Origin of the sequence: Streptomyces flaveolus (assembly GCF_014648815.1) — a bacterium.
In the GTDB taxonomy this organism is placed as follows: domain Bacteria; phylum Actinomycetota; class Actinomycetes; order Streptomycetales; family Streptomycetaceae; genus Streptomyces; species Streptomyces flaveolus.
The window spans coordinates 223746-281085 of record NZ_BMRV01000002.1; the positions used below are offsets into that span (position 1 = coordinate 223746).

Consider the following 57340-nt stretch of genomic DNA (forward strand, 5'->3'; position numbering starts at 1 on the left):
TCGCGTCCCTGTCCCTGACGACCTCCCGGCCGGGGGACGCGATGCGGCACCTGGCCGCCCGGCGATCGATGCGCGTGCGGGTACGGGGCGCGGGCCGGGTGGGCGCCGTACTGGCCTGCCTGCTGTCGGCGGCCGGTGTAGGCGAGGTCGACGTGCGGGACACCGGACGCGTCGAACCGTGGGACGTCACCCCGGGAGGGCTGCCGGCCGAGGCCGTCGGCGAGCGCCGGGACGAGGCGGCCCGCCGGGCCGTGCGCCGCACCGCCCCGGACCGGCCGCCGCGCCGGGTCCCCACGTCACCGCCCGAGGCCGGCGGCCCGGGTTTCTCCCTGGTGGTCCTCGCCCCGCGCGACGACGTCGCGTCGCACGCGCCCGATCCGGCCCACGCCGACTCCCTCATGGCGTCGGGCACGCCCCACCTGTACGCCGGTGTCGTGGAGGGGACCGGCGTGGTCGGCCCCCTGGTCCTGCCCGGCGAGACGGGCTGTGCAGGCTGTCTGCACGCGGACCGCACCGACCGTGACCCCGCCTGGCCGCGGCTGGTCGCGCAGTGGCGCTCCGGCCGGCAGCGCCAGGTACCGCCCTGCGACCTGACGCTGGCCACGGCCGTCGCCGGGCTGGCGGCGGCCCACGCCCTCGCCTTCCTCGACGGCCGGACACCGTCCAGCGCCGACGCGCGCTGGGAGGTCTCGCTGCCCGCTCTGCGCTGGCGTACGCGCCCGGTCCGGCCCCACTCCGCGTGCCCGTGCGGGGCCGCCCAGAAAGGTAAGCAGGAACACACCCCCGGGAACGGGGGTCGGCGCGCGACAATGGCTGGGCAATGGCCGTCAGTCGAAGCCCGCCGTGAGGCAGCAGCGGCGCGGCCGGCTGGGACTTGGAGGGCGCATGTCTGATCTTCCCCGGAAGGCGGTCACCCGGACCGCCAAGCTCGCCGCGCTCCCGCTCGGCTTCGCCGGGCGGGCGACCTGGGGACTGGGCAAGCGGATCGTGGGCGAGTCCGCGGAGATCGTCGGCCAGCAGCTCCAGCAGCGCACGGCGGAGCAGTTGTTCAAGGTGCTCGGCGAGCTCAAGGGCGGCGCGATGAAGTTCGGGCAGGCCCTGTCCGTCTTCGAGTCGGCGCTGCCGGAAGAGGTCGCCGGTCCCTACCGGGCCGCGCTGACCAAGCTGCAGGAGGCCGCTCCCCCGATGCCGACGCGCACGGTGCACTCCGTGCTCGCGCAGCGGCTCGGCGAGGACTGGCCCGACCTGTTCCTGGAATTCGAGGACAAGCCCGCCGCGGCGGCCTCGATCGGCCAGGTGCACCGGGCGGTGTGGCACGACGGCCGCGAGGTGGCCGTCAAGGTCCAGTACCCGGGCGCCGGCGAAGCGCTGCTGTCCGATCTGAACCAGCTCAGCCGCTTCGCCCGCCTCCTCGGCCCGCTCGTGCCCGGCATGGACATCAAGCCGCTGATCACGGAGTTGAAGGACCGGGTCTCCGAGGAGCTGGACTACGACCTCGAGGCACAGGCGCAGCGCGCCCACGCCGAGGAGTTCGCGGGCGACCCGGACATCGTGGTGCCGGACGTGGTCCACGAGTGCGAGCAGGTCCTGATCACCGAGTGGATCGACGGCATCCCGATGTCGGAGATCATCGCGAACGGCACACCGGAGCAGCGGGACCGGGCCGGCCAGCTCCTGGCGCACTTCCTGTTCTCCGGGCCGGCCCGCACCGGCCTCCTGCACGCCGACCCGCACCCGGGCAACTTCCGGCTGCTGCCCGGCGGTCCGGAGGGCGACGACGACTGGCGGCTGGGCGTTCTGGACTTCGGCACGGTCGACCGCCTCCCGGGCGGACTGCCGGAACCCATCGGCGCGGCGCTGCGCATGACGCTGGACGGCGAGGCCGAGGCCGTCTACGAGATGCTCTGCTCGGAGGGCTTCGTCAAGGAGTCGATAGAGCTGGACCCCGACGCCGTCCTCGACTACCTCCTGCCGATCATCGAGCCGGCCCGGGTCGACGAGTTCACCTTCACCCGCGGCTGGATGCGCAGCCAGGCGGCCCGGATCGCCGATCCCCGCTCCCCCGCCTACCAGCTGGCCAAGCAGCTCAACCTGCCTCCGGCCTATCTGCTGATCCACCGGGTGACTCTCAGCACCATCGGGGTGCTGTGCCAGCTGGGCGCGACGGTGCGGCTGCGCGAGGAGCTGGAGGAGTGGCTCGTGGGCTTCGTCCCCGAGGACGACGGCGAGGACCCGGCCGAGTTCGAGGAGTACGGGGACGACGTGGCGGAGGAGGCCGTGGAGGCGTGAGCCGCCGGGGCTGAACGCGCCGTGGGGGCCGGTCCGTTCGGACGGACCGGCCCCCACGGGGAAGTCTTCGCCTCCTGCACGGAGGCCACCGCTTCGGGTGTGGTCGGTTACTGCATGACCGCCATGGCGAGCGCGCGCCGGGCGCGCAGCGAGGCGCGCTCGGCCCGGCGCTGCATCCGGCGGGCGGTCACCAGGCGCATGGCCCGGCGTTCCCGCTCGGCCTCATGCAGGCGCTCGTGCATATGCGCACGTGCCAGGGCTTCTGGGATGAGTTGCATCTCGCGGGTCCTGTTCTGACGCGAGTCCTTCGCGTCGCTGGTGGTGAAGTCTTCAGGCGCGGTGCCAGTGATCTCGTCGGTGGACGGCTTCATCGGGGCCTGCTTCTTGGGGTCGTGCGTGAGGGGGCGGTCGATCGTTCCGGTGATGTTCATGCTGTGACCGGGTTCTTGCGCGGGCGGCCACGGGGCCGCTTCCGGGCGACGACGACACCCTGGACGAACAGCTCGCCACCCCAGACGCCCCAGGGCTCACGGCGCTCCTTGGCGCCGGCGAGGCAGGCCTCGACCAGCGGGCAGGTGCGGCAGAGGGACTTGGCGTACTCGACGTCCGCCGGGGACTCCGCGAAGAAGACCTCCGGGTCGTAGGAACGGCAGGGGACGGGTACGCCGAGGTTCTCGATGGCGTCGTCGAGCGCGGTGAGCGCGGTGAGCGGGGTCAAGGTGGGGTCCTCCGTGAGGCCGGGCTTGGGGATCGTGTCGGAAGGCGGTACGGACGGGGCGTGCGCTTCGAGTTGCACGGTTGGTCTTCCTCGTCTGGTCGTTCCGGCCGGTCGGCCGGGTGCGGCTTGGTACCGGGTTCTTTTCTTGTCCCGAGGCTCCTTCGTGCTGTCGTCCCCGTTCGGGGAAAACAGAAGGGCCGCGGATCCCGGATGGGGTTCCGCGGCCCTGAAGGCGCCGGCCTGATCGAGATCAGGCTGGATCACTCCAGGGTTCTGGCCCACGGAAGGCCCACATCAGGTGGTGCTGCGTCGTCTGCTTCCGGAATCCGGCACCGGTCGCCGTAAAGGCATAGGCATGAGCCTGTGCCGCTACTGCTGCTTCCAGTGCCTTGGTCGGTCGCTCATTGCGCTCACGGACGGGAAGGCCCGAGGGAGCGACGGAGGCGGACGCCGGACGCGCGGCACGGATGCCGGACAGACCGGTGCCCGGGTTGGAGACGCCGAGCATGCGCAGGGAGACGGCAGAGCGATCGGTCAGTTTGGCGGTGGAACCGGCGGTGGTGCTGATGTTGATGCTGATCACTGGGCTCGCCTCCTCTCGGCGTCTCGGGGGACCGGTGCGAACCGGTCCGCGGATATGCAAGTACAGCACGGATCCAGGGCCTCCGGGAAGGCCGCTGTTCCCCGTGACCAAGAACCTATGGGGATTCCCGGGGCATGCGCAAACTATTTTTTCGACGAGTTCGGATCAGTCTCCGTCGTCAAGCCCGGCAACGTCCCGGCCTGCGCAGATGGCCAGAACATCGGCTCCGTAGCGGTTGAACTTGCGTGCGCCGACCCCCGGGATCCTCGCCAGCTCGTGCTCGTCCTCCGGCACGGACTCCGCGATCGCCATCAGCGTCTTGTCGGTGAAGACGCAGAACGCCGGCTGCCCGCTGCGCCCCGCCTGGACCGCCCGCCACTCGCGCAACCGCTCGTAGACACCCTCGTCCATGTCGGACGGACAGTCCTCGCAGCGCATCAGCTTCATCTCACCGGCCTCGGTGAGCGTGCGGCCGCAGACCCGGCAGCGGGCCGGCGTCCGCCGGGTCCGCCGCGGCGCGGCGGCCGTGGGTCCGCGCCCGGAGCCGCGCTCCACACCGCCCGGACCGCCGGCGGAGGTGCGGGCGCCGGTCGGCGCCGAACCGGGCCGCAGTCCCTTGAGGAAACGGCTGGGGCGGCGGCTCGGGCGGCCGCCGGGCGAGCGGGCGAGCGCCCAGGAGACGTACAGGCGCTCGCGGGCGCGGGTGACACCGACGTAGAGGAGGCGGCGTTCCTCCTCGATCTGCTCGTCGGTCTTTGCGTAGGTGATCGGCATCATGCCCTCGGCGACGCCCACCAGGAAGACGACGTCCCACTCCAGGCCCTTGGCCGAGTGCAGCGAGGCGAGGGTGACGCCCTGCACGGTCGGAGGGTGCTGGGCGCCTGCCCGCTCGTCCAGTTCCGCGACGAGGTCGCTCAGGGTGGCACCCGGCTGGGCGGCGGCGAAGTCCTGGGCGAGGGAGACCAGGGCGGCCAGCGACTCCCAGCGCTCCCGGACGGCTCCGGACCCCGCCGGGGGCTGCGGTGTCCAGCCCTCCCCCGACAGCACCGCGCGCACCTGGGAGGGCAGGTCGACGGCGTCGTCGAGGAGGTGGTCGTTGCCGCCGAAGCGTGCTGCGGCCCGCAGGGCGCTGCCGGCCTTGCGCACCTCGGGACGGTCGAAGAAGCGTTCCGCACCCCGCAGCTGGTAGGGGACGCCGGCGTCGGCGAGGGCCTGTTCGTAGGTCTCGGACTGGGAGTTCGTACGGAACAGGACCGCGATCTCGGCGGCGGGGACGCCCGAGTCGACGAGTTCGCGGATGCGGCGGGCGGCTCCCTCGGCCTCGGCCGGCTCGTCGGTGTACTCGGTGTACACCGGCTCGGGGCCCGTGGGGCGCTGGGAGACCAGCTCCAGTCGGTGGTCGGCGGCCCGGCCGCGGGCCTGGGCGAGCAGGCCGTTGGCGAGGCGGACGACCTGGGGGGTGGAGCGGTAGTCGCGGACCAGCTTGACGACGGTCGCGCCGGGGTGCCGGCTGCGGAAGTCGAGCAGGTGGTCGGGGGTTGCTCCCGTGAACGAGTAGATGGTCTGGCTGGCGTCGCCGACCACGCACACGTCGTCGCGGTCGCCGAGCCACAGCTCCAGCAGGCGCTGCTGGAGGGGGCTGACGTCCTGGTACTCGTCGACCACGAAGTGCTGGTACTGGGCGCGGACCTGCTCGGCGACGTCGTGCCGGTCCTGGAGGACGGCCACCGTGAGCAGCAGTACGTCCTCGAAGTCGATGACGCCGCGCCCCCGCTTGAGGTCCTCGTAGGCGGAGTACAGCTGGGCGATCTCCGCGGCGTCGCGTGGCGCCTCCCGGCCCGCCTTGGCCGCGGCGGGGGCGTAGTCGGCGGGGACGGTCTGGGTGACCTTGGCCCATTCGATCTCGGCGGTGACGTCGCGCAGCTCCCCCCGGTCGAGACGCAGGTGGCAGGCGGCGGCCGCGTCGGCGACGAGCTGGATCTTGCGGTCGACGAGCCGGGGCAGGGAGCCGCCGATCGCTTTCGGCCAGAAGTACTGGAGCTGGCGCAGCGCCGCCGAGTGGAAGGTACGGGCCTGGACACCGGCCGCGCCGAGCTGGCGCAGCCGGCCGCGCATCTCTCCCGCGGCGCGGTTGGTGAACGTGACGGCGAGCACGCTGGACGGCTGGAGGATCCCGGCGCGCACCCCGTAGGCGATGCGGTGGGTGATCGCCCGGGTCTTGCCGGTACCGGCGCCGGCCAGCACGCACACCGGGCCGCGCAGGGCGGTGGCCACCTCGCGCTGCTCGGGGTCGAGCCCTTCGAGCACCGCGTCGGCCGAGTCCGGTACCTGCGGGAAAAGGGTGGAGTGCGTTGCTGCTGTCACATGGCCATGCTGCCAGGTCGCAGGAGACGGGTGCGCCGGTTGTCCACAGGTACGGACCGATGGTCGTACTGATGCGACAAGCGTCACGCGCCGGGAATGGCGGCGCCGCCACGGACGTTCACCCCCTGCGACCTCATCCCCGAGCCGCCGAAGGAGCGCGAGAGACATGCCGGGCACTGTGACGATGTACAGCACCACGTGGTGCGGCTACTGCCGTCGGCTGAAGAGCCAGATGGACCGCGAGGGCATCGCGTACACCGAGATCAACATCGAGCAGGACCCGGATTCCGCCGCGTTCGTGGAGAAGGCGAATGGCGGAAACCAGACGGTTCCCACCGTGCTCTTCCCCGACGGCTCGACGCTGACGAACCCGTCGCTGGCGCAGGTGAAGCAGAAGATCGGCGCCTGAGCGGCTCGGTACGCGACAGAGGGGCGGCTCCCCGTGCGGGGGGCCGCCCCTCCGTCATGTCACGCGTCAGACGAAGCCGCGGGTCGGCAGCGGCTTGCCGTACCAGAGCTCGATCAGGCGGGCCGCGATCGAGATGCCGTAGGGCGGCAGCACCTCGCCGGACTCGAAGGCGGCGCCCAGCTCGTCGCGGGAGAACCAGCGGGCCTCGTGGATCTCGTCGCCGTCGACGTCGATGTCCGTCGAGGTCGCGCGGGCCATGAAGCCCAGCATGAGGCTGGACGGGAAGGGCCAGGGCTGGCTGGCGACGTACTCGACGGGGCCGACGGCGATGCCGACCTCCTCGTAGACCTCGCGGCGCACCGACTGCTCGATGGACTCCCCGGGCTCCACGAAGCCGGCGAGCGTCGAGAAGCGGCCCTCGGGCCAGTGGACCTGGCGGCCGAGCAGGATGCGGTCGTCCGCGTCGGTGACGGCCATGATCACGGCGGGGTCGGTGCGCGGGTAGTGCTCGGCGCCGCAGGCGGGGCAGCGGCGGATGTGACCGGCCGCGGCGATGACGGTGCGCTCGCCGCAGCGGGAGCAGAACCGGTGCAGACGCTGCCAGTTCTCCAGGGCGACCGCGTGGACCATCAGGCCCGCGTCGCGGGGCGACAGGAGCAGGCCGGCCTCGCGCAGCCCCGCCGGGCGCGCGGACTGGTCCATGCGGCCGGGCAGGGAGTCCTTCTGCAGCGCGAAGTAGCTGACGCCGTCCTCGTCGGTGCCGAGGAAGTACCGGTGCGCCTCGGTGAGCGGGGCCTCGAAGGAGGGGGTCATGACGAGTTCGGTGCGCCCGTCGGGTGTCTCGTCGATGAGGACCTGACCGCCGGAGACCACGAAGCAGCGCGTCGAGGGGTGGCTCCACGCCGCCGCGAGCCAGGCCTCGTCGAGCCGGTGGTGGGCGGCTCGGTCGACGCCGTTCGGGGCGGTGAGCGAGATGGGACGGTCGGCGGTGTGATCGGTCCAGGTGGTCACGGGTGCTTCCAACTCCCCCGGTGAGCGGTTGTGGTTCGGCAGGCGGTTCAGCGGGTCGTACGGCGGGTGGCGACCGGGTCCGGGAGGGATCGGCGGCGCGGGACGGCCCTTTCAGTGTGCCGCGCGCGCTGCCGGTCCGGATCCGCGTCGAGCGGGGGCTCAGGGTGCGTGGCGCCAGTGCTCCGCCAGGTCGCCCCACAGGTGGGCGGAGGTTTCGACGCCCTTGAGGAGCAGGTCGAGCTCGACCTTCTCGTCGGGGGCGTGCCAGCCGTCGGACGGGACGGAGATGCCGAGGAAGAGCACCGGTGCGCCGAGGACCTCCTGGAGGTCGGCGGCCGGTCCGGAGCCGCCTTCGCGGGTGAAGCGGACCGGCTTCTCGAAGGCGCGGCCCATGGCACGGACCACGGACTGCAGCGCCGGGTGGTCCAGCGGTGTCAGGCACGGGCGCGTGGCCGATCCGAAGGTGATCTCGCAGCGGATGCCGGCCGGCACCTGCTCGGCGGCCCAGGAGCGGACGGCCTTCTCGACGTGGCCGGGGTCCTGTCCCGCGACCAGGCGGAAGGAGAGCTTCACCATGGCGGAGGACGGGATGATCGTCTTGCTGCCCGGGCCCTGGTAGCCGCCGCCGATGCCGTTCACCTCGGCGGTGGGGCGGGCCCAGATCCGCTCCAGGGTGGTGTGGCCGGCCTCGCCGTGGGCGGCGTACGACTTGGCCGTGCGCAGCCACCGGTGCTCGTCGAAGGGCAGTTCGGCGAAGAGGTCGCGTTCGCGCTCGGTGAGTTCGATCACGCCGTCGTAGAAGCCGGGAATCGCCACGCGCGCGTGGTCGTCGTGCAGGGCGGCCACCAGGCGGGCGGCGGCCGTGGCGGGGTTGGGGACCGCGCCGCCGAAGGAGCCGGAGTGGATGTCCTGGTCGGGTCCGTGCAGCCGGATCTCGCACTCGGCGAGGCCGCGCATGCCGGTGCAGACCGTGGGGGTGTCCTCGGACCACATGCCGGTGTCGGAGACGATCACCGCGTCGGCGGCGAGCCGCCCGGCGTGCTCCTCGACCAGCGCGCGGAAGTGCGGGGAGCCGGACTCCTCCTCGCCCTCGATCAGCAGCTTCAGGTTCACCGCCGGTGCGGTGCGGCCGGTGGCGGCGAGGTGGGCGCGGACGCCGAGTGTGTGGAAGAACACCTGGCCCTTGTCGTCGGCGGCTCCGCGCGCGTACAGGCGGTTGTCGCGGACGACGGGCTCGAAGGGGTCGCTGTGCCAGCCGTCCTCACGGACCGCCGGCTGCACGTCGTGGTGGCCGTAGACGAGGACCGTCGGTGCCGCGGCGTCGCCGGAGGGCCACTCGGCGAAGACGGCCGGGGCGCCCGCGGTGGGCCAGACCTCGGCGGTCGGGAAGCCGGTCTCCTTCAGCTTGGCGGCGAGCCAGTCGGCGCTGCGGCGTACGTCGGTCGCGTGGGCGGGCTGGGCCGACACGGACGGGATGCGCAGCCACTCGGCGAGGTCGTCGAGGAAGGCGACCCGGTGGTGCTCGATGTACGTACGGACGGCGCTGACGGCATTGTCAACGGTGTGGCTCATGCTCACGAGCCTATCGGCCCGCGCGCACACCCCGATCGTGCGGTTCGTCACCGACCGGCTCGCCGAGCAGCAGGCGCTCCAGTGCGGCACGGTCCGGCAGGCCGTCGGGCCGCACGGCTTCGCCGCTGCGTACGTACAGGAAGGTGGCCGTCACCGATTCCAGCGGCACCCGCTGCTGCTCGGCCCAGGCGAGGCGGTACACGGCGAGCTGGAGGGGGTCGGCGGTGCCGTCGCGGCTCGTCTTCCAGTCGACGATCTCGTACGTCGCCGCCGGGCCCTCGCCCTGCCGGTAGACGGCGTCGATCCGGCCGCGCACGACGCGTCCGGCGAGCGTGAGCTGGAAGGGCGCCTCGACGCGGTACGGGGTGCGGTGCGCGTACTCGGTGCGTTCGAAGGCGTCCTTGAGGAACTCCAGGTCGCGTTCGTCGGCGATCTCGGCCTCGCTGCCGGGCAGCTCCTCCGGTTCCAGCATGGGCAGGGTCAGTGCTTCGAAGCGGGACTCGACCCAGGCGTGGAAACGGGTGCCGCGGCGGGCGGCGGGCTGGGGCGGGCGGGGCATGGGGCGGGCCAGCTCCTGGGCGAAGCCGTCGGGGTCGGCGGCCAGGCGCAGCAGCTGGGAGGCGGTCAGCGACGCCGGGAGGTGCACCTCGGTGACGCTCTCGCGGGCGCGCAGCAGCTCGCCGGTGAGGGCGTCCAGGTCGCGGTCCCAGGAGGCGACGGTACGGGCCTCCTCGGGTGTGAGCCGGGAGGCGCCGGTCGCCCGGGGGGCGGGGTCCGGCAGGGGCTCCTGGGGCCGGGGGACGCCGGTGCGGCCGGGCTGAGGCGGCGGTGGCGCCTGGTGGGGGACGGTCGGGCGCGCGGTGGGGCGGTCGGGCGTCCAGGAGTCCCAGTCGGCGGAGTCCTCCGGCCGACCGGGGTCCTCGTCGTCGGGGAAGGGCTCTTCCAAGGCCCCCTCGAAGGCCTCTTCCGGGTCGGGGAAGGGCCCGTCGTCCTCGGGGGGCGGGGGCCAGTCCGGGTCGTCGTAGACGTCCGGGTCGTGCGTGGCGGCGGGCGGGCCGTCGTCCTGGGCGGCGAGGGCGTCCAGGTGGGCGAGGACCGTCTCGGCGGCGGACCGGCGCAGGGCGAGGGCCGTGTCGTCCAGGGGCAGGGGCCAGGCCCGGTCGGCGGTGTCCGCGAGGAGGGCCGGGTTCTCCTCGTCCTCGGCGGGCTCGTCCGCCCATGCCTCGATCTCGCCGTACCCGGCGGCGCAGTGGTCGTACAGGTCCTGGAGGAAGTCGGAGGGTCCGCGCGGCTTCTTCTGGCTCGGGCCCCACCAGTGGCCGGAGCCCAGGAGCAGGGAGCGGGGGCGGGTGAAGGTGACGTAGCCGAGTCGGAGTTCCTCGGTGTGCTGGTGTTCCTTCATGGCCTCGTGGAAGGCCTTCAGGCCGCGTGAGTCCCAGGACGGGACGTCGGGCAGGGTGTCGGCGTCGCCGCGCAGCGCGTGCGGCAGCACCTTGCCCTGGGCGGTCCACTTCTCGCGGCCCTGCCCGCTGGGGAAGGTGCCGGTGACCAGCCCGGGGACGGCCACGACGTCCCACTCCAGGCCCTTGGACTTGTGCGCGGTGAGCACCTTGACCGTGTTCTCGCCGCCGGGCAGCGCGTTGTCGAGGCCCTTCTCGTACTGCGCGGCGGTCCGCAGGAAGCCGAGGAAGGCGAGCAGCGTGGCCTCGCCGTCGCTCGCGGCGAAGGAGGCGGCGACGTCCAGGAAGTTCGACAGGGTCTCGCGGCGGCGGGCGGCCAGCGCGTGCGGGGACGCCGACAGCTCGACCTCCAGACCGGTGGTGGCGAGGACGCGGTGCAGGACGTCCATCAGGGGGTCGGACAGGGCTCGGCGCAGGTCGCGCAGCTCGGTGGCCAGGCGGGCGAAGCGCACGCGCGCGTCCGCTGAGAAGGGCAGGCCGTCGTCGTCCCCGGTGCCGTCGAGCGGGGTCTCCAGGAAGGTGTCGAGGGCGTCCGCGAGGGAGATCACCTCGGACGGGTCGACGCCCTCGACGGCGGCGGCGAGACGCCGGTCGGGGTCGTCGTCGCCGTCCACGCGCGCGTGGCTCACGAGCAGCCGGGCCCGGCGCCCCAGGAGGGCCAGGTCGCGCGGGCCGATGCGCCAGCGCGGGCCGGTGAGCAGGCGGACCAGGGCGGCGTTGGCGCCGGGGTCCTGGAGGACCTCGCAGACGGCGACCAGGTCGGCCACCTCGGGCAGGTGCAGCAGCCCGGACAGGCCCACGACCTCGACGGGGACGTCGCGGGCCACCAGCGCGCCCTGGATCTCGGCGAAGTCGGTCGCCGTGCGGCACAGGACGGCGATCTCTCCGGGCGCCGTGCCGGTGCGGACCAGGTGGGCGACGGAGTCGGCGATCCAGTCGATCTCCTCGGCGTGCGTGCGCAGGAGGGCGCAGCGGACCGTGCCGTCGCGTTCGGCGCCGGGCGCGGGGCGCAGGGCCTCCACGCCCGCGTGCATGGCGCGCAGGGGTTCGGCGAGGCCGTTGGCGAGGTCGAGGAGGCGGCCGCCGCTGCGGCGGTTCTCGCTGAGCGCCTGGCGGGTGGCGGGGCGGCCGTCGGCGTGGGCGAAGTGCTCCGGGAAGTCGTCGAGGTTGGCGACGGAGGCGCCGCGCCAGCCGTAGATCGCCTGGCAGGGGTCGCCGACCGCGGTCACGGGGTGGCCGGTGCCGCCGCCGAACAGGCCGGCGAGGAGGATGCGCTGGGCCACCGAGGTGTCCTGGTACTCGTCGAGCAGCACGACCCGGAACTCGTCACGCAGGACGCGGCCCACCTCGGGGAGCCCGGCGAGCTGGGCGGACAGGGCGATCTGGTCGCCGAAGTCGAGGAGGTCGCGTTCGCGTTTGGCGGCCCGGTAGCGGATCACCAGGTCGGCGAGTTCGCGGCGGGCGGCGGCGGCCTCGGGGACCTTGCGCAGATCGGCGTTGGTGAGCTTGGCGCCCTGGAGGGTGGTCAGGAGGCCCGCGTCCCAGGCCCGCAGCTCCTCGGGGCGTACGAGGTGTTCGGCGAGCTCGGCGTCGAGGGCGAGGAGGTCGCTGACCAGGTCGGCGAAGGAGCGGGTGAGCGCCGGATACGGCCCGGGTGCCTCGCGCAGCACGCGCGCGGCCAGCTGGTAGCGGGTGGCGTCGGCGAGCAGGCGGGACGACGGCTCCAGCCCGAGACGCAGGCCGTGGTCGGTCAGCAGGCGGCCCGCGAAGGCGTGGTACGTGGAGATCACCGGCTCGCCCGGCGGATTGTCCGGGTCGATGACGTCGGGGTCGGTGACGCCGGCCCGGACGAGGGCCTTGCGGACGCGTTCGGCGAGTTCGCCGGCGGCCTTGTTGGTGAAGGTGAGGCCGAGCACCTGCTCCGGGGCGACCTGGCCGGTGCCGACCAGCCACACCACGCGGGCCGCCATCACCGTCGTCTTGCCCGACCCGGCTCCGGCCACGATCACCTGCGGGGCGGGCGGCGCGACGATGCAGGCCGTCTGCTCCGGGGTGAAGGGGATGCCGAGGAGCTCCTTGAGCTGCTCGGGATCGGTGATACGGGCGGGCACGTCGAAGAGGCTAGCGGCGGCGACTGACAGTGGATGCCGGATGCGGCCTGCGGGCGGGGAGAAGCGCAGGTCAGCACGTGTGGTGCGTCTGGTCACACCCGGCGCTCCGGTCCACGGCGAGCGGTCCTCCCGGGCCGCGGCCGGCTGCCCTACTCCACGACGTGCCGCCCTTCGGGCCGCGCGCTGCACGACGCGCGGAAGGCGCAGTGCGTGCAGTGCTGGCCCGCGGTGGGCGTGAACCGTTCGTCGAGGACCTTGCCGGCGGCCGTGGCCAGCAGGTCCCCGACCCACTCCCCCTCCGGGCCCGCCAGGGAGTCCTGCGCCTGCACCTTGGGCAGCGTCTCGCCGCCGTCGCGCTTGGCCGCGCCCTGGCGCAGCTGGACGAGTTCCGCGCCGCCCGGCTCGGGGCGCACCCCGTCGAAGGCCTCGTCGACGGCGCCCTCGCGGACGGCGAGCTGGTAGACGGCGAGCTGGGGGTGGCGGGCCACCTCGGCCGAGCTGGGCGCCTGTTTGCCGGTCTTGAAGTCGACGACGTAGGCGCGGCCGTCGCCGTCGGCCTCGACGCGGTCCATCTGGCCGCGGATGCGGACCTCGTAGTCGCCCGCCTCCAGGGTCACGTCGAAGTCGTGCTCGCTCGCCACCGGTGTGCGCCCGGCGCGGTCCATGACGTGCCACTTCAGGAAGCGTTCGAGAGCCACGCGGGCGTTGGCCTTCTCCTGCGCCGACTTCCACGGCGCGTCGAAGGCGAGCGCGTTCCACACCGAGTCCAGGCGTTCCATGAGGACGTCGAGGTCGGCCGGGGTGTGCCCGGAGGCGACCTCGTCGGCCAGCACGTGCACCACGTTGCCGAAGCCCTGGGCGGCGGTGGCGGGAGCGTCCGCCTTCACCTCACGGCCGAGGAACCACTGGAGGGCGCAGGTGTTGGCGAGCTGGTCGAGGGCGCTGCCGGAGAGGGTGACGGGCTGGTCGCGGTCGCGCAGCGGCACCTTGCTCTCGGTCGGGTCCCACATGCCCCACCAGCGGTAGGGATGGGCGGACGGCACCAGCGGGCGGCCGTCCTCGTCGGCGAGCGCGGCGAGGCGGGCCAGCCGGCGGGCGGCGGCCTCGCGCAGGGGTGCGGAGACGCGCGGGTCCACGGTGGTGGCGCGCAGTTCGGCGACGAGGGCCGCGACGGCCAGGGGGCGGCGTGGGCGGCCGGTGACGTCGGAGGGCTCGACGCCGAGTTCGGTCAGGAACCGGGAGGGCTGGTCACCGTCGTCGGCCGGTGCCTTCACGGCGGTCACGACGAGGCGTTCCCGCGCGCGCGTGGCGGCCACGTAGAACAGGCGGCGCTCCTCGGCGAGCAGCGCGCCGGGGGTGAGGGGTTCGGCGAGTCCGTCGCGGCCGATCCGGTCCGCCTCCAGCAGGGAGCCGCGGCGGCGCAGGTCCGGCCACAGGCCCTCCTGGACGCCCGCGACGACGACCAGCCGCCACTCGAGTCCCTTGGAGCGGTGCGCGGTCATCAGGCGGACGGCGTCGGGTCGGACGGCACGCCGCGTGAGGGTGTCCGCGGCGATGTCCTCGGCGTCGATCTCCTCCAGGAAGTTCAGCGCGCCGCGCCCGCCGGTACGCTCCTCCGCGCGCGCGGCGGTCGCGAACAGGGCGCACACGGCGTCCAGGTCGCGGTCGGCGTTGCGTCCGGCGGCGCCGCCGCGCCTGGCCGAGCGTTCCAGGCGGGTGGGCCACGGGGTGCCGTCCCACAGGTCCCACAGTGCCTCCTCGGCGCTGCCGCCACCGGCGAGGCGCTCGCGGGCCTTGCGGAGCAGCGCGCCGAGGCGCTGGGCACCGCGCGCGTACGCCGGGTCGTGCACCGCGAGGCGCTCGGGCTCGGCCAGGGCGCGGGCGAGCAGCTCGTCCGAGGGCGGTGGCAGCGGGTTGCCGGCGGCGCGTTCCTCGTCGCGCAGGGCGCGTCCGAGGCGGCGCAGGTCGGCGGCGTCCATGCCGGCCAGGGGGGAGGTGAGCAGGGTGAGGGCGGTCTCGGTACCGAGCCAGCAGGCGCCTCCGGCGGGGTCTGCCGCGCGGCCGGCTTCGGGCACGTCGCCGGCGACGGGCTCGGTTCGGGGTACGTCGTCGCGGTCGGGCTCGGTTTCGAGCACGTCGTCGGGGCCGGGCCCCGTTTCCGTTACGTCGTCGGGGCCGGGCTCGGCGCGGGGCACGTCGCCGGGACCGGGCACGACGTGAGGTACGCCGCCGGCGTACGACGCGGCCTGTGGCGCCTCGCCGGCGCCGAGCGCGGCCTCGGGCACACCGCCGCCAGGGGCCGTCTCGGGCACCTCACCGACGCCGGGCACGTCCCCGGAGCCAGGCTCGGCATCAGGCACCCCACCGACGCCGGGCCCGGCATCGGACACGCCGCCGGGACCGGGCACGGCCTCGGGCACGCCCCCCGAGCCGCGCTCGGTTTCCGCCGCGTCGCCGGCGCGGGTGCGCGGCCGCTCCTCCGCCTCCGCCGTCGCCACCGCGCGCAGGGCCGTCAGCAGCGGTGCCACCGCCGGCTCGTGCCGCAGGGGCAGGTCGTCGCCGTCGACGTCCAGCGGGACCCCGGCCGCGGTGAGCGCGCGGCGCACCGCCGGGATGGTGCGCGAGCCGGCGCGCACGAGGACGGCCATGTCGCTCCAGGGGACCCCGTCCTCGAGGTGGGCCCGGCGCAGGATGTCGGCGATGTTGTCGAGCTCGGTGCCGGACGTCGGGTAGGTGTACACCTCGACACGCCCCCCGTCCCGTACGGAGGCGAGCTCGCGGTGCGCGCGCACCTTGTCGGCGGGCAGGCGGGTCAGCGGCATGCGCTGGGTCAGCAGCCGGGTCGCGGCCAGCAGGGCGGCCCCGGAGCGGCGCGAGGTCCGCAGCACCTCCACCGGCGCGGGGCGGCCGTCCGCGCGCGGGAAGGCGTGCGGGAAGTCGAGGATGCCGTTCACGTCCGCGCCCCGGAAAGCGTAGATCGACTGGTCGGGGTCGCCGAAGGCGACGAGGGTGCGTCCGCCGCCCGCCAGGGCGTGCAGCAGCCGTATCTGGGCCGGGTCGGTGTCCTGGTACTCGTCGACGTACACGGCGTCGTACCGCGCGGCCAGCTGCGCGGCGACCTCGGGGCGGCGGGCGAGCAGCACCGCACGGTGGACGAGTTCCGCGTAGTCGAGGACGCCCTGCAGGTCGAGTACGTCGAGGTACTCGGCGAGGAAGGCTGCGGCGGCCCGCCAGTCGGGGCGGCCGATGCGCCGGGCGAACGCCTCCAGGGCGTCCGGGCCGAGGCCCAGCTCACGGCTGCGGGCGAGGACCGCGCGGACCTCGTCGGCGAAGCCGCGGGTGGTCAGGCAGGCGCGCAGCTCGTCGGGCCAGCGCACGTGCGCCAGGCCGAGCCGCTCCAGGTCCGCCTGTCCGGCCAGCAACCCGCGGACCGCCACGTCCTGCTCCGGACCGGACAGCAGCCGCAGCGGCTCCACGAACAGCTCGCTGTCCTGGTGGGCGCGGACCAGGGCGTAACCGAAGGAGTGAAAGGTGGTCGCCCGGGGAGCGCGCGCGGCGCCCATGCGCAGCGCCATCCGGTCGCGCAGCTCGACGGCCGCCTTGCGGCTGAAGGTCAGGACCAGGATCCGCTCCGGGTCGCCGCCACGGGCGATCCGGTCCGCGACGGACTCGACCAGGGTGGTGGTCTTGCCGGTGCCCGGACCGGCGAGGACGAGCAGCGGCCCGCCCCCGTGGTCAACCACGGCGCGCTGCGCGGCGTCCAGACGAGGGGGAGCCACACGCGGCGGCTGGGTACGCACCAGTCGGTAGGCGCCGGAGCTCCCCCGTCGCGCCTGGGGGCGCGACGGGCGTCCGGTGGAGGAAGAGGAGCTCACGTGGTTCGCCGGTCCTGGTGGGTGTGCTGGTGGGCTGTCCGTCCTGCGGGGACGGCGGTGGCCGCCGTATGAGGGGGACGCGCGCGGCCGACGCTACGCCGACGCATGAGGCGGAAGCAGGACTTCCTCTTCTTCCCTCGGGTCACTCACGGCGCGTGTGTCTCCCGCCCCTCGAACGTACGTCATGTCACGAACGTGTCCGATGTGTCCCGGTTCCCTCATACGGATCACTGGTCACACACCGGGCCGCCCGATGTCGGAAGCTGTCAGGTGTGACCCTGCGCGCGTTCGCCGCCGTCCCACCGGGCTCGTCTCAGATCGATGCGCGGCAGATGGCCCGCGGCGGCTCTGCTCGCCTCCTTCAGGGGCGTGCCCTCCGCCCGGTAGTGGCCGAGCGCCTCGAGTTCGTGCCCGGCGAGCAGGACCCCGTCGGCGCGGACGATCCGCCACCAGCAGACGCCTCCGCCGTAGAGGGACATCACACGGCCGACCTGCCGGGGGCCGCCCTCCTCCAGGTACTCGGCGACGTCCCCGTACGTCATGACGCGGCCCGGCGGAACCAGTTCGGCGACGTCGAGGACCCGCTCGGCGTACTCGGGCAGCGCGTCCCCGTACTCCGGAGGGACCTCGTCCGGAAGGCTCTGCTCGCTCATCCGCCCCATCCTGCCCCACCCCACCGACAACGCGACGCGCTCGCGACGGTGCGCGTCCCTCGCCCGCGAGCGAGGCTTCGGGCAGACTGTGCCGCCCGCACGGGCACCCTGATGCCCCCGGCTGTCGGTCCGGCATGCCACCATCGTGCGGTCGGTGACCAGTGATACGAGAGCAAGAAGAGGCGATGAAGCAGCAGGGTGTGCACCCCGAGGACGCCGAGGGCACCTCTGACGCTTCGTCGCGCCCGGACGCGGCCGCCGGCGGCGGGAAGCCCGGCGACGGCGACGAGAAGCCCGGCGGCAGTGGCGAGCAGTCCGCCGCCGGCGGCGAGAAGACCACCGACGGTGGCGAGAAGCCCACCGACGGGGACGAGAAGACCACCCGGAACGCGGTCGGCGGCCCCTCGGCGACCGCCGCCGCCCCCGACGACGTGGCACACATCGACGAGGTGGAGGGTGACGAACCACTCCTCCCCTCGCGCGTGCACCGGCCGTCCGACCTGATGCGGCTGCTGGTGGGCGTGCTGGCGGTCGTCGTGCTGCTCGCCGTCGCCGCCTTCGCGCACGGCACCACCTCGGGTCTCGAACAGGACATCAACAAGGGCACCGGACAGGCCCCCGACCTGCTGATCAAGGTCGCGGGACTGGCCTCCAGCATCGCGATCCTCCTGGTGCCCGTCGCGTTCGCCGTCGAGCGGCTGATCAAACGGGACGGGCTGCGGATCGCCGACGGTGTGCTCGCCGCGGTCCTCGCGCACGGGGTGACGCTCGCCACGGACCTGTGGGTGGCCAAGGCGGCCCCCGGTTCCATCCAGGAGGCGCTCACCCAGCCCTCACCGGGCGACATCCACGCGCTCACCGACCCGGTGCACGGCTACCTCGCACCGGTCATCGCCTACATGACGGCCGTCGGGATGTCCCGCAGACCCCGCTGGCGCGCGGTGCTGTGGATCGTGCTGCTCCTCGACGCCTTCTCCATGCTCGTCACCGGCTACACGACGCCGTTCTCGATCATCCTGACCGTTCTGATCGGCTGGACGGTGGCCTACGGAACGCTGTACGCGGTCGGCTCCCCCAACGCCCGCCCCACCGGCCGGACGCTGATGGCGGGCCTGCGGACCGTCGGTTTCCGCCCGGTGACCGCCGCCCGCGAGGAGGCGCCGCAGGACAACGCCGAGACCGGCGACCGGGGCCGGCGCTACTTCGTCACGCTGGAGGACGGCCGGCCGCTGGACGTGACGGTCGTGGACCGCGAGCAGCAGGCGCAGGGCTTCTTCTACCGCGCGTGGCGCAATCTGACACTGCGCGGCTTCGCCACCCGCAGCAGCCTCCCCTCGCTGCGGCAGGCGCTGGAACAGGAGGCGCTGCTCGCCTACGCGGCGATCGCGGCCGGAGCCAACGCGCCGAAGCTGATCGCGACGTCCGAACTCGGTCCCGACGCCGTGATGCTCGTCTACGAGCACACCGGCGGCCGCACCCTCGACTCCCTGCCGGACGAAGAGATCACCGACGGCCTGCTGCGCGAGGCCTGGGAGCAGGTGCGGGCCCTGCAGTCCCGGCGCATCGCGCATCGCCGGCTGGTGGGCGACGCCATCCTGGTGGATCGTTCCGGCACCGTGATCCTCACCGAGCTGCGCATCGGCGAGATCGCCGCCGGCGACCTGCTGCTGCGCATGGACATCTCCCAGCTCCTGGTGACGCTCGGCCTGCGGGTCGGCGCCGAACGCGCGGTCGCCTCGGCCGTGGACGTGCTCGGCCCCGACGCCGTGGCCGACTGCCTGCCGATGCTCCAGCCCATCGCGCTCAGCCGCTCCACCCGCGCGACCCTGCGCAAGCTGGCCCGGGAGCGGGCCGAGCGCGAACGGGAAGCGGTCCTCGAGGCGTCCCGCCACGCCAAGCTGGCCCGCTCCGAGGCGGCCGGCGCGGAAGAGGCCGCCGTACCCGGCAAGCCCGACAAGAAGGCCGCGCGCGCGGAGCAGCGGGCCGAGAAGCGGGCCCTGGACGATGCGCTGGAGGAGGCCCGCGAGGAGGACCTGCTCACGCAGATCCGGCACGCGGTGCTGCGGATCAGGCCGCAGGCCCCTGTCGAGCCGGCCCGGCTCGAGCGGGTGCGCCCCCGCACGCTGATCAGTTTCATCGCCGGTGCGATCGGCGCGTACTTCCTGCTGACCCAGCTCACGCACATCGAGTTCGGGCCGCTGATCGCGAACGCCCAGTGGGGCTGGGTCGCCGCGGCCGTGCTGTTCTCGGCGGCGAGCTATGTCGCCGCGGCGATGGCCCTGCTCGGGTTCGTGCCCGAGCGGGTGCCGTTCGTACGGACCGTGGCCGCACAGGTGGCCGGGTCGTTCGTCAAGATCGTCGCTCCGGCGGCGGTCGGCGGCGTCGCGCTGAACACCCGGTTCCTTCAGCGGGCGGGAGTACGGCCGGGGCTCGCGGTGGCGAGCGTCGGCGCGTCGCAGCTGTTCGGGCTCGGCTGCCACATCCTGATGCTGCTGTCCTTCGGCTACCTGACCGGCACCGAGAAGACACCCTCGCTGTCGCCGTCCCGGACGGTCATCGCCGGTCTGCTGACGGTGGCGGTGCTCGTGCTCGTGGTGACGTCGGTGCCGTTCCTGCGGAAGTTCGTCGTCACGCGCGTACGGTCGCTCTTCGCCGGCGTCGTGCCGCGCATGCTGGACGTCCTCCAGCGGCCGCAGAAGCTGGTCACCGGGATCGGCGGCATGCTGCTGCTCACCGCCTGCTTCGTGATGTGCCTGGACGCCTCGATCCGGGCCTTCGGCGACGAGTCGTCCTCGATCAGCCTCGCGAGCGTCGCCGTCGTCTTCCTCGCGGGCAACGCGCTGGGGTCCGCGGCACCGACGCCGGGCGGTGTCGGCGCGGTGGAGGCGACCCTGACGGTCGGCCTGATCGCTGTCGGCCTGCCCAAGGAGGTCGCCGCACCGGCGGTGCTGCTGTTCCGGCTGCTCACCCTGTGGCTGCCGGTGCTGCCGGGCTGGCTGGCGTTCAACCACCTGTCCCGGAAAGAAGCGCTGTAGGGAGCGAGAACCCTGCCCCGCCCCGTACCTCGTACGGCTCGTGCCCCGGGCGCACGGACCCGCCCGGCCGCACGATGGGGGCATGCCGATTCCCACCCGGCTGCGCGCCGCCGCCCTCACCGCCACCGCCGTACTGCTGTCCGCCCTCCTCGCGGGCTGCGGCGACGGTCCACGGGACGACACGGACCTGACGGACCAGAAGCTCGCCTGGGAGGACTGCCCGGCACCGTCCCAGGCCGAGGGCGGCGGCCCTCCGCCCTCCCCGCTGCCGAACGGCGGCGACTGGCAGTGCGCCACCATGAAGGCCCCGCGCGACTGGGACGACCCCGAGGGCGACACGATCGGCCTCGCGCTGATCCGGGCGAAGGCCGACGGCGCGGCGGACCGGCGGATCGGCTCGCTGGTCTTCAACTTCGGCGGCCCCGGCCAATCGGGCGTCACCACCCTGCCCGCCTTCGGCGAGGACTACGCGAACCTCCGCACCCGATACGACCTGGTCAGCTTCGACCCGCGCGGGGTCGGCCGCAGCGCCCCGGTGGAGTGCCTGGACGACGAGCAGCTCGACACGTACTTCCAGCAGGACGCCACCCCCGACGACGCGGCCGAGCGCACCGAGCTGCTGGACAACACCAAGGGATTCAATGCCGCCTGCGAGAAGCACTCGAAGACGATGCTGCCGCATGTGGCCACCACCGACGCGGCCCGCGACATGGACCTGATGCGCCAGGTCCTCGGCGACGACAAGCTGTACTACTTCGGCATCTCCTACGGCACCGAACTCGGCGGCGTCTACGCCCACCTGTTCCCGAAGCAGGTGGGCCGAGCCGTCTTCGACGCGGTCGTCGACCCCACGCAGAACGCCGAACAGAGCTCGCTCGGGCAGGCCGAGGGCTTCCAGCTCGCCCTCGACAACTACGCCGAGGACTGCGTGTCCAAGGTCGAGGACTGTCCCGTCGGCGACAGCGTCCAGGACGTCGAGAACCGCATCGCGCGGCTGCTGAAGGACCTCGACCGCAAACCGATTCCCGGCGTGTTCCCCCGCGACCTCACCCAGTCCGCCGCGACGGGCGGCATCCTCCAGGCGCTGTACTCGAGGGACCTGTGGCAGTACCTCACCGAGGGCCTGGAGCAGGCCTACGACGGAGACGGCAGGATCCTCATGGTGCTGGCGGACTCGTACAACGGGCGCGACGAGAACGGCGAGTACAGCAACAGCACCGCGGCGAACATCTCCATCAACTGCGCCGACGACAAAGCCCGGTACGGCCCCGCGTACGTGGAGGAGAAGCTGCCCGCGTTCCGCAAGGCCTCCCCGCTGTTCGGCGACTCCCTCGCCTGGGGCATGGTCAGCTGCACCGACTGGGCGGTGCCCGGCGCGGCCGACCACCCCGACGTCAGCGCGCCCGGCGCGCCGCCGGTCCTGGTGATCGGCAACACCGGCGACCCGGCGACGCCCTACGAGGGCGCGGCGCGGATGGCCGACGCGCTGGGCAAGGGCGTCGGGGTGGAGCTGACGTACAAGGGGCAGGGGCACGGGGCCTACAACAGCGGGAACAAGTGCGTGCAGGACGCGGTGCACGGCTATCTGCTGGACGGGAAGGTGCCGTCGGCCGGGACCGTCTGCTCCTGATCTCCGACGCGCGCCACCTTCCCGAACTCCCAGGCCACAGCGTTGTCCACAGGGCCCGGCGGGCGTCATGCCCGCCGCCTACGATGGCATGACGCCATCCGCCGCACGGTGCGGAGGGCCGGCGAGGGGGGATTGTTCATGGCACGTCTCGTACGGTGGACGGCTCTGGCCGCCGCCGCCGCACTGCTGACGGTGGGCTGCAGCGGCGGCTCGTCCGGCGACGATCAGAAGGACGGGGACGCGAGCAGTGCGCGGCCGTCCGCGGCGCCGCCCTCCGGGGTGCCCGCGTCGCTGGCCTCCCAGACGCTCGACTGGGGCCGCTGCAAGGGCACCGCGGACGCTCCCGCGCCGGGCGGCGACTGGCAGTGCGCCACGCTCGAGGCGCCGCTCGACTGGGCCGAGCCGGACGGCGAGACGATAGGGCTGGCCCTGATCAGGTCCAAGGCGAGCGGCGACCGGCGCGCCGGCTCCCTGCTGTTCAACTTCGGCGGACCCGGCGGCTCGGGCGTGTCCATGATGCCGTCCTACGCCGACACCGTCTCCGCACTGCACGAGCGCTACGACCTGGTGAGCTGGGACCCGCGAGGGGTGGCCGCCAGCGAGGGCATCCGCTGCCGCGACGACGAGGCGATCGGGGACGCCGAGTCGGTGGACGCGACGCCGGACACCCCGGCCGAGGAGCAGGCGTTCTTCAAGGACGCCGCCGACTTCGGCAAGGGCTGCGAGAAGGCCGTCGGCAAGCTGATGGCGCACGTCTCGACCACGGACACCGCCCGCGACATGGACCTGATGCGGCATGTGCTGGGCGACGAGAAGATGCACTACTTCGGCATCTCCTACGGCACCGAACTCGGCGGTGTCTACGCCCACCTGTTCCCGAAGCACGTGGGCCGGATGGTCCTCGACGCGGTCGTGGACCCGAGCGCCGACACCATGGGCCACGCGGAGAACCAGACGCGAGGCTTCCAGCGCGCGCTGGACGACTACCTGAAGTCCACGGGGCAGGACCCCGAGCGGGGCACGCGAAAGATCGCCGACCTGCTGAAGCGGATCGACGCGGAGCCGCTGCCGACGTCGTCCGGGGGACGGAAGCTGACGCAGACGCTCGCGATCACCGGCATCGTGCTGCCGCTGTACAGCAAGGACGGCTGGCCGACCCTGACGAGTGCGCTGGCGGCGGCCCAGGACGGTGACGGCTCGGAGCTGCTGGCCCTCGCCGACGGCTACAACGAGCGCGACGGATCGGGGCACTACGGCACGACGACCCACTCGCAGCGGGTCATATCGTGCCTGGACGGCAAGCAGCGGCCGACGGCGGCGGAGACCAGGAAGCGGCTGCCCGAGTTCGAGGAGATCTCCCCCGTGTTCGGCCCCTTCCTCGGCTGGGACACGGCCGGCTGGTGCCACGACTGGCCGGTGCCCGGGCAGCACGAGACGCCGGAGGTGAGCGCGCCCGGAGCGGCGCCGATCCTCGTGGTCGGCAACACCGGCGACCCGGCCACGCCCTACGAGGGCGCCCGCAGGATGGCGGACGAGCTGGGCAAGGACGTCGGTGTGGTGCTCACCTGGAAGGGCGAGGGCCACGGGGCGTACGGGAGCGGCAGCGACTGCGTCGACTCCACGGTCGACGCCTATCTGCTGAAGGGAACGGTGCCGAAGGACGGCAAGGTCTGCTCATGACGACGGCGGGGGCTTCGGGCACCTGCGGTGCGCGAAACCCCCGCCGTTCGGAGACCGGGACGAGCGGATCCCGGATGTCCCGAGCCGGTGACGGCTCAGTACACCGGCTTCTCCGGCTCGATCTGGTTGACCCAGCCGATCACGCCGCCGCCGACGTGGACGGCGTCCGAGAAGCCCGCGGACTTCAGGACCGCGAGGACTTCCGCACTGCGGACACCCGTCTTGCAGTTCAAGACGATCTTCTTGTCCTGCGGGAGGCTCTCCAGGGCGGAGCCCATGAGGAACTCGTTCTTCGGGATCAGCCGGGCGCCCGGGATGGAGACGATCTCGAACTCGTTCGGCTCGCGGACGTCGATGAGCTCGATGTTCTCGCCGTCGTCGATCCACTCCTTGAGCTGCTTGGGAGTGATCGTGGAGTCGGCGGCCGCCGCCTGGGCCTCCTCGGACACGACGCCGCAGAAGGCCTCGTAGTCGATGAGCTCGGTGACGGTCGGGTTCTCGCCGCAGACCGCGCAGTTCGGGTCCTTGCGGACCTTGACCTGGCGGTACTGCATCTCCAGGGCGTCATAGATCATCAGGCGGCCGACCAGCGGCTCGCCGATGCCCGCGAGGAGCTTGATGGCCTCGTTGGTCTGGATGGAGCCGATGGACGCGCACAGCACGCCCAGGACGCCGCCCTCGGCGCAGGAGGGGACCATGCCGGGGGGCGGGGGCTCCGGGTAGAGGCAGCGGTAGCAGGGACCGTGCTCGGACCAGAAGACGGAGGCCTGGCCGTCGAAGCGGTAGATCGAGCCCCAGACGTAGGGCTTGTTCAGCAGCACACAGGCGTCGTTGACCAGGTAGCGGGTCGCGAAGTTGTCCGTACCGTCGACGATCAGGTCGTACTGGCTGAAGATGTCCATCACGTTGTCGGCCTCGAGCCGCTCCTGGTGAAGGACCACGTCCACGTACGGGTTGATGCCCTTGATGGTGTCGCGGGCGGACTCGGCCTTGGAACGGCCGATGTCGGCCTGGCTGTGGATGACCTGACGCTGCAGGTTCGACTCGTCGACCTCGTCGAACTCCACGATGCCGAGCGTGCCGACACCGGCTGCCGCCAGGTACATCAGGGTCGGCGAGCCGAGGCCGCCCGCGCCCACGGCGAGCACCTTGGCGTTCTTCAGCCGCTTCTGCCCGTCCATCCCCACATCGGGGATGATCAGGTGGCGGGAGTACCTGCGGACCTCGTCTACGGTGAGCTCGGCGGCCGGCTCGACCAGGGGTGGCAGCGACACGGGGACTCCGTTGGTCGGTCAATCATTACGGTTGTTCTCTCCGTAACACTGCCACGGCCTTTTTCATTCCGAGACACCTGTCCCGATACGCGAGACGATCTCGTCCCAGTAGCCGGGCATCGTCTCCCAGGGGTCCACTCGCCCGGACCGGTTCGTGCGATCGGTGAAGTAGATCGTGGCGGCGCCCTGCCAGCGGGCGATGCGCAGCGCCTCCTCCAGATGACCGCGGGGGACGCCGTGGACGAAGTGGCAGAAGCGCTCGGGCGGGTAGTCGGCGCTCCACTCGGCCGCCTGGGACCAGCGGTAGTCGCTCCAGGCGCCCGAGAACGTGACGAGCTGGTCGGCGCTCTCGGCATAGCCGGGGTACGGGTGGGTGCCGTGCCCGAGGACGATGTGGGCGTCGTCACGGATGACGCGGAGCGTGCCGACCGTGCGGCGGACCTCCGGGAGCGCGGCCCGTTCGGACGGGCAGCGGTCGAGAAGGAAGCCGTCGGCCTGATACCAGTCGAGATAGCGGTGGGCGTCGGAGATCAGTTCCCCGAAGCCGCGGGCTCCGTACGCGGCGTCGAGGTGGCCGAGGACGCGGACGCCCGCGTTGCGCAGCCGGCCGGACGCCTCCAGGCAGTGCGGGTCGGGCTGGGTGCCGGGACCGTCGGCGACGTTGAGGACGACCCAGTGCAGGGGGGTGCCGGGGCTGGTGAGGCCGGCCCACTCGTCGGGTGCGACGAGGGGGTGGGCGAGACCGGGGACCCCGAGGCCGGTGCGGACGCTGGTGTTCGCGGTGCCCGTGTGCTCACTGGTCAGATACGGCATGCCGCCTCCATCCAGATGTCGGCGAGGGACTCTTCCAGGTTGATCCGGGGCCGCCAGCCGAGCCGGTCGCGCGCGGTGCGCACATCGGCCTGCTGCCAGCCGCCGCACCCGTCGGGGTAGGGGTGGGCGACCGGGGCCGCGTGCTCGGCGTCGGCGCGGTGGTCGCCGCGGTGCACCGGGGAATCCGGGCGGTGGAGGCCGACGGACTCGGTGCGATGGTGCGCCAGGGTGTCGACGCGGTGGCCGACGGATTCGGTGCGGGGGTGGCCGATGACCGGCCGCAGCGCGCCGGGCGGCGCGTCGAGTTCGTGCAGGGCGCCGCCGTAGCCGGCCACGCGGGCGAGGGTGGCGGCGGCGTCGCGCAGGCGGACGGCGCGGCCGGAGCCGATGTTGATGACACCCTGCGCGGCGGAGAGCGATGCGGCGTGGACGGCACGCGCCACGTCGCGGACGTCGACGAAGTCGCGCTGGGCGCCGAGGCCGCCGAGCCTGAGCTCGCCGTCGCCGGACTGCATGGCGCGCCGCATCGCCTCGGCGAGGCGCCCCAGCGGGGAGCCGGCGGGCGTGCCGGGGCCGGCGGGCGAGAAGACGCGCAGGACGACGGCGTCCAGACCGGAGCCGAGGACCAGTTCCGTGGCGGCGAGTTTGCTGACCCCGTAGGGGCCGCCGGGCCGGGGTACGGCGTCCTCCGCGGTGGACGAGCCGGGCTGGCTGGGCCCGTACTCGGAGCTGCAGCCGATCTGCACCAGACGGGCGCCGCAACTGCTGCGGCGCAGGGCCTCGCAGATGGTGGCGACGGCGACGGTGTTGTGGCGGGTGAGTTCGCGGGCGCCGCCCCGGGTGGCGCCCGCGCAGTTGACGACGACGCCCGGGTGGACGGCGTCGAGGAAGCGGGTGAGGGCGCCCGGGCTGCCGGTCGCGAGGTCGAAGCGGACGTCGGCGTCGTCGCCGCGGCCGAGGGCGGTGAGCTGGACGGCCGGGTCGGCGAGCAGACGGTCGGCGACGAACCGGCCGATATAGCCGTTGGCCCCGATCAGCAGAACTCTCATCGCGCGGCTCCCGGGGCCGAGGCGTCCGGTCGGGAGGTGGTCATCTGGGGGTCTCCTTCTGGGGGTGGTACGGGACGTGGGTGGGGGGTTGCCCGGAGCGCGCGGTCATCGCGGCTGCTCCGTGGGTGCGTGGGCGGACGCTCTGGTGAGGCGGCGGGTCGCGTGCACGAGGAGGACCAGGGCGCCGATGCCGCAGGCCGTCACCGGGACACCGGCCGGGCCCGAGGCGGCCACGAGGGCCTCGACGGGAGTGGCCAGGAAACCGCAGCCGGGGAGGCGGCCGGCGAAGACCGTGGCGAGGGCGGTCGCCTCGGTTGCTGCCGTGACGGTGAGGACGAGCCTGGAGGCGTGGGTGAAGCCGTGGACGGCGAGGAGACGGGCCGGCAGCAGGAGCGCGCCGAGGGTGAGCGCCTGGGGGTAGGCGGCGGACTCGCCGAGGGCAGCGCCGGTCAGCGCGAGCAGGGCCGTCAGGGCGACCAGGAACAGGGCGAACGTGCCGAGCAGCAGGGGGCGTACGGAGGCCGAGAAGTCCGTCAGTCCGCGGCTGGCGGCCAGTTTGCGGCGGGCCCCGGCAGCGAACAGGTAGGCGCTTACGGCGGCGGGTGCGCAGGCCAGGGCGAGGGCCACGACGGGGGCGACGGTGACGGGCCAGGGTCCGTCACCGGTGCCGTCGGGCAGGCCGTCGGGGCCTCCGGTGACGGCGGCGTTCAGCAGGCCGTCGCCGAGCAGGGCGTAGCCGACGAGCCAGCAGGTCGAGGTGGAGCCGGCGTCGGTACCGGCGCTCAGCGGACCCCGGCGCAGTGCGGCGCGCAGGGCCAGGGTCACCGCGAGGACGGCGACGACGGCCACGGTCAGCCGCGACCGTCCGTCCGTGAGGCGCAGGCCGGCCACGGCTGCGGCGCACAGCACCCCGGGCAGCAGGGCGAGGACGATCCAGGTGCCTCGCACCCGGGGCGCCGGCGGTGCGGCGAGGCGCGCGGGTGCATCGGCGTCGCGCGGGACGCGGGCGAACATCTCCTCGGCGAGGGAGAAGACGTTCCGGTGCCGGAAGCGGGCCGCGGTCCGGTCGGTGACGCCGTGCGCCTCCAGTCCCGCCGCGATCTCCAGGGGGTCCACGGCCCGTTCGCACAGGTCGCGGTGACGGTGCATCAGAGCTTTGACGGGATCGGCGGCGCGGCGGGCGGCGGGGGCCGGCTGCTTGCCGGCCGGCGTCGCCCCTTCGGTGCGCCCCGCGCCCGGGCGTCCACCGGCGGGCGTTCCCGCACCGGGTCTCTCCACGTCCAGGCACTCCTGTGAGCGCTCGTCCCAGGCCCCCGGGCTGCTGGGGGTCTCGGGGCGGTCCAGTTCGCCCAGGCCGCTCATCGGACCCCCTCGCTCGTGGAAGCCGCGGTCGTGGCGCGGACGGGGGTGTCCGTCGCCCAGGCGGGGCCGCCCCGGGCCACGACTCGGCCGGCGGGGCCGGTCCAGCGGCCGGTGACTTGCGCCTCGGCGGGAACGGCGAACGGCAGGGGCTCTCCGGTCGCGTCGAGGACGACGCGGCGGACCGGCGTGCGCGCGAGGATGTCCAGGTAAATGCCGTGAAATGCCGCGACGTTCTGTTCGACGGTGAACAGTTCCAGCGCGCGGGCGCGCGCGGCGGCGCCCAGGCGCTCACGGCGCTCGGGGTCGCGCAGCAGGGCGACACACGCCTCGGCGAGCGCCCGCGGATTGCGCGGGGGCACGACGAGTCCGGTGCCGCCGATGGCCTCCACCACGGCGCCGACGTCCGTGGACACCGTCGCCCGGCCGCAGAACATGGCCTCGACCAGGCCGGCCGGGAATCCCTCGACGACGCTGGAGAGGACGACGAGGGCGCCCGAGGCGTACGCGTCGGCGCGGGAGGGCAGTTCCGGCCCGCCGGTCTCCTCGAAGGACACCGGGTTGTCGCCGACGGCGTGCGGACCGGTGGCCTCGTCGGGGAAGAGCTGTGCGGCCAGGGCCTTGCAGTGGGTGAGGTAGGCCGCGCCCTCGGGGCCGACGGGGGCGCCGACGATCCTGAGCCGTGCCGCGGGCTCCTGCCTGCGGATCTCCGCGAAGGCGTGCAGCAGCGAGACCAGGTCCTTGGCGGGCTCGACGCGGCCGACCCAGACGAGGGTGTGCGGATCGGCGCACTGCGGGGACTCCCCCGCCTCCGCGAAGGGCGCCGCGTCCATGCCCGGGGGGACCGTGCGGAGCTTGGCGCGGTCGGCGCCGCAGCGTTCCTGCCAGCGGCGGGCGTGCGCGTTGCCCGGCGTGATCACGGCCGCGCGCCGGTAGGTCTCGGCGGCCAGCCGGCCGTGGAAGGCGGCCAGCAGGGACCGTATCGCGGGCGGCGCACCGTGGTCCGTGAGGTAGTGGGTCCGCAGCCGCACGCCGTACTCCGTCACCAGCAGGGGCACGCCGTGGAAGTGCCGGGCGAGCAGGCCGGGCAGGGCCGCGGTACCGCCGGAGGCCGCGTGGCACAGGTCGACCGCGCCGAGCCTGTCGGCGTCGTACCAGTCGAGCGACAGGGGGCGCAGGGCGCGTTCGAGGCGTGCGGCGACGGTCAGCAGCTCGGGGACGCGGGCCGCGCGGGCGGTACGCGGGGCGCCGGGCGCGCGGCAGGCGCGTTCCAGGGCGCGCACGGCGGTCTCCGAGCGGAGGGCGCCCGCCAGTCCGTCCTCGTCGCGGGCGAGTTCGGCGAGGCCGTACAGCGCACTGGCGAAACGGTCCGCCTCAACGGCCGACGCCTGTTCCGACGTACCGGACGGGTCCTGCGGAGCGGCGGTGCAGAGGGTGGCGGCCAGCTCGCCGTAGCACTCGGCGAAGCGCCGGCGTGCGCGCCGTCCGTACGCCCAGCGGTCGCTCCGCGTCACCCTTCCGACGATCCCCTGCGAGCCGCCCCTGCGGCCGTCGTCGTCGGCGTCCCACAGCGGCGCGGTGAGCACCCGGGTGACCTGCGGCGGCAGCGGGACCCATCCCTCGTCCTCCTGGTGCCGGCTGCGGCTGAGCGCGTAGACGTCGAACTCGTGCTGCCCCAGCCCGCGCACGAGCCGGTCGCACCAGAGTCCGGCCTCACCGCTCACATACGGATAGCCACCCTCCGTAAGCAGTCCGATGCGCACGCGCGCACCCCCGATCTCCCGTCTGGGGAGCCGCCGTTGGCCCGGCGGCTCGCAGCGGGACGAACGTATGCGGACCAGGCGGTGGCGCGATGGACGGTTGTCCATCGCGCCACCAAAAGGGGTGAACGGTCGTAACTTTCCCGTGCGGGACGCGTTCGGTCGCGCTAAGGGATCAAGCGGTCACCGTGCGCAACGCGTCGGCCATGCCTGGCGGGTCAGCCGTTGGGGTAGGCCCAGGCGTTGGGACGGCAGTCGATTCCGTCGTGGTCCACGAACTTGGTCTGCTGCTGCATGACCGGGGCGAGTTCGCCGTCCTTGTCGCAGGAGACGTGGTTGTAGCCGATGCGGTGGCCGACCTCGTGGTTGATGAGCATCTGCCGGTAGGCGTGGATCTGGTCGCCGAAGGGCTCGGCGCCCTGCGCCCACCGGTAGGCGTTGATCATCACGCGTTCGGTGGCGGCCGAGTCGCAGGAGACGTTGTCCTCGGTGGTGTCGAGGCCGGACTTGGCGCACCAGTCGGCCGTGGTGCCGGGGCTGGCGAGCGTGATCACGAAGTCGGGCTGCCCGGAGTGGATGCGTTCGAACGTACGGGCGCCGTTGTGCGCCCAGCTCCGGTTGTCGTTGAGCGTCTTCTGCACGGCCTGCGCGAAGAGTTCACCGTCGAGGCCGAGACCCTGCTCCACGTCCACGCGGTAGGTGTACTTCTGCCCCGTCCCCGGCGCCTTGTCGATGCCGGGGATCGCCTCGAACTTCCCCGACCCCTTGTAGGTGGCGCCGAGCGGATAGGTCTTGGCCATCTTCTGCTCGTACGTCAGCGGCGCCGCGGCACCGGACGCGGACGGGATCGGCCGCTCGTCCGCACGGGACGCGGGGTCGCGGACGTCCCGGGCCTGGTCGGTCGCGGCCTGGGAGCGCGCGCCCTCGGCGTTCTGGCCGTCGGCGACCTGGCCGGCCACGACGACCGCCAGCACGGTGGTGACGGCGGCGGCGGCGATGCCGGTGAAGGTCCTCCCCTTGCCGCCCTTGGCCGGCGCGGGTTCACCGGTGGGTGCCGCGTCGTCGGCGCCGGGGGTGCCGGGGGCGTCGCCGGACCTCCAGTCGGTGACGGAGGCGTACGGGTCGGGCGCCTGGGCGGGGACGGGGGTACGGCGCTGGGTGCGGGTCGAGAAGACGTCGTCGTCCTCGCCGAAGGCGTCCAGGTAGTCCCGCCGCGGCCCTTGCTCGGGCGCCTGCCGCTGCCGCGGGAACGGCACGCCGGGCCCCGTGGGCCGGCCGGGCGCGGACACGCCGGGCTGCGGTCCGGCCGCGGCCCGCCCGCCCACGTCGCCCCAGCCTCCGCCGGCTTCGCGCTGCTCGGGATGCCCGCCACGAACCTGGGGCATCCCCTGCGCGGGAGTCCCGCCCGGGAACCGGGGCACACCCCGCGCAGGCGCACCGCCGGGGGCACCCTGCGCAGACGCACCGCCCCCGACACGCGGCGAACCGTGGGCGGGCGTGCCGTCCGGGAACCTCGGGAAGCCCTGCGCCTGTGTACCGCCCTGAACCCGCGGAAAGCCCTGCGCGGGCGTGCCGTCGGGGAGCCGGGGAACGCCGTGCGCCGGCGTGCCGTCCGGCGGCTGTGGGGCCGTCTGGCCCCAGGCGCCGCCCGGCACCGTGCCCTGGGCGACCGGGCCCGGCACTCCGTTCGCCGGCGGCGCGGGCATGCGTCGTCGGCCCGGGCGTCCGGCCCGGTCCTCCCGCGCTGCCGCGGGGGCGTCCGCGTTGTCGCCCTTGGGGGCGGGTCCGCGGCGGCTGTGGCGTCCCACTCGCGCCTCAGCCTCCTGTGGTCTGGTTGGCGGGCTCGTCGTCGACGGCCCCGTCGGTGCTCTTGCCGACCGCCGACCCCTCGGTGTCCGCGAGGAGTTCGCGGAACGCCGTGGCCACGGTCTCCGGATATTCCATCATCGCCACGTGTCCCGCCTCCGGCAGGGTCAGCAGCCGGGAGTCACGGAAGGCGCGGGCCGCGCGCTGAGCCATGCGGTGACCGACGAGTTGGTCCCGTCCACCGTAGACCAGCAGGGTCGGCGCGAGAACCCGTTCGGCCTGCCGCCACAGCCCGTGCTGGCCGCCCACGGTGTACGCGCTGACGATCCCGCGCGCCGAACGCGCCATCGCGTCCCAGAAGTACGGCAGTTGCAGCCGCCGCTCCATCTCCTCCACGGCGTTGCGGAAGCCCTCCGGCGACACCCTCCCGGGGTCGCCGTAGCAGAGCGCCGTCACCCCGCGGACCCGCTGCTCGGCGGTCCACTCCCTGGTGAGCCGGGTGAACAGCGACACCACTCCCGGCAGCGCCAGCAGCCCCGTCGGCACCGCGCTGCGCTGGACGCGGATCTCCGGCAGCGCGGGCGACACGAGAGTCAGCGTGCGCACGAGGTCGGGCCGCACCGCGGCGACGCGCGTAGCGACCGCGCCGCCGAGCGAGTTGCCGAAGAGGTGGACGGGGCCGCGCCCGGCCGCGTCGAGGTGGCGGACGACCGCGCGCGCGTGACCCGAGACGGAGTAGTCGCCGTCGTCCGGTGGCGGCGAGTCACCGAAGCCGGGCAGGTCGACGGCCTCGCTGTCGACGACGTCGTCCAGCAGCGGTATCAGCGCCGACCAGTTCTGCGAGGAACCGCCGAGGCCGTGGACGTACAGCGCGGGCGGGAGCCCCTGGCGCGCCGGCCGCCTGGAGCGCACCGTCAGAGTGATTCCGGGCAGGTGGACCGAGCTGAGCCGCTCGCCCTCCACGACCTTGACGGCCGCCACCTTCGGCAGCACGTTGGCGGGCGGCACGGACGGCAGCTCGGTCGAAGACATGCGCCAATGTTACGAGACGATCACGCAGTGGCTCATGTGTTCGCCATCACAAGCACGGGCGCGGCGCCGGGCGGCCGGGTACCCGCGATCGGCGCACGGTGACGCCTGGCGGCGGAATCGGGTGTCTCCTAGGCTCATGGAGAGGGCACCCGCATGTGGCCCCTGCATCCAGGGACGTCCGTAGGAAGGGAGCCCAGCATGACCGTCGACCCCACCGACCCGGAGACCTTCGAGGAAGAGGACCGGGAGCCTCAGGAACTCGGCGTCGAGGCCCCCGACGCCGACGCGGCCGAGCAGCACGCCGACATCACGCCCGACCGCGACGACCCGCTGACCGACGTGGAACCGGACCGCGCCAACGAGGCCGACCTGGTCGAACAGGCCCGGGTCGTCTCGCACGACGAGGACGACTACCGCTGAGGCGGGGGGCCGCCGAGCAGGAGGGAGGCCGATTTTTGCCCGGCCTGCGACCTTTTGAAACCTGTTGTGCGGCTATCGCCACCGTCCGGTCCGTGAAATTCTGCGCTCGCACCGCGCACACCACGGTTACCGAAAAGTACGATGGCGACGCGGCGCACACCGCACGTGGACGACTTTGGGAGGCGGCGTGACAGCCATCGAGCAGACAGAGGCGGTACGCCCGCGGGGCACACGCCTTCCCCGCCGTGCCCGACGCAACCAGCTGCTGGGCGCCGCCCAGGAAGTGTTCGTGGCGCAGGGCTACCACGCCGCCGCGATGGACGACATCGCCGAGCGCGCCGGTGTCAGCAAGCCGGTGCTGTACCAGCACTTCCCGGGCAAGCTCGACCTCTACCTCGCCCTGCTGGACCAGCACTGCGAGGCGCTGATCCAGTCCGTGCGGAACGCGCTCGCGTCGACGACCGACAACAAGCAGCGCGTCCGGGCGACGATGGACGCCTACTTCGCGTACGTCGAGGACGACGGCGGCGCCTTCCGCCTGGTCTTCGAGTCGGACCTGACCAACGAGCCCGCCGTGCGCGAGCGCGTCGACAAGGTCACGAACGAGTGCGCCGAGGCGATCTGCGACGTCATCGCCGAGGACACCGGCCTCTCCCGCGCCGAGTCGATGCTGCTGGCCTCCGGACTGGGCGGCCTCGCCCAGGTGGTGGCCCGCGCCTGGCTGCACAGCGACCGCAGCGTGCCGCGCGACCAGGCGGTCCAGCTGCTGACGTCGCTGGCCTGGCGGGGCATCGCCGGTTTCCCGTTGCACGGCAGCGAGCAGCACTGACCGTCGCACGTTCGGCGTACGGCGGCGTTTGTTCCCCCCGGCTGTTCGCTCCTGGCGTTCTCGGGCGGAGCGTGGACGTCCCCTCACCGGGCTAATGTGTGCTGGGTACGGCGCGGAAGATCGCGCACATCACTGACCGTCGGAGGGACATAGCCGTGGAGGTCAAGATCGGCGTGCAGCACGCGCCCCGCGAGATCGTTCTGGAGAGCGGTCAGAGTGCCGAGGAGGTAGAGCGCGTGGTGGCCGAGGCACTGGCCGGCAAGTCGCAGCTGCTGAGCCTCGTGGACGAGCACGGCCGCAAGGTCCTGGTCCCGGCCGACCGCCTCGCGTACGTCGAGCTCGGCGAGCCGAGCCCGCGCAAGGTGGGCTTCGGCGCGCTGTAGCCGACGGAAGAAGCACGGAGAAGGGCCCGGCGGCCACGACCGCCGGGCCCTTTCCCGTTTCCCCGTCCGGAGCACAGCTCACCCACAGGAGGAGGATTGCATTCCGCAGGTCAGGGGTAAGTCGGCCAATGACCGTTTTGGGCAGGCCGGCCACGTGGGAGGGACCCCGACATGCTCCTGGAAGCGCTCAGCGCCTCGATCCTCGGCCTCGCTCTGGCCTGGGCCGCCGCCCACCGTCTGCCGCACCGCCTCCCCGACCGCGTCCTGGTCCTGCCGACGGGTGTCGCCGGGGCCCTGTTCGGAGCGTTCGTCACGCACACCGCGCTGGGTGCAGGCGGGCTCCTGCTGGTCCTCATGGGCGCGGCGGCCGTATCGGCGGCCTCGCTGTCGCTGCTGCTGCGGCCGGCGGGAAGACTGCGGCGCCGTTCGGCGACCGCCTGACCGGCCGCCGGTGGTGGCGCCGACGGCGAGGACGGCCCGTGCCGCACCCGGGCGGATCACGGCGCCCGGACTGACGCCGGGGCTTGCTTCCCGTGCCGGCCGGCACGGGAACCCGGTCCGGGTGGTGCCCGGACCGAGCGGTACCCCGGCCCCCGGTCCTGGCGGTGCCTAGGCCGCCAGCCCCAGCGCCGCCATCCGCTTGGTGTGCGCCTCGGTGATCCGGGAGAACATGCGGCCCACCTCGGCGAGGTCGAAGCCGTCCGCGACACCGCCCACGAGCATCGTCGACAGCGCGTCCCGGTCGGCGACCACCCGCTGGGACTGCGACAGCGCCTCACCCATCAGCCGCCGCGCCCACAGCGCCAGCCGCCCGCCCACCCGCGGGTCCGCGTCGATCGCCGCGCGCACCTTCTCCACGGCGAAGCTCGCGTGCCCGGTGTCGTCCAGCACGGCCAGCACCAGACTCCGGGTGTCGGAGTCGAGCCGGGCGGCGACCTCCCGGTAGAAGTCGCTGGCGATGGAGTCGCCGACGTAGGCCTTGACGAGACCCTCCAGCCAGTCCGAGGGGTCCGTCTGCTTGTGGAAACCGTCGTAGGCGGCCACGAACGGCTCCATGGCCGCCGTCGGCTCCTCACCGATCTCGGCGAGCCGGTCGCGCAGCCGCTCGAAGTGGTGGAACTCCGCCGACGCCATCTTCGCCAGCTCCGCCTTGTCCGCCAGCGTGGGCGCCAGCTTGGCGTCCTCCGCGAGCCGCTCGAACGCCGCCAGCTCGCCGTACGCGAGCGCGCCGAGCAGGTCCACGACCGCGGCACGGTACTGCGGGTCGGCGGCTGCCGTCGCCCAGTCCTGGGCGGCGACTCCGGTGGCTCCGGTGGTTTCGGCGGGGGCGTCTGCGGCGTTGCCAGGCTTGTCAGAGCTCGTCATGCAGCGCACAATAGCCCGCCCGCCGCGGACCGTAAGGGCCTGGTCAGTCACTGTGACGACGACTACGTGACCAAATCGGCCATCGCGTGTGCGCGAATCCGGGGTATGGTGGTAATGCGCCTGCCGAGTATGTGACGTACGGGTACGTGACATCTTCGTCGGGCCGCACGCATGAGGATGCCCGGTCGGTGGCCCGATCGGCTCCGACCCGACAGCCCTCCCTGCCGTACGCCACACTGCGTACGGAGCCCGGAGGGGGACCCTCAGTGGTACGAGCGCTGGAGCGTCGACAGAGGTCCCGTGTCCTACGGCCCCACCCGTAAGGGCGGCCGACGTCCCCGACACGGTCCGGCACGACCCGCGCGCTCGCCTCGCACCACGCACACAGAAGAGGCAGCACCCTGACTACGACGTTTCGATCCCTCGGAATCCTCCCCGAGACCGCCGAAGCCCTCGAGGCCGTCGGCATCCTCACTCCCTTCCCCATCCAGGAGATGACGCTCCCCGTTGCCCTGTCGGGCAAGGACGTCATCGGCCAGGCCAAGACCGGCACCGGCAAGACGCTGGGCTTCGGCCTCCCGCTCCTCGAGCGCGTCACCGTCCCCGCCGACGTCGAGGCGGGCCGCGCGGCGCCCGAGTCCCTGACCGACGCCCCGCAGGCCCTCGTCGTCGTCCCGACGCGCGAGCTGTGCCAGCAGGTCACCAACGACCTGCTGACCGCCGGCAAGGTCCGCAACGTGCGCGTTCTCGCGATCTACGGCGGCCGGGCGTACGAGCCGCAGGTGGAGGCCCTGAAGAAGGGCGTCGACGTGATCGTCGGCACCCCGGGCCGTCTGCTGGACCTCGCGGGCCAGAAGAAGCTGAGCCTGAAGCACATCAAGAGCCTGGTCCTCGACGAGGCCGACGAGATGCTCGACCTGGGCTTCCTGCCCGACGTCGAGAAGATCATCAACATGCTGCCGGCCAAGCGCCAGACGATGCTGTTCTCGGCCACCATGCCGGGCGCCGTCATCGGACTGGCCCGCCGCTACATGTCGCAGCCCACGCACATCTCCGCCACCTCGCCGGACGACGCGGGCGCGACGGTCGCCAACACGAAGCAGTTCGTCTACCGCGCGCACAACATGGACAAGCCCGAGATGGTGGCGCGCATACTGCAGGCCGACGGCCGGGGACTGGCCATGGTCTTCTGCCGCACCAAGCGCACCGCGGCCGACCTGGCCGACCAGCTCAAGCAGCGCGGCTTCGCCTCCGGCGCGGTCCACGGCGACCTCGGCCAGGGCGCCCGCGAGCAGGCCCTGCGCGCCTTCCGCAACGGCAAGGTGGACGTGCTCGTCTGCACCGACGTCGCCGCCCGCGGCATCGACGTCGAGGGCGTGACGCACGTCATCAACTACCAGTCGCCGGAAGAGGAGAAGACGTACCTGCACCGCATCGGCCGCACCGGCCGCGCGGGCGCCAAGGGTACGGCGATCACGCTGGTCGACTGGGACGACATCCCGCGCTGGCAGCTGATCAACAAGGCGCTGGACCTGGGCTTCAACGAGCCGCCGGAGACGTACTCCACCTCCCCGCACTTCTACACCGACCTCGGCATCCCCGAGGGCACCAAGGGCGTCCTGCCGCGCTCGGAGCGCACGCGCGCCGGGCTGGACGCGGAGGAGCTGGAGGACCTGGGCGAGCCGGGCGGCCGGGGCGCTCGCGTCCGCGGTGGCCGTGGTGGCCGGGACGAGTCCCGTTCCGCCGACCGCGAGCGTTCCTCCGACGGCGAGCGTTCCTCCCGTACGACGCCGCGCCGTCGTCGCCGTACGCGCGGCGGGGCGCAGGTGGAGGCGCCGGCCGCCGGGACCACCGCGCCCGAGGCCGTGACCGGCGGCGCGGACGGCGCCACGGACACGGAGGGCACCGCCCAGGGGCCCCGCACCCTGCGTCGCCGTCGCCGTACGCGGAGCGGTGAGCCGGCCCAGCAGCCGGTGACGGCCGCCACGACGGAGGCCACGGCACCGGAGACCGCCGTGGCGACGGCGGAGGGCACGGCTCCGGAAGCTTCGGAGAACGTCGAGGCCCCGGCGAAGCCGCGTCGTCGCCGCACCCGCAGGTCCGCCGAGACACCGGCCGCGGCGGTGGAGGCCGCCGCGGTGGCCGAGCCGACGGCTGTCGAGGCCGCTGTGGTCGAGGCCCCGGTGGCCGAGGTTGCCGAGGTGACCGCGGTCGAGGCGCCCGTCGAGAAGCCGCGTCGGCGCACCCGCAAGGCCACGGCCTCGGCTGCCGCCGAGACAGCGGTCGACACGGCCGAGGGAGTGGCCGAGCCGGCCGCCGAGCCGGCGGAGACGAAGCCGCGCCGCACGCGCAAGAAGGCGACGGCACCGGCGGAGACGGCGGAGACGAAGCCCCGCCGCACCCGCAAGGCCGCTGCCGAGGCGCCGGAGGCCGTCGAGGTCACCGAGGCCCCGGAGGCGGCCGAGGCCAAGCCGCGCCGCACCCGCAAGACGGCCGCCGCCAAGGCGGAAGCCGCCGTCGACACGGCCGAGGCCGCGGAGACCAAGCCGCGCCGCCGCACCCGCAAGGCCGCCGAACCGGCCGAGGCCACCGCCGAGATCCCGGCCCAGGCCTCCCAGGAGCCGGAGGCGGCCGAGGCCAAGCCGCGCCGCACCCGCAAGACGGCCGCCGCCAAGGCGGAGACCGCCGTCGACACGGCCGAGGGCACGGAGACCAAGCCGCGCCGCCGCACCCGCAAGGCCGCTGCCGAAGCGCCGGAGGCCGTCGAGGCCACCGAGGCCCCGGAAGCCGCCGAGGCCAAGCCGCGCCGCACCCGCAAGACGGCCGCCGCCAAGGCGGAAGCCGCCGTCGACACGGCCGAGGCCGCGGAGACCAAGCCGCGCCGCCGCACCCGCAAGGCCGCCGAACCGGCCGAGGCCACCGCCGAGATCCCGGCCCAGGCCTCCCAGGAGCCGGAGGCGGCACCGCGGCGTCGGACCCGCAAGGCCGCGGCGGTCGCCGAGGCTCCCGTCGAGGCCGCCGACGCGGCCGAGGCGAAGCCGAAGGTTCGCCGTACGCGCAAGGCGGCCACGGCTGCGAAGCAGCCCGCGGAGTCGGCCGAGAGCTGATCCCACCGCTTGATCCGTCCGTCGGCCCGGTCCCGCCACCCAGGCGGGGCCGGGCCGACGGCGTATCCGGTCCCGCTGTCCGGGCGGTGCGGTGGGATGACGCCGCGGGTGGAGTCGCCTGTCCGCGCTGACGGAGTGCCTCCCAGGCCGTTCAGGCACTGGGGGAGGCACGACGACCGCAGGCCGCGCGGCCGGCCGCGGGGTGCGCCGCCCGGGGACGCCCCGCGTCCCGTCCCCGGATAATCTCTGCCCGTGAGCACGAATGCCCGCTTCACCCCGCCGCCCGATGCCCGCGCGTACCGGCTGCGTACCGCGCGTGGTGAGTTCGCCGTCGTCGATTCGCCCGTGGCGGGCGGGGGCGTGCCGAAAGGGGTCGTGCTGATGCTGCCCGGGTTCACGGGCAGCAAGGAGGACTTCACGCTGCTGCACGAGCCCCTCGCCGCGCGCGGGTACCGTACGGTCGCCGTGGACGGGCGGGGACAGTACGAGTCCGACGGCCCGGAGCACGACGAGTCCGGCTACGCGCAGGACGAGCTGGCCCGGGACGTCCTCGCGCAGGTCGCCGCGCTCGGAACGCCCGTGCACCTCGTCGGGCACTCCCTCGGCGGCCAGATCGCCCGTGCCGCCGTGCTGCTCGACCACTCCCCCTTCGTCTCCCTCACGCTGATGTCGTCGGGCCCGGCGCGGATCTCCGTCTCCCAGCAGCAGCGCGTGAAACTCCTGCGGGACGCGCTCGACACCATGACGATGGCTCAGGTGTGGGAGGTGATGCAGGCGATGGGGCCGCCCGAGGAGGCAGGCGCCCCGGTGCCCGCCCACGGCCCGGACGCTCCGCAACGGCTGCGCGAGCGCTGGCTCGGCACCCGGCCTGCCCAACTGCTCGCCACGGGGCGCCAGTTGTGCACCGAGCCGGACCGCGTCGCCGAACTCGCCGCGGTGCCACTGCCGTTCCACGTACTGTCGGGCGCCTTCGACGACACCTGGCCCGTGCCCCTCCTGGACGAGATGGCCGTACGGCTCGACGCGCGCCGGACCGTCGTCCCGGGGGCCGAGCACTCGCCCAACACGGATCAGCCGCTGGCGACGGCCCAGGCCCTGGCCGACTTCTGGGACGGCGTCCCCGCGCCACGACCGTAGGACGGGCCGGATGGGCCCCGGGCCCGCCCTAGTACTGCGCCCGGAGGTGCTCCCAGAAGCCGTCCCGCAGCGCGCGGCGCAGGTCGGCCTGGCCGCGCAGCGAGTACTGCAGCAGGCCCTCGGCCTCCACCAGCAGGTCCTGGTCCACGGAGCCGGGAAGGTAGGGGTGGCCGGGGAGCAGCTCCAGCAGTGCTTCGCGGCCCCGTGCCGCCAGCCACTTCGCCGCGATCTGGGCGCCCACGAAGCGGACGTCCTCCCGGGCCGGCCGGACCGCGCCCGCCGCTTCGAAGGCGTGGGCCGTACGACGGGAGACGTACGGCTTGAAGAAGTCGAGGTCGAAGGTGCGCTGGCTGTCGACCTCCCAGAGCAGCGGGTCGGCCTGGTTGCGGCCCTCGGGGGCCTCGATGCCCCACAGGTGGACGCGGGCGCCGTAGCCCTGGGCGGCCTCGACCGCCGACACCAGGTCCTCGTCGCCGCCGAGCAGCGCCGCGTCGCTGATAGCGCGGTACCGGGCGAGGGACTCGAGGTCGGAGCGGATGAGGGAGTCGACGCCCTTCTGCTGGTTGTTGGCGTTGAGGTTGCCCAGGCGGACCTTGACATCCGGCAGCTCGGCGATGGACTGCTGCTCGGCGGTGTGAATGCGGCGCCGGGCGCCGTCGTACCAGTAGACCCGCAGCAGGCGGCTGTCCGCGAAGATCGTGCGCGCCTTGTCGATGAGGGCCTCGATCAGTCCCTCGGCGTCCAGGTCGAAGGCCCGGCGGTCCTCGGTCCCGGCGACCAGTCGGCCCGCCGCCGCGTAGAGGTACCCGGCGTCGACGAAGATCGCGTGGGTCGAGGGCGTCTTCGCCACCTCGGCGAGCATGCGCTGCAGCAGCTCGTTGGTGCGGTCGATGCGGGCGTTCAGGGACGCGAGGTCGTCGTTCATCGCCTCCATTGTCCCGGCGGTCACGCTGCGAACACAACCGGTCCCGGTCGGTCTTGTGCCGGCACCGATCGCTCCGACGCGGTCTTCTTACGTGTCAGTAATTAGTTGTTCGAAAAATTTCCTTAGCGTAGGGAATGTTCGTAACACCCGGCCTGTTGACTCGTATGGACGCCCGGGCACCGACGACCCGGGGCCCACACCAGTAGTTCTCCTCAGGAGGATGACCAGATCAAGGGAGAGGCCCATGCGCTTTGAAGTCATGCGACTCGACGACGTCGACGGAACGCCCGTCGACACGACCGTCGTGGACGCCGCCTCCGTGAACCGTATCGTCCAACAGGCCGCCGCCATCGGGCAGCGCCTGTGGATCCGCCCCGCCGACACCTCGGCCTTGTAGCGCGGACCGTTCCACACGCCGGGAGCCCCCGTGCGGCACCGTCACCGGTGCCGCACGGGGGCTCTGTCGTGTCCGGCGCTCACGCGCCCTGGATCACCTGGGTGACGCCGTTGATGATCTGCTGCACGGCGATCGCGGAGAGCATCATGCCCGCCAGGCGGGTCACCAGGACGACACCGCCGTCCTTGATGACGCGGATGATCAGCAGCGAGTACCGCATCACCAGCCAGAGCACCACGTGGATGGCGAGGATGGCCGACCAGACCGACACCTGCGAGGTCACGCTGTCGGCCTTCTGCACGGCCAGGATGACGGACACGATGGCGCCGGGCCCCGCCAGCAGCGGCATGCCCAGCGGCACCAGCGCGACGTTGACGTCCTTGGTCTGCTTGGGCTCGTCCGTCTTGCCGGTGAGCAGGTCGAGCGCGATCAGCAGGAGCAGCAGTCCGCCCGCGATCATCAGCGCGGGTACGGACACATGCAGGTAGTTCAGGATCTGGTGCCCGAGCAGCCCGAACACCGTGATCACGCCACCGGCCACGCAGACGGCCTGGAAGGCCATCCGCTTCTGCACCTTGGCGGGCCGGCCGGCGGTCAGCGCGAGGAAGATCGGGGTGATCCCGGGGGGATCCATGATGACAAAAAGGGTCAGGAAGAGGGAGCCGAAGACGGCGACGTCGAACATGAGCGTGACAAAGCCTTGCGATGACAGGGACAACGAACGGGGTGGGGGACGAGAGCGGCCTGCGGCCGCGGGCTCCGCGGGCCTCAGGCTCCGCCGGCCCCCGGCACGGGGAACGCCCCGTGCGCCCGCCGCGTGATCTCCCCGTACACCTCGGGGTCCGTCGTGTACTCGCCCAGCTCGCAGGTCTTCCGGCTGCCGTGGTAGTCGCTGGAACCGGTCACCAGGAGCCCCAGCTCCGCGGCGAGCCCGCGCAGTCGCGCCCGCGTCTGCGCGTCGTGGTCCATGTGGTCGACCTCGATGCCGTCCAGCCCGGCGGCGGCCAGCTCGGCGATGGCGGCCTCCGGCACCGTACGGCCCCGCTTGGCGGCGGCCGGGTGGGCGAACACCGCGACGCCACCGGCGCCCTTGATCAGCCGGATCGCCTCGAAGGGGTCGGTCTCGTGCTTCTCGACGTAGGCCCGGCCGCCGTCGGCCAGCCAGTCCTCGGTGAAGGCGTCGCTCACGGTCGGCACGACGCCGAGCTCCACGAGCGCGGAGGCCACGTGCGGGCGCCCGACCGAGCCGTCGCCGGCGATCCGCGCGACCTGCTCCCAGGTGACGGGGACACCCAGTGCGTCGAGCTTGGCGACCATGCCCCGGGCCCGCGGCACCCGGTCGTCCCGGACCAGCTCCCGCTCGGCGAGCAGGGCGGGCTCCTCGGGATCGAAGAGGTAGGCCAGCATGTGCATGCTGATGCCGTCGAGACGGCAGGAGAGTTCGGCGCCGGTGACCAGCGTCAGGCCCTCGGGCAGCGCGGCGACGGCCTCGGCGTGGCCGCGGGTGGTGTCGTGGTCGGTCAGCGCGACGACGTCCAGCCCGGCCGCGGCGGCGTTGCGCACCAGCTGGGCCGGGGTGTCCGTGCCGTCGGACGCGGTGGAGTGGGTGTGCAGATCGATGCGCACGACGCTGACTCCAGGCGGTGACGGGACGGAAGGGGACGCCCAAGGATAACCGGAATTTCGTACCCCGATGTCACACCCGAAGCGGCCTCGCGCCCCCTACGTCCACGCTGCCCCGCCCGCCTCCGACCCCTGCCCTACGGCTGGATCAGCCGCGGCGACAGGGCGCCGCACGGCACGAGGTCCACCTCGGCGCCGGCGTCCCGGAGGTCGGTCAGCACCAGCTCGTCGTACATGAGCAGCCCCGACTGTTCGGGCCACAGCACGGCCCACAGCCACATCCCGAGCGCCTCCCCGGCGAACACCGCCCGGTCGCTCGGGACGCCGGAGACGTGCCACAGCGGGGTCGGGCGGCCGGCGGCGAGGACCTTGGCCTGCGCCGGCTTCTCGACGTCCATGTAGGGGCCGGGGTCCGGGGCGTCGATCCCCGCGTACCGGGCGCCGAGTCCGACGCCCAGCTCCTCGGCCACCAGGATCAGCTCACCGATGCCGCCGAGCGGGCCCGGCCCCGAGCAGGCCACCGCCGTGGCCCGGCCGCCGCTGCGGTCGTCGCCCGCGCAGGCCACGCCGGTGAACAGCCAGCCCACCGGCAGCGGCCACGGCATCCACACCGGCACCTGGGTGCGGTGCACCACGACGCCGAGCGCCTCGACGCTGGGCGGTATCACGGGCTGGAGCGGGTGCACCGTGCCGTGCACGGCGCACTGCCATGAATCGGCGAAGAGACCGGGAGCCCTGACCCGGCCACCACACTTCGGGCAACTGGGTTCGCCCCTCATACAGCCCCACGGTCCTACCCTCGCCCGCCCACGTCAAGGACGATCACCCATCCGGGCGGCGGGCTTGACCAGGGAAAAATAGATGCATCTTGCACTATTTAGGCTCGCTAACTTACTATGTGCATACACCAACCTTCTCTGTCGGCATTGGAGCAACCATGGACCCCTTCGACGCGGGTGCGGGCGGCATCCTGCGACAGCCCAAGGCCGTGTGGGCGACCGCCGGTGCGTCCGTCGTCGCCTTCATGGGCATCGGGCTCGTCGACCCGATCCTGCCGTCCATCGCCAAGGGCCTGGCCGCGAGCGCCAGCCAGGTCTCCCTCCTGTTCACCTCGTACTTCCTGATCACGGCCGTCGCCATGCTGGTCACGGGCTTCGTCTCCAGCCGCATCGGCGGCCGCAAGACCCTGCTGCTCGGGCTGGCCTTCGTGGTGGTCTTCGCGGGCCTGGCGGGCACCTCCGACACCGTCGGCCAGCTCGTCGGCTACCGGGCCGGCTGGGGCCTCGGCAACGCGCTGTTCGTCTCGACGGCCCTCGCGGTCATCGTCGGCGCGGCGGCGGGCGGCAGCGCCGCGGCGATCCTGCTGTACGAGTCCGCCCTCGGCCTCGGCATGGCCTGCGGCCCGCTGCTGGGCGCGCTGCTGGGTGACGCCAGTTGGCGCTACCCGTTCTTCGGCACCGCGTTCCTGATGGCGATCGGCTTCCTGTGCATCACGGTGTTCCTGAAGGAGCAGCCGAGGCCGGCCCGCAAGACCTCGCTGCTGGACCCGATCAAGGCACTGGGCCACGGCGGCCTCGCCTCCGCCGCGGTCTCGGCGTTCTTCTACAACTACACGTTCTTCACGGTGCTGGCCTTCACGCCGTTCGTGCTGAACATGACGCCGTACAAGTCCGGCGCCGTGTTCTTCGCCTGGGGCGTGCTGCTCGCCGTGTTCTCGGTCCTCGTGGCGCCGCGCCTGCAGAGGCGGTTCGGCTCGCTGAAGGTGCTCGGCGGCTCGCTGGTGCTGCTCGCGGCCGACGTGCTGGTCCTCGGGTACGGCAACCACACCGCGGCGATCGTCTGCACCATCCTGTCCGGTGCCTTCATCGGCGTGAACAACACCGTGTACACCGAGCTGGCCCTCGGCGTGTCGGACGCGCCGCGCCCGGTGGCGAGCGCCGGCTACAACTTCGTGCGCTGGTTCGCGGCGGCCGCCGCTCCGTACTTCGCGCCGAAGATCGAGGAGTGGACCGACATCCACATCCCGTTCGTGGTGGCCGCGGTCACCGCCGTACTGGGCGCGGCCGTGGTCGCGGTACGGCGCCGGGCACTGACGCACGAGGCCGAGGAGCTGGAGCCGAAGCACGCGGCCGAGGACGGGGTCACCGTCTTCGCCGACTGAGCCACGGCTGACGAGCCTTGGGCCGCGGTGAGTTCCGTCACTCCAACGGGACGGACTTGCGGGACGGATCCCGCAGGTCCGTCCCGTGCGTCAGCCAGCGCTCCTGGAGGGCCTGGGCGCCGTGCACCCGCTTCCAGGCGGCCTCGTTCGGCGTCATCGGGAGCAGCGGCAGAAACTGGACGGGGTCCAGCGGGGCGTCCAGCTCCAGGTCCTCCACCAGACCGCCCGGCTCGGCGACCAGCACCGAGGTGAACGGGGCGCCGGGCCACAGCGGCTCGCCGACGTCCAGGGAGGCGCCGGGCGCCACGACGACGCCCTCCACCTGCGGGGACGCCGCGAGCACGGCCAGCGGCCGGAGCACCTTGCCGGTGTCGGCGAGGCCCGCCCGGACGGAGAGGACCAGCTCGGCGCGGGGACCCTTGACCGGGTCCGCGAGCACGGCCGTGGGGTCCGCCATGGGCTGCGCGGACATGCCGAGGGTGGCGTAGCGGACGATGTCGCCCTCCGGACCGCCGCCGGGGAAGCGCAGCACCTCGATCCGGTCGGCGCCGAGGAAGGTGACCGCCGCGCGTGCGTCCGGTTCGCCCAGTGCCGTCCGCAACCGGGCCTCGACCAGAGGAAGAACATCAGCCATGCGGCGAGCATAGAACTCGTCAGTACGCGGCAAAGCGGCACCTTGACACGTCGAGGCACTGGTACTCTGGGCCAGCGGTTTTGGGGCAGCACGCAGCTGGGGTCATCTCCCAGGCCCTCCAGGCACTGGAGGAGTCGCGATCATGGCCCCGACGCTATGAACACTCCCCTACGGGGAACCCCTCCAAACAGGGGTATGGATCGTCCCTCACGAGGGACCGGCCGGAGGAGGTGGGCGGCATGGACCGAAGTCGACCGTGCAGTACCACTCGCTCTTCCGGCCGCTGAGGCAGCTGCTCCGGCTTCTTCCCGCCGCCGCTTCCTGCTCGCGCACCTTTCCTCGGAAGAGCACTTCGTCTCGTTTTGCCTGATCTGCCTGCCTGCACCAGCAGCGCTGAATCAGCAGTGAAGCCGGCCACCGCGACGATGCGGTGCCCCCCGCTTTGTGGACGCGCCGAGCACGCGTGATCTGGACGTCCTCATTCCGGGTGGTTCCACCCGTCGCCGGCACGCTCGCTGCCCGTCGCGAAGGAGCCTGCCATGTCGATGATCCGTGACCTGCGCGCCGCGGTCCGCCCGTCCCGCGTCTCGCTGCGCAAGGACAACGGCGCCTACGACACCACCCGCGACCCGGAGACCACCTCCGCCGTCGTCGACTGCGCCGTCTACCGCGACGGCACGCGCGTCCGGAGCGACGCGCCGCTGAGCCCCCACCAGGCGATGCGTCAGGTGCGCCGGGACGGCGGATTCGTGTGGATCGGCCTGCACGAGCCCACCGAGGACGAATTCGCCGGTATCGCCCGGGAGTTCGGGCTGCACCCGCTTGCCGTGGAGGACGCCGTCCAGGCCCACCAGCGGCCCAAGCTGGAGCGCTACGACGACTCGCTGTTCACGGTCTTCAAGACCATCCACTACGTCGACCACGACGAGCTCACGGCGAACAGCGAGGTCGTCGAGACCGGCGAGGTCATGTGCTTCACCGGACGGGACTTCTTCATCACCGTCCGGCACGGCGGGCAGGGCTCCCTGCGGGCGCTGCGACACCGGTTGCAGGACGACCCCGAGCTGCTGCTCAAGGGCCCCTCCGCGGTGCTGCACGCCATCGCCGACCACGTCGTCGACGGCTACATCGCGGTCGCCGACGCGGTGCAGGACGACATCGACGAGGTCGAGACCGAGGTGTTCTCACCGGGCCGCAAGGGCAGTCCGCGCGGCACCGACGCCGGCCGGATCTACCAACTCAAGCGCGAGGTGCTGGAGTTCAAGCGGGCGGTGTCGCCGTTGCTGCGGCCCATGCAGCTGCTCAGCGAGCGCCCGATGCGGCTGATCGACCCGGAGATCCAGAAGTACTTCCGGGACGTCGCCGACCACGTGGCGCGGGTGCAGGAGCAGGTCATCGGCTTCGACGAGCTGCTGAACTCCATCCTCCAGGCCAACCTCGCCCAGGCGTCCGTCGCGCAGAACGAGGACATGCGCAAGATCACCTCGTGGGCGGCGATCATCGCCGTGCCGACGATGGTGTGCGGGGTGTACGGCATGAACTTCGACTACATGCCGGAGACGCACTGGAAGTTCGGCTACCCGCTGGTCCTGTCGATCACGGTCGGCCTCTGTCTCGGCATCCACCGCACCCTCAAGCGCAACGGCTGGCTCTGAAGCGGCCCGCGGGCACCTGGATAGGCTGACCGCATGACAAGCGAGCTGCTCGACCAGGCCCTCGTCGAGGAGGCCACCAAGAAGTCCGGCCTCATCTGGGTCAGGGGCCCCGGCGTGCCCGCCCGTGCGCTGTGGCACGTCTGGCACGAGGGCGCGGCCTGCGTCATCGGCGACGGACCCGGCGAGCAGCCCCTGCCGGGCCTGGCCGACGGGGCCGCGGCCGAGGTGACGGTGCGCAGCAAGGACAAGGGGGGCCGGCTGGTCTCCTGGGCGGCGAAGGTCGTCGAGCTGCCGTCCGGCTCCGAGGCGTGGCAGGCCGCGGTCGCCGACCTCAAGGGCAAGCGGCTGAACGCCCCGGACGGCGAGGCGATGACCGACCGCTGGGCCCGTGAGTGCCGGGTGCTGCGCCTGGAGCCGACGGGGGCCCTCGCGCCGTTGCCCGACGGTTCGCTGGCCGAGGCGCCGCTGCCGAGCCCGGCGACGACACGCGAACCGGTCCCGGCGGGACTGCCGCGCCTGCTGCTCAAGCGCCGGAAGAAGAACCGGCGGGGCTAGGTCCGACACGGCCTACGACGTCGGCAGCTGCTTGCCGTAGTCCAGGGTGTCGTCCTTGGCCGGTGCCGCGAGCGCGAAGTCCTTGTTCCAGTCCGAGAAGCTGAGCGTGCCCGCGCTGCCCGCCCGCACCAGGCGCAGCGGGTAGGGCGTGCCCTCCAGGGAGACGTCCAGCGAGCCGCCGGAGCCCTGGTCGCCGGTGATCCGGACGGTGCGCACGCCCGCCTGCTCGTGCCGGCCGTCCGTCTCCACCGTGCCGTGCAGGGTCAGCAACCCGTCGAGGAGGACGTCCTTGTCCGTGAAGCCGCTGAACTTCTGGTACGCGGGGTCGCCCTCCGGCACCTTCACGTACTTGCCGGCCAGCTTCTCCGCGGCCGCCGCGTCGCCGCCGTCGTGGCTCCAGAAACCGGCGTCGGCCTTGAGGAAGAGCTGTTCACCGACCCGCAGCAGCCGGAAGGTCGTCCCCTCGGCGGCGACCGACCCGGTGCCGCCGTCGGACTTCAGGCGCATGTCCAGGGTGTACGTGCTGCCGCCGGCGGCCACCGTCCCGTGCAGCCGGACCGCCCGGGCGGATCCGGCGACCGCGCGCGTCTTGGCGTGGATCTTCTCGGCCGGCAGCTTGCCCACCCCGTTGGTGCCCGCGTCCGGGTCCTCGCTACTGCATCCCGTCAGCCCCGCCCCCGTCACGGCCAGGGCGCACACCGCGCCCAGCCAGGCGGCCCTGCGGAATCGGCGCCGGGGAGTCACGGTCACAGGTGGGGCTGCCTTTCTGACGGAGATCCAAGCGGCGTACCGCAGCGTACCGGGGCCGAACGCGGTGATCGGAGCCAGTCCGTCCGGACCGGCCGCCAGGGCGGACCTCTTCGGGACGGGCTAGCCTGAAGGCCGTCCGAGCGGGCAATTCGGAAAAGAGACACAGTACGAAACTCCTCTCACGGACTGACTGACGAAAAGGAGCCGCGGCCATGGCAGCGGGCGCCCCCCGGATCTTCGTCTCGCACCTCTCCGGCATCGCCGTCTTCGACCCGGCCGGCGACCAGGTGGGACGGGTGCGCGACCTGGTCGTCATGCTCCGCGTCGGCCGCAAGCCCCCGCGGGTGCTCGGTCTGGTCGTCGAGTTGTCCACCCGCCGCCGCATCTTCCTGCCCATGACCCGGGTCACCGGGATCGAGTCCGGGCAGGTCATCACGACCGGGGTGCTCAACGTGCGGCGCTTCGAGCAGCGGCCCACCGAGCGGCTCGTCTTCGGCGAGCTCCTCGACCGGCGGGTGACGCTCACCGAGGACGGCGAGGAGGCCACCGTCCTGGACCTGTCGGTGCAGCAGCTGCCGGCCCGCCGGGACTGGGAGATCGACAAGGTCTTCGTCCGCAAGGGCAGGAAGGGCGGCGCCTTCCGGCGCAACAAGGGCGAGACGCTGACCGTCGAGTGGTCCGGCGTCACCGGCTTCTCCGTGGAGGAGCAGGGGCAGGGCGCCGAGAACCTCCTCGCCACCTTCGAGCAGCTGCGCCCCGCCGACCTCGCCAACGTGCTGCACCACCTGTCGGCCAAGCGCCGCGCCGAGGTCGCCGCCGCCCTCGACGACGACCGGCTGGCCGACGTGCTGGAGGAGCTGCCCGAGGACGACCAGATCGAGATCCTCGGCAAGCTCAAGGAGGAACGCGCCGCGGACGTGCTGGAGGCGATGGACCCCGACGACGCGGCCGACCTGCTCGGTGAGCTGCCCGAGGCGGACAAGGAGCGGCTGCTGAGCCTGATGCAGCCCGACGACGCGGCCGACATGCGGCGCCTGATGGCGTACGAGGAGCACACGGCCGGCGGTCTGATGACGACCGAGCCGATCGTGCTGCGGCCCGACGCCACCGTCGCCGACGCCCTGGCCCGCATCCGCAACCCCGACCTGTCGCCGGCGCACGCCGCGCAGATCTACGTCTGCCGCCCGCCCGAGGAGACCCCGACCGGCAAGTACCTGGGCACGGTCCACTTCCAGCGCCTGCTGCGCGACCCCCCGTACACGCTGGTCGGCTCGATCATCGACGACGACCTGCAGCCCCTGGATCCGGAAGCCGCGCTGCCCGTGGTCGCCGGGTTCTTCGCCGCGTACGACATGGTGGCGGCGCCGGTCGTCGACGATTCCGGGTCGCTGCTGGGCGCGGTCACCGTGGACGACGTACTGGACCACATGCTGCCCGACGACTGGCGGGAGACCGAGTACCACCTGGAGGATTCGGCGGGGGAGGTGAGCGCCGATGGTGCCTGAGCGCGAGACCACGACCCGCGAGCGTGCCGCGTCGGGAGCGACGGCGGCCTCCCGTGCCCGGGCCCGCCTCGACCAGCCCCGCCCGCCGCGCCGCAGGCTGCTGCCCGAGTGGGACCCGGAGTCCTTCGGCAGGCTGTCGGAGCGCGTCGCGCGCTTCCTGGGCACCGGGCGCTTCATCGTCTGGATGACGGTCGTCATCATCCTGTGGGTGGTGTGGAACGTGTCCGCGCCGAGCGGCCTGCGCTTCGACGAGTACCCGTTCATCTTCCTGACGCTGATGCTGTCGCTGCAGGCCTCCTACGCCGCGCCGCTGATCCTGCTCGCGCAGAACCGGCAGGACGACCGGGACCGGGTCAATCTGGAGCAGGACCGCAAGCAGAACGAGCGGTCGATCGCCGACACCGAGTACCTGACCCGGGAGATCGCCGCCCTGCGCATCGGCCTCGGCGAGGTCGCGACGCGGGACTGGATCCGCTCCGAGCTCCACGACCTGATCAAGGAGATGGAGGAGCGGCAGGACGGCCACCGCCGCGGTGACGGGGTATTCCCGGCAGATCGGTCCGCGGGGCGTGACGTACACGACCGCTGACGGGGCTTTCCGCGCCCCGTGGGCGGCGCCGTACCATCGTGTCTATGGCTACGGAAGACGCGGTGCGCGAGGCACTGGCGACGGTGAACGACCCCGAGATCAACCGGCCCATCACCGAGCTCGGGATGGTCAAGTCGGTGGAGATCGGCGCGGACGGAGCGGTCGCGGTCGCCGTGTACCTGACGGTCTCCGGCTGTCCCATGCGGGACACCATCACCCAGCGGGTGACCGACGCCGTCTCGCGGGTCGAGGGGGTCACGCGGGTCGACGTCGAACTGGACGTGATGAGCGACGAGCAGCGCCGTGAGCTGGCCTCCGCGCTGCGCGGCGGTCAGACCGAGCGCGAGGTGCCCTTCGCCAAGCCGGGCAGTCTGACCCGGGTGTACGCGGTCGCCTCCGGCAAGGGCGGCGTCGGCAAGTCGTCGGTGACGGTGAACCTGGCGGCGGCGATGGCGGCCGACGGCCTGAAGGTCGGTGTCGTCGACGCCGACATCTACGGCCACAGCGTGCCGCGCATGCTGGGTGCCGACGGGCGGCCCACCCAGGTCGAGAACATGATCATGCCGCCTTCCGCCAACGGCGTGAAGGTCATCTCGATCGGCATGTTCACCCCGGGCAACGCGCCGGTCGTCTGGCGCGGCCCGATGCTCCACCGCGCGCTCCAGCAGTTCCTGGCGGACGTGTACTGGGGCGACCTGGACGTCCTGCTGCTCGACCTGCCGCCCGGCACCGGCGACATCGCGATCTCCGTCGCACAGCTCGTCCCGAACGCCGAGATCCTCGTCGTGACGACCCCTCAGCAGGCGGCCGCCGAGGTGGCGGAGCGGGCCGGCGCGATCGCCGTGCAGACCCACCAGAAGATCGTCGGCGTGGTCGAGAACATGTCCGGCCTGCCCTGCCCGCACTGCGGTGAGATGGTCGACGTGTTCGGCACGGGCGGCGGTCAGGCCGTCGCCGACGGACTGACCCGCACCACCGGCGCCTCGGTCCCGGTCCTCGGCTCCATCCCGATCGACGTCCGTCTGCGCGAGGGCGGCGACGAGGGCAAGCCCGTGGTGCTGTCCGACCCGGAGTCCCCGGCGGGCGCGGCCCTGCGGGCGATCGCGGGCAAGCTGGGCGGCCGTCAGCGCGGCCTGTCCGGGCTGTCGCTGGGGATCACGCCCAGGAACAAGTTCTGACGTCCCGTACGGCCCCGGGGGCGCTGTCCTGGAGGACGGCGCCCCGTGTCGTACGCCCGGCCGCAGGTCAGGCGTCGTAGGCGGCGATGTCCTTGACCACCGAGAAGGCGAGCCCGTAGGCGCTCATTCCCCGGCCGTACGCCCCGAGGTGGACGCCCCGGTCGGTGGAGCCGGCGAGCACCCAGCCGAACTCGGACTCCCGGTAGTGGAAGGACGTCGGCACGCCGTCCACGGGCAGGGACAGCGTCGTCCAGTCCTCCCCGTCGAGGTCGTCGGCCAGCACCCACGCGGTCTCGGTCTGCTGCTCCAGCCAGTTGTCGCGCAGCGAGTGGTCCATCTGGCCGGGCCAGGTGAAGGACAGCAGCCCCACACCGGCGAGCCACGCCGCCGAGGACACCGAGGTGGCCTCCAGCAGGCCCGTGCCGTCGGCACTGCGCCGTTCGGGGTTGGCGGCCACCGTCACGACCACCGCGAACTTCTCCTTGGCGTCCTGCTCGTCGCCCGCCACGTGCTCGTTGCGCACCGACGGTTCGTCGCCGTGCCCGATCGAGCCGTGTTCCACGGCTCCGTCGGCCGCCGTGCCGACCTGCATCAGCCAGCGCCGCCCCGTGAAGGCCTCGTCGAGGCCGTACCACGGGAAGTGCGCCCGCAGATAGCCGTCGACCGTACGCCGGGCGGAGGGGACTGGTTGTCCGTCCTCCGCGGCCGGCGCCTGCGCGACCGCCGCGTTCGTCGTCTCCATGTGCCCGGACGCCTCCTCGCTCTCGTCGGAGCGGATCGGCCCACCCCCCTTCGGGCGCACTCGTCCGCTCCGCACAACAACTCGGCAGCATAGCCACACCAGTGCGGACAGCCGGGAAAGCGCCCGGCGCGTGGGCCGCACCAGCACCGCGATCAGGCCGCGTGCGACCGGTTCGGAGTATGAAACGCGTCACGTACGGCTCTGGCACGGGGCCCGTACGGCCGTCAGCAGCCGGCTCGCCGGACTCAGGTGGCGTCGGCGTCGAACGGCGGGCGTTCGTCGCGGGCGGGGATCTCGGGCTTCTTCGCCATGTCGATCTTCTTGGACATGTCGATGGCCCCGCCCGAGGACGACGTCTCCGACTCGCGGCCGTGGACCGCGTCGGCGACCTCGGCCATTTCCTTCTTCATGTCGAAGCCGTTGCGGATCTCCTTGAGACCCAGCTCGTCGTTGTCCAGCTGCTTGCGGATGAACGTCTTGGGGTTGAGGTCCTCGAACTCGAAGTCCTTGAACTCGGGGCCCAGCTCTTCCCGGATGTCCCGCTTGGCGCTGTCCGAGAACTCCCGGATCTTCCGGATGGTCCGCGTCACGTCCTGGATGACCTTGGGGAGCTTGTCCGGACCGAACACGAGCACGGCGAGGACGACGAGCGTCACCAGCTCGAGTGCGCCTATGTCATTGAACACCTGAAGCTCCTTGGGATGTCCGGGCCGCCACCACGGTACCCGCCGACCCTGCCCGGCCGGTACCGTCCCGTGACCACCGACCGTGCGTATGCGAGCGCTTTCCCGATTGTTTGCCTTCCTGGCCCCGTTTCCTGGGCTTATGTCGGCCTGTCCGGGTGTTCAGCCTCCGTCGGAGGAGCCCAGCACCAACGAGACGTTCGTCTCCCTGCCCTGGCGCTCCACGGTCAGTTCCAGGCGGTCGCCGGGGCGGTGGGCGCGGGTCTTGACGATGAGTTCCTCACCGGAGTGCACGCGCCGGCCGTCGACCTCGGTGATCACGTCCCCGGCCCTGAGGCCGGCGTCGGCACCGGGTCCGCCCGCGGTGACCGGGGGGCCGCCGTCGCTGCCCTGCGTGCCCACGCGGGCACCGTCGCCGGTGTAGCCCATGTCGAGGGTGATGCCGATGACCGGGTGTGTCGCCCGGCCCGTGTTGATCAGCTCCTCGGCGACGCGCTTGCCCTGGTTGATGGGGATGGCGAAGCCCAGTCCTATGGAGCCGGCCTGGCCGCCGTCGGACTCGGCGGCGCCGCTGTCGGCGGACCGGATGGCCGAGTTGATGCCGATGACCCGGCCCTGGGCGTCCAGGAGGGGGCCGCCGGAGTTGCCGGGGTTGATGGGCGCGTCGGTCTGCAGCGCGTCGACGTACGACACGTCGCTGCCGTCGCTCTCCTCGCCGCCGGCCGTGATGGGCCGCTCCTTGGCGCTGATGATGCCGGAGGTGACCGTGCCGGCCAGGTCGAAGGGGGCGCCGATGGCGACGACGGGGTCGCCGACCTGCACGTTCTCGGAGTTGCCGAGCGGCATGGGGGTGAGTCCCTCGACACCCTTCACCTCGACCACCGCGAGGTCGTAACCGCTGTCGCGGCCGACGACGGTGGCCTCGGCGGTGTCACCGCTGTGGAAGGTCACGGTGATCTCGCCGCCGTTCCCGGCGGGCTCGACGACGTGGTTGTTGGTGAGGATGTGGCCGCTGCCGTCGAGGACGAAGCCGGTGCCGGTGCCCGCGGCGTCGCTGCCGCTCACGTGCAGGGTCACCACGCTGGGCAGGGCTCGCGCGGCGATCCCGGCGACGCTGCCCGGGGCCCGGTCGGCCGGTTCCTTCCCGGCCTGCGGCAGTTCCACGGTCCCCATGCCGCCGTGGCGCTCCAGGTAGGCCCCTACGGCGCCGCCGACGCCGCCGGAGACCAGGGCGATCAGCACGGCGCCGACGACGAGCGTCCGCCGGGCCCGCTTGCGTCGCTGCTCGCGCGTCCCGACGGCGGCGCCGTTCTGCTGGAGCGGGCCGGCGGCTGCCACGGCCCAGGGGTCGTACCGCCGCCAGGGGTCGGGCGCGGGGGTGCCCGGGGGCTGGGCGGCGCCGGGGGGCGGGGACGGCTCGGTCGTGCCGGGCGCGGTGGGCGTGCCCGCGATGGTGGCCGCAGCGGGCGTCAGGGGGGCCGTCACCGGGTGCTGGAGCAGCGGGGCGGGGGGCGGGGCGTCCGCGTAGGCGGGGTCGGGCATCGGGGTGACGGAGGGTGCCGTCGCCGGCCCTGCGGGCGCCGCTGGGGGCGCCGTCGTGCCGTGCACCGGGGCCGTGGTGCCGTGAGCCGGCGTCGCCGTCGGGTGCTGGACCGGCGGGGCGGGTGCCCAGGGGCCGGGCTCGCCGTAGGGCGGGGTGCTGTACGGGTCGGGGTCGTGCAGGGGCCGGGGGCGCTCGGCGACGGACACGGAGGCGGGGGTGTCGTCGGCGCGGGGGTCGCCGGGGGCGGTGCCGGGAACGCCCGGGGCGTGGGCGGCGTCGGCGTCGGCGGCCCCTCGGGCATCGGGGGCGCCGGTGGACGCGTTGGTGCCGGCAGCGTCCAGGGCACCTGCGGCGGCATCGGTGACCGGGGCGTCCGTGGTGGTGCGTGGTTCCGGGACCATGACGGGGGCGTCAGGGGCGGCGTCGGTGTCCGGCGTCGGTTCGACGGGGCGTGCCGCGGGGCCGTCCAGTTCGTAGTCGCCGTCGTGATCCCGCTCGCCGGTCGCCCGGGGCGCCTCGGGGCGCTTCAGCGGGAAGTCACCCCCGTCGGGCTCGGCGTCGCCGGTGCCGTGGGCGGCGCGAGGACGTGCCAGTTCGAAGTCTCCGTCGGAGCCGTCCCCGGACGGGCGAGGACGGCTCCACCATTTCGCCTTCGTGGGCTTCCCCTCGTTCATGTTCTCCCCACACCTGGCCGCGGATCGTCGGCTCCAAGGGCTCTGGCGCCATCCCGGATTCAATCAGGTCCGCGCGCCGACGCGCAGATCCCGTCAGGGAGCCGGACGGTGGGGCACGGCGGGGAGCGCCGAGGCCCGGGGGGAGGAGAGCGGATCGGGGGCGGGTGCGGTGAACAGACCGGGCGGTTCGACCACGGGCGGCGACGGCCAGGCGGCCAGCGCGAGCGGCGGTACCGCGTCCAGCGGCCGTATCAGCGGGGACACGGCGACCGCGCCGACCGTGACCGGCTTGGTCAGCGCCCGTACGGCCTGCTGCCGTGGGTCGGAGCCCGCGGGGGCCGGCAGGCCGGGCAGCAGCGGCGCGGAGACCTCGGTCGGGGCCACGGGGGCCTCGCCGAGCGTCCGCTGGCCCTGGGCCTGTCCGAGCAGCGGGCCGGCCGAGCGGCGGCGCTGGCTCTCGGGGCTCTTGGCCGCTCCCGCGCCCTGGGTGCCCAGCGGCGTCACATTGCTGCCGGCGCCGGAACCCCGGGCCTCCGTGGTGGTGTCGGGTGTGCCGAGGGTGACACCACCCAGCGCGATCGCGGCCAGCGACACCGCTCCCGCGGCGACGAAGGCGAACCGCATGCCTCGCGAGGCCGTCCGCTCCGACTCGTGCCGGCTCACGTCATGGATCCGGAAGCCCCGGTCCGCCGACGAGGACGCCAGCAGGGAGGAGTGCGGGCGGGCGGGGACGTAACCGAACTCGAACTTCCCGGGCATGCCGGGCATCGGGTCGGAGAACCGCCCGCCGCTCAGCGGCGAGCCGTGGCCGTCCCCGTCGCCGCCGCCCGGAAGCCCCTGGAGGCGGGCCAGGAAGCTCTCCGACGGGGCCGGCGGGGCGGCGGCCGCGAAGACGTTCTTCAGACGGCGCTGCGCGTCGACCTCCGCCTTGCACTTCGGGCAGGTCGCCACGTGCGCCAGCACGCGCTCACGCGCGTCATGACCGAGCTCTCCGTCCACGAGGGCGGAGAGTCGGTCTCCCAGGTGCTGCTCCGCGAGGTGTCCCTCCGGTTCCGGCCGTGACCCACTCACGCGCTCGTGCCCCCTCCTCCCAGTGCGGGAACACGGGCCACGAAGGAGCGGCGCTCGGCGCGGGCCTGGGGGGAACGGTGCGCGAGGGCCTTGCGCAGCTGGGAGCGGCCACGGTGGATGCGGGAGCGGACGGTGCCGAGCTTGACGCCGAGGGTCGCGGCGATCTCCTCGTACGACAGCCCTTCGATGTCGCACAGGACGACGGCGGCGCGGAACTCGGGCGCGAGGGTGTCCAGCGCCTGCTGGACGTCCGCGTCGAAGTGGGCGTCGTGGAAGACCTGCTGCGGGGTGGGCTCCTTGCTGGGCAGCCGCTCGGCCGCGTCGTCGCCGAGCGCGTCGAAGCGGATGCGCTGCTTGCGGCGCACCATGTCCAGGAACAGGTTGGTGGTGATGCGGTGCAGCCAGCCCTCGAAGGTGCCCGGCGTGTAGGTCGACAGGGACCGGAAGACGCGGACGAACACCTCCTGGGTGAGGTCCTCGGCGTCGTGCTGGTTGCCGGTGAGGCGGTAGGCGAGGCGGTAGACCCGGCCGCTGTGTGTGCTGACGATCTCCTCCCAGGTGGGCGGAGTCCACGCCTGCCCGTCCGCGTCGCTGGTGAAGGTCGCGGTCTGGGTGTGTCCTGAGGCAGGACCAGTGGCGTGGCTGTGGTCAGCAGCGGTGTCGTTCACGGATTTCGGCCTGCCCGCCGATCCGAGAAAGCGCCGCAGCACTCCTCCCCGATCCACAGGTACGGCCGCACCTCCCCTGTCGGCTCTGGTGGTGTCCAGTGGAGCCCCTACCATAGCCACCTCGCCCGTTAGCTCCGGATAAGCAGTTTTACGAGAATTTGATCTGAGCTGATACCGCTCGTACGGCTGCGTCAGCACTTGCTCGGTGCCCCTGCCCATCCGCTGCCCCCGTCGCCGTGCCGGCCGCTACGCCGTGTCTTCCC

47 protein-coding genes (1 of these 47 running past the window's edge) are annotated in these 57340 nt (G+C 73.0%); 19 read left to right on the top strand and 28 right to left on the bottom strand.

What is annotated here, in order from left to right; genetic code table 11:
- Both IEZ05_RS04950 and IEZ05_RS04955 read left to right on the top strand, forming a co-directional pair.
- A protein-coding gene (locus IEZ05_RS04950) for a TOMM precursor leader peptide-binding protein (protein WP_189228761.1) crosses the window boundary here: on the top strand, nucleotides 1-893 show its 3' portion. 322 nt of this gene lie to the left of the window's left edge; only the last 893 of its 1215 coding nucleotides appear in the window; its start codon lies off the left edge, out of view; it ends in the stop codon at nucleotides 891-893.
- A complete protein-coding gene (locus tag IEZ05_RS04955; protein WP_189228762.1) occupies nucleotides 886-2289 on the top strand; it encodes an ABC1 kinase family protein in 1404 nt (467 codons plus the stop codon). The genes IEZ05_RS04950 and IEZ05_RS04955 overlap by 8 nt, the downstream gene beginning before the upstream one ends.
- Nucleotides 2290-2396: 107 nt before the next feature.
- Here the strand turns inward: IEZ05_RS04955 and IEZ05_RS04960 are convergent, their stop codons facing one another.
- The 4 genes from IEZ05_RS04960 to IEZ05_RS04975 form a co-directional block, all read right to left on the bottom strand.
- The gene (locus tag IEZ05_RS04960) at nucleotides 2397-2720 is read right to left on the bottom strand and encodes a hypothetical protein (RefSeq protein ID WP_189228763.1); all 324 of its coding nucleotides are present in this window, start codon (nucleotides 2718-2720) and stop codon (nucleotides 2397-2399) included.
- Nucleotides 2717-3085 (bottom strand): WhiB family transcriptional regulator, encoded by a 369-nt coding sequence (locus tag IEZ05_RS04965; protein ID WP_189228764.1) that lies wholly within the window; start codon nucleotides 3083-3085, stop codon nucleotides 2717-2719. The genes IEZ05_RS04960 and IEZ05_RS04965 overlap by 4 nt, the downstream gene beginning before the upstream one ends.
- 172 nt (nucleotides 3086-3257) lie before the next feature.
- On the bottom strand, nucleotides 3258-3590 hold the full coding sequence (locus IEZ05_RS04970; RefSeq protein WP_189228765.1) for a hypothetical protein: 333 nt from the start codon (nucleotides 3588-3590) through the stop codon (nucleotides 3258-3260).
- Nucleotides 3591-3755: 165 nt separating this feature from the next.
- Nucleotides 3756-5954, bottom strand: a complete 2199-nt coding sequence (locus IEZ05_RS04975) for an ATP-dependent DNA helicase UvrD2 (protein ID WP_189228766.1) — start codon at nucleotides 5952-5954, stop codon at nucleotides 3756-3758.
- Nucleotides 5955-6120: 166 nt separating this feature from the next.
- Between IEZ05_RS04975 and IEZ05_RS04980 the strand changes: the two genes are divergently transcribed.
- On the top strand, nucleotides 6121-6363 hold the full coding sequence (locus tag IEZ05_RS04980) for a mycoredoxin (RefSeq protein ID WP_161168532.1): 243 nt from the start codon (nucleotides 6121-6123) through the stop codon (nucleotides 6361-6363).
- A 66-nt stretch (nucleotides 6364-6429) separates the two neighbouring features.
- On the opposite strand, the gene nudC is transcribed toward IEZ05_RS04980, so the two are convergent.
- The 5 genes from nudC to IEZ05_RS05005 form a co-directional block, all read right to left on the bottom strand.
- The gene (nudC, locus tag IEZ05_RS04985; RefSeq protein ID WP_189228767.1) at nucleotides 6430-7374 is read right to left on the bottom strand and encodes an NAD(+) diphosphatase; all 945 of its coding nucleotides are present in this window, start codon (nucleotides 7372-7374) and stop codon (nucleotides 6430-6432) included.
- 159 nt (nucleotides 7375-7533) lie between these two features.
- Nucleotides 7534-8946, bottom strand: a complete 1413-nt coding sequence (locus IEZ05_RS04990) for a dipeptidase (RefSeq protein ID WP_189228768.1) — start codon at nucleotides 8944-8946, stop codon at nucleotides 7534-7536.
- Nucleotides 8947-8956: 10 nt separating this feature from the next.
- Nucleotides 8957-12517 (bottom strand): ATP-dependent DNA helicase, encoded by a 3561-nt coding sequence (locus IEZ05_RS04995; RefSeq protein WP_189228769.1) that lies wholly within the window; start codon nucleotides 12515-12517, stop codon nucleotides 8957-8959.
- Between the two features lie 149 nt (nucleotides 12518-12666).
- Nucleotides 12667-16296, bottom strand: coding sequence for a UvrD-helicase domain-containing protein (locus IEZ05_RS05000; protein ID WP_229869570.1), 3630 nt, complete (start codon nucleotides 16294-16296; stop codon nucleotides 12667-12669).
- Nucleotides 16297-16658: 362 nt separating this feature from the next.
- Nucleotides 16659-17045 (bottom strand): MGMT family protein, encoded by a 387-nt coding sequence (locus IEZ05_RS05005; protein WP_308426877.1) that lies wholly within the window; start codon nucleotides 17043-17045, stop codon nucleotides 16659-16661.
- A gap of 185 nt (nucleotides 17046-17230) precedes the next feature.
- Between IEZ05_RS05005 and IEZ05_RS05010 the strand changes: the two genes are divergently transcribed.
- From IEZ05_RS05010 to IEZ05_RS05020, 3 genes are all read left to right on the top strand, one after another.
- Entirely contained in the window at nucleotides 17231-20080 is a 2850-nt protein-coding gene (locus IEZ05_RS05010) for a lysylphosphatidylglycerol synthase transmembrane domain-containing protein (protein WP_189228772.1), read from the top strand.
- A gap of 82 nt (nucleotides 20081-20162) precedes the next feature.
- Entirely contained in the window at nucleotides 20163-21710 is a 1548-nt protein-coding gene (locus tag IEZ05_RS05015; protein WP_189228773.1) for an alpha/beta hydrolase, read from the top strand.
- Nucleotides 21711-21848: 138 nt separating this feature from the next.
- Complete coding sequence (locus tag IEZ05_RS05020) at nucleotides 21849-23390, top strand: alpha/beta hydrolase (protein ID WP_189228774.1); 1542 nt, start codon at nucleotides 21849-21851, stop codon at nucleotides 23388-23390.
- Between the two features lie 95 nt (nucleotides 23391-23485).
- Here IEZ05_RS05020 and moeZ read toward each other — a convergent pair whose 3' ends face one another.
- The 7 genes from moeZ to IEZ05_RS05055 form a co-directional block, all read right to left on the bottom strand.
- Nucleotides 23486-24664: an adenylyltransferase/sulfurtransferase MoeZ gene (gene moeZ / locus IEZ05_RS05025; protein ID WP_189228775.1), complete on the bottom strand. Its 1179-nt coding sequence runs from the start codon at nucleotides 24662-24664 to the stop codon at nucleotides 23486-23488.
- Nucleotides 24665-24727: 63 nt separating this feature from the next.
- The gene (locus tag IEZ05_RS05030; protein WP_189228776.1) at nucleotides 24728-25477 is read right to left on the bottom strand and encodes a spherulation-specific family 4 protein; all 750 of its coding nucleotides are present in this window, start codon (nucleotides 25475-25477) and stop codon (nucleotides 24728-24730) included.
- The gene (locus IEZ05_RS05035) at nucleotides 25465-26526 is read right to left on the bottom strand and encodes an NAD-dependent epimerase/dehydratase family protein (RefSeq protein ID WP_189228777.1); all 1062 of its coding nucleotides are present in this window, start codon (nucleotides 26524-26526) and stop codon (nucleotides 25465-25467) included. The genes IEZ05_RS05030 and IEZ05_RS05035 overlap by 13 nt, the downstream gene beginning before the upstream one ends.
- Before the next feature lie 105 nt (nucleotides 26527-26631).
- Nucleotides 26632-27888, bottom strand: coding sequence for a hypothetical protein (locus IEZ05_RS05040; RefSeq protein ID WP_189228778.1), 1257 nt, complete (start codon nucleotides 27886-27888; stop codon nucleotides 26632-26634).
- Nucleotides 27885-29648 (bottom strand): DUF3492 domain-containing protein, encoded by a 1764-nt coding sequence (locus tag IEZ05_RS05045; RefSeq protein ID WP_229869571.1) that lies wholly within the window; start codon nucleotides 29646-29648, stop codon nucleotides 27885-27887. The genes IEZ05_RS05040 and IEZ05_RS05045 overlap by 4 nt, the downstream gene beginning before the upstream one ends.
- A gap of 215 nt (nucleotides 29649-29863) precedes the next feature.
- The gene (locus IEZ05_RS05050) at nucleotides 29864-31453 is read right to left on the bottom strand and encodes a DUF3152 domain-containing protein (protein ID WP_189228780.1); all 1590 of its coding nucleotides are present in this window, start codon (nucleotides 31451-31453) and stop codon (nucleotides 29864-29866) included.
- A 7-nt stretch (nucleotides 31454-31460) separates the two neighbouring features.
- Nucleotides 31461-32483 carry an alpha/beta fold hydrolase gene (locus IEZ05_RS05055; RefSeq protein ID WP_189228781.1) on the bottom strand — a complete coding sequence of 341 codons (1023 nt, stop codon included), beginning with the start codon at nucleotides 32481-32483 and terminating at the stop codon, nucleotides 31461-31463.
- A gap of 198 nt (nucleotides 32484-32681) precedes the next feature.
- Here IEZ05_RS05055 and IEZ05_RS05060 point away from each other — a divergent pair, with 198 nt between their 5' ends.
- The 4 genes from IEZ05_RS05060 to IEZ05_RS05075 all read left to right on the top strand — a co-directional run bounded on the left by IEZ05_RS05060 (nucleotide 32682) and on the right by IEZ05_RS05075 (nucleotide 34556).
- Nucleotides 32682-32903: a hypothetical protein gene (locus IEZ05_RS05060; RefSeq protein WP_189228782.1), complete on the top strand. Its 222-nt coding sequence runs from the start codon at nucleotides 32682-32684 to the stop codon at nucleotides 32901-32903.
- Between the two features lie 187 nt (nucleotides 32904-33090).
- Nucleotides 33091-33732, top strand: coding sequence for a TetR/AcrR family transcriptional regulator (locus IEZ05_RS05065; RefSeq protein WP_077801099.1), 642 nt, complete (start codon nucleotides 33091-33093; stop codon nucleotides 33730-33732).
- Nucleotides 33733-33887: 155 nt separating this feature from the next.
- Nucleotides 33888-34115 (top strand): DUF3107 domain-containing protein, encoded by a 228-nt coding sequence (locus IEZ05_RS05070; RefSeq protein ID WP_161168724.1) that lies wholly within the window; start codon nucleotides 33888-33890, stop codon nucleotides 34113-34115.
- Nucleotides 34116-34286: 171 nt separating this feature from the next.
- A complete protein-coding gene (locus IEZ05_RS05075) occupies nucleotides 34287-34556 on the top strand; it encodes a hypothetical protein (RefSeq protein ID WP_189228783.1) in 270 nt (89 codons plus the stop codon).
- 168 nt (nucleotides 34557-34724) lie between these two features.
- On the opposite strand, the gene IEZ05_RS05080 is transcribed toward IEZ05_RS05075, so the two are convergent.
- A complete protein-coding gene (locus tag IEZ05_RS05080) occupies nucleotides 34725-35480 on the bottom strand; it encodes a ferritin-like domain-containing protein (protein WP_189228784.1) in 756 nt (251 codons plus the stop codon).
- A gap of 494 nt (nucleotides 35481-35974) precedes the next feature.
- Between IEZ05_RS05080 and IEZ05_RS05085 the strand changes: the two genes are divergently transcribed.
- Nucleotides 35975-38587 (top strand): DEAD/DEAH box helicase, encoded by a 2613-nt coding sequence (locus IEZ05_RS05085; protein WP_189228785.1) that lies wholly within the window; start codon nucleotides 35975-35977, stop codon nucleotides 38585-38587.
- Nucleotides 38588-38839: 252 nt separating this feature from the next.
- Nucleotides 38840-39724 (top strand): alpha/beta fold hydrolase, encoded by an 885-nt coding sequence (locus IEZ05_RS05090; protein ID WP_189228786.1) that lies wholly within the window; start codon nucleotides 38840-38842, stop codon nucleotides 39722-39724.
- Nucleotides 39725-39752: 28 nt separating this feature from the next.
- On the opposite strand, the gene IEZ05_RS05095 is transcribed toward IEZ05_RS05090, so the two are convergent.
- The gene (locus IEZ05_RS05095; RefSeq protein WP_189229210.1) at nucleotides 39753-40658 is read right to left on the bottom strand and encodes an NYN domain-containing protein; all 906 of its coding nucleotides are present in this window, start codon (nucleotides 40656-40658) and stop codon (nucleotides 39753-39755) included.
- A gap of 235 nt (nucleotides 40659-40893) precedes the next feature.
- Between IEZ05_RS05095 and IEZ05_RS05100 the strand changes: the two genes are divergently transcribed.
- Nucleotides 40894-41046 (top strand): hypothetical protein, encoded by a 153-nt coding sequence (locus IEZ05_RS05100; RefSeq protein WP_007444413.1) that lies wholly within the window; start codon nucleotides 40894-40896, stop codon nucleotides 41044-41046.
- A 79-nt stretch (nucleotides 41047-41125) separates the two neighbouring features.
- On the opposite strand, the gene IEZ05_RS05105 is transcribed toward IEZ05_RS05100, so the two are convergent.
- The 3 genes from IEZ05_RS05105 to IEZ05_RS05115 form a co-directional block, all read right to left on the bottom strand.
- Entirely contained in the window at nucleotides 41126-41731 is a 606-nt protein-coding gene (locus tag IEZ05_RS05105) for a MarC family protein (RefSeq protein ID WP_189228787.1), read from the bottom strand.
- Between the two features lie 83 nt (nucleotides 41732-41814).
- Nucleotides 41815-42672, bottom strand: a complete 858-nt coding sequence (locus IEZ05_RS05110; RefSeq protein WP_189228788.1) for a PHP domain-containing protein — start codon at nucleotides 42670-42672, stop codon at nucleotides 41815-41817.
- A gap of 134 nt (nucleotides 42673-42806) precedes the next feature.
- Nucleotides 42807-43448 (bottom strand): DUF6758 family protein, encoded by a 642-nt coding sequence (locus IEZ05_RS05115; protein WP_189228789.1) that lies wholly within the window; start codon nucleotides 43446-43448, stop codon nucleotides 42807-42809.
- 158 nt (nucleotides 43449-43606) lie between these two features.
- Here IEZ05_RS05115 and IEZ05_RS05120 point away from each other — a divergent pair, with 158 nt between their 5' ends.
- Nucleotides 43607-44830 (top strand): MFS transporter, encoded by a 1224-nt coding sequence (locus IEZ05_RS05120; protein ID WP_189228790.1) that lies wholly within the window; start codon nucleotides 43607-43609, stop codon nucleotides 44828-44830.
- A gap of 37 nt (nucleotides 44831-44867) precedes the next feature.
- On the opposite strand, the gene IEZ05_RS05125 is transcribed toward IEZ05_RS05120, so the two are convergent.
- Complete coding sequence (locus IEZ05_RS05125; RefSeq protein ID WP_189228791.1) at nucleotides 44868-45464, bottom strand: suppressor of fused domain protein; 597 nt, start codon at nucleotides 45462-45464, stop codon at nucleotides 44868-44870.
- A gap of 539 nt (nucleotides 45465-46003) precedes the next feature.
- Between IEZ05_RS05125 and IEZ05_RS05130 the strand changes: the two genes are divergently transcribed.
- A complete protein-coding gene (locus IEZ05_RS05130; protein ID WP_189228792.1) occupies nucleotides 46004-47119 on the top strand; it encodes a magnesium and cobalt transport protein CorA in 1116 nt (371 codons plus the stop codon).
- Nucleotides 47120-47152: 33 nt separating this feature from the next.
- A complete protein-coding gene (locus tag IEZ05_RS05135; RefSeq protein ID WP_189228793.1) occupies nucleotides 47153-47674 on the top strand; it encodes a hypothetical protein in 522 nt (173 codons plus the stop codon).
- A 12-nt stretch (nucleotides 47675-47686) separates the two neighbouring features.
- Here the strand turns inward: IEZ05_RS05135 and IEZ05_RS05140 are convergent, their stop codons facing one another.
- Nucleotides 47687-48424 carry a hypothetical protein gene (locus tag IEZ05_RS05140; RefSeq protein WP_189228794.1) on the bottom strand — a complete coding sequence of 246 codons (738 nt, stop codon included), beginning with the start codon at nucleotides 48422-48424 and terminating at the stop codon, nucleotides 47687-47689.
- Nucleotides 48425-48636: 212 nt separating this feature from the next.
- Between IEZ05_RS05140 and IEZ05_RS05145 the strand changes: the two genes are divergently transcribed.
- From IEZ05_RS05145 to IEZ05_RS05155, 3 genes are read left to right on the top strand one after another with little or no spacing between them, the layout of a single operon-like run.
- A complete protein-coding gene (locus tag IEZ05_RS05145) occupies nucleotides 48637-49929 on the top strand; it encodes a magnesium transporter MgtE N-terminal domain-containing protein (RefSeq protein ID WP_189228795.1) in 1293 nt (430 codons plus the stop codon).
- Nucleotides 49919-50518, top strand: coding sequence for a DUF1003 domain-containing protein (locus IEZ05_RS05150; RefSeq protein WP_189228796.1), 600 nt, complete (start codon nucleotides 49919-49921; stop codon nucleotides 50516-50518). The genes IEZ05_RS05145 and IEZ05_RS05150 overlap by 11 nt, the downstream gene beginning before the upstream one ends.
- 44 nt (nucleotides 50519-50562) lie before the next feature.
- Nucleotides 50563-51696 (top strand): Mrp/NBP35 family ATP-binding protein, encoded by a 1134-nt coding sequence (locus IEZ05_RS05155; protein WP_189228797.1) that lies wholly within the window; start codon nucleotides 50563-50565, stop codon nucleotides 51694-51696.
- A gap of 67 nt (nucleotides 51697-51763) precedes the next feature.
- Here the strand turns inward: IEZ05_RS05155 and IEZ05_RS05160 are convergent, their stop codons facing one another.
- The 5 genes from IEZ05_RS05160 to sigE all read right to left on the bottom strand — a co-directional run bounded on the left by IEZ05_RS05160 (nucleotide 51764) and on the right by sigE (nucleotide 57077).
- Complete coding sequence (locus tag IEZ05_RS05160; protein WP_189228798.1) at nucleotides 51764-52438, bottom strand: hypothetical protein; 675 nt, start codon at nucleotides 52436-52438, stop codon at nucleotides 51764-51766.
- A 245-nt stretch (nucleotides 52439-52683) separates the two neighbouring features.
- Nucleotides 52684-53124 (bottom strand): sec-independent translocase, encoded by a 441-nt coding sequence (locus tag IEZ05_RS05165; RefSeq protein ID WP_189228799.1) that lies wholly within the window; start codon nucleotides 53122-53124, stop codon nucleotides 52684-52686.
- A gap of 159 nt (nucleotides 53125-53283) precedes the next feature.
- Nucleotides 53284-55338: a S1C family serine protease gene (locus IEZ05_RS05170; protein ID WP_189228800.1), complete on the bottom strand. Its 2055-nt coding sequence runs from the start codon at nucleotides 55336-55338 to the stop codon at nucleotides 53284-53286.
- Between the two features lie 93 nt (nucleotides 55339-55431).
- Nucleotides 55432-56409 (bottom strand): anti-sigma factor family protein, encoded by a 978-nt coding sequence (locus tag IEZ05_RS05175; protein ID WP_189228801.1) that lies wholly within the window; start codon nucleotides 56407-56409, stop codon nucleotides 55432-55434.
- Nucleotides 56406-57077, bottom strand: coding sequence for an RNA polymerase sigma factor SigE (gene sigE, locus IEZ05_RS05180; RefSeq protein ID WP_189228802.1), 672 nt, complete (start codon nucleotides 57075-57077; stop codon nucleotides 56406-56408). The genes IEZ05_RS05175 and sigE overlap by 4 nt, the downstream gene beginning before the upstream one ends.
- Between the last annotated feature and the right edge of the window lie 263 nt (nucleotides 57078-57340).

Excerpts from the sequence above, each read along its gene's own strand:
- IEZ05_RS05030 (WP_189228776.1), bottom strand. The coding sequence starts at position 25,477 with ATGCCGTATCTGACCAGTGAGCACACGGGCACCGCGAACACCAGCGTC.
- IEZ05_RS05155 (WP_189228797.1), top strand. The coding sequence starts at position 50,563 with ATGGCTACGGAAGACGCGGTGCGCGAGGCACTGGCGACGGTGAACGAC.
- IEZ05_RS05105 (WP_189228787.1), bottom strand. The coding sequence starts at position 41,731 with ATGTTCGACGTCGCCGTCTTCGGCTCCCTCTTCCTGACCCTTTTTGTC.
- IEZ05_RS05060 (WP_189228782.1), top strand. The coding sequence starts at position 32,682 with ATGACCGTCGACCCCACCGACCCGGAGACCTTCGAGGAAGAGGACCGG.
- IEZ05_RS04980 (WP_161168532.1), top strand. The coding sequence starts at position 6,121 with ATGCCGGGCACTGTGACGATGTACAGCACCACGTGGTGCGGCTACTGC.
- IEZ05_RS05150 (WP_189228796.1), top strand. The coding sequence starts at position 49,919 with ATGGTGCCTGAGCGCGAGACCACGACCCGCGAGCGTGCCGCGTCGGGA.
- IEZ05_RS04955 (WP_189228762.1), top strand. The coding sequence starts at position 886 with ATGTCTGATCTTCCCCGGAAGGCGGTCACCCGGACCGCCAAGCTCGCC.
- IEZ05_RS05080 (WP_189228784.1), bottom strand. The coding sequence starts at position 35,480 with ATGACGAGCTCTGACAAGCCTGGCAACGCCGCAGACGCCCCCGCCGAA.
- IEZ05_RS04990 (WP_189228768.1), bottom strand. The coding sequence starts at position 8,946 with ATGAGCCACACCGTTGACAATGCCGTCAGCGCCGTCCGTACGTACATC.
- IEZ05_RS05085 (WP_189228785.1), top strand. The coding sequence starts at position 35,975 with ATGACGCTCCCCGTTGCCCTGTCGGGCAAGGACGTCATCGGCCAGGCC.
- IEZ05_RS05115 (WP_189228789.1), bottom strand. The coding sequence starts at position 43,448 with ATGAGGGGCGAACCCAGTTGCCCGAAGTGTGGTGGCCGGGTCAGGGCT.
- IEZ05_RS05075 (WP_189228783.1), top strand. The coding sequence starts at position 34,287 with ATGCTCCTGGAAGCGCTCAGCGCCTCGATCCTCGGCCTCGCTCTGGCC.
- IEZ05_RS04960 (WP_189228763.1), bottom strand. The coding sequence starts at position 2,720 with ATGAACATCACCGGAACGATCGACCGCCCCCTCACGCACGACCCCAAG.
- IEZ05_RS05120 (WP_189228790.1), top strand. The coding sequence starts at position 43,607 with ATGGACCCCTTCGACGCGGGTGCGGGCGGCATCCTGCGACAGCCCAAG.
- IEZ05_RS05020 (WP_189228774.1), top strand. The coding sequence starts at position 21,849 with ATGGCACGTCTCGTACGGTGGACGGCTCTGGCCGCCGCCGCCGCACTG.
- IEZ05_RS05100 (WP_007444413.1), top strand. The coding sequence starts at position 40,894 with ATGCGCTTTGAAGTCATGCGACTCGACGACGTCGACGGAACGCCCGTC.
- IEZ05_RS05145 (WP_189228795.1), top strand. The coding sequence starts at position 48,637 with ATGGCAGCGGGCGCCCCCCGGATCTTCGTCTCGCACCTCTCCGGCATC.
- IEZ05_RS05040 (WP_189228778.1), bottom strand. The coding sequence starts at position 27,888 with ATGAGCGGCCTGGGCGAACTGGACCGCCCCGAGACCCCCAGCAGCCCG.
- IEZ05_RS05005 (WP_308426877.1), bottom strand. The coding sequence starts at position 17,045 with ATGAGCGAGCAGAGCCTTCCGGACGAGGTCCCTCCGGAGTACGGGGAC.
- IEZ05_RS05125 (WP_189228791.1), bottom strand. The coding sequence starts at position 45,464 with ATGGCTGATGTTCTTCCTCTGGTCGAGGCCCGGTTGCGGACGGCACTG.
- IEZ05_RS05095 (WP_189229210.1), bottom strand. The coding sequence starts at position 40,658 with ATGGAGGCGATGAACGACGACCTCGCGTCCCTGAACGCCCGCATCGAC.
- IEZ05_RS05135 (WP_189228793.1), top strand. The coding sequence starts at position 47,153 with ATGACAAGCGAGCTGCTCGACCAGGCCCTCGTCGAGGAGGCCACCAAG.
- IEZ05_RS05160 (WP_189228798.1), bottom strand. The coding sequence starts at position 52,438 with ATGGAGACGACGAACGCGGCGGTCGCGCAGGCGCCGGCCGCGGAGGAC.
- IEZ05_RS05170 (WP_189228800.1), bottom strand. The coding sequence starts at position 55,338 with ATGAACGAGGGGAAGCCCACGAAGGCGAAATGGTGGAGCCGTCCTCGC.
- IEZ05_RS05055 (WP_189228781.1), bottom strand. The coding sequence starts at position 32,483 with ATGTCTTCGACCGAGCTGCCGTCCGTGCCGCCCGCCAACGTGCTGCCG.
- IEZ05_RS05035 (WP_189228777.1), bottom strand. The coding sequence starts at position 26,526 with ATGAGAGTTCTGCTGATCGGGGCCAACGGCTATATCGGCCGGTTCGTC.
- IEZ05_RS05010 (WP_189228772.1), top strand. The coding sequence starts at position 17,231 with ATGAAGCAGCAGGGTGTGCACCCCGAGGACGCCGAGGGCACCTCTGAC.
- IEZ05_RS05130 (WP_189228792.1), top strand. The coding sequence starts at position 46,004 with ATGTCGATGATCCGTGACCTGCGCGCCGCGGTCCGCCCGTCCCGCGTC.
- IEZ05_RS05015 (WP_189228773.1), top strand. The coding sequence starts at position 20,163 with ATGCCGATTCCCACCCGGCTGCGCGCCGCCGCCCTCACCGCCACCGCC.